The organism is Sphingopyxis sp. GW821-FHT10B01, assembly GCF_059415685.1.
Genome location: NZ_JBWKNS010000006.1, coordinates 226,889 through 281,605 on the forward strand (window position 1 = coordinate 226,889; position 54,717 = coordinate 281,605).

At 63.9% G+C, this 54,717-nt stretch carries 59 protein-coding genes, 1 tRNA gene and 1 other RNA gene (2 of these 61 only partly in view); 32 read left to right on the forward strand and 29 right to left on the reverse strand.

Features of this window, described 5'->3' with window-relative positions; genetic code table 11:
* Positions 1 to 1,418 carry the 5' portion of a M28 family metallopeptidase gene (locus AC07NV_RS18500; protein WP_495167864.1) on the reverse strand. Its footprint begins 265 nt before the window's first position, so only the first 1,418 of its 1,683 coding nucleotides appear in the window; its start codon is at positions 1,416 to 1,418; its stop codon lies off the left edge, out of view.
* Between the two features lie 160 nt (positions 1,419 to 1,578).
* On the opposite strand from AC07NV_RS18500, the gene AC07NV_RS18505 reads away from it, so the two are divergent.
* Positions 1,579 to 3,540 carry an alpha/beta hydrolase family protein gene (locus AC07NV_RS18505; RefSeq protein ID WP_495167865.1) on the forward strand — a complete coding sequence of 654 codons (1,962 nt, stop codon included), beginning with the start codon at positions 1,579 to 1,581 and terminating at the stop codon, positions 3,538 to 3,540.
* A gap of 65 nt (positions 3,541 to 3,605) precedes the next feature.
* On the opposite strand, the gene rpsD is transcribed toward AC07NV_RS18505, so the two are convergent.
* Complete coding sequence (gene rpsD, locus AC07NV_RS18510) at positions 3,606 to 4,217, reverse strand: 30S ribosomal protein S4 (protein WP_495167866.1); 612 nt, start codon at positions 4,215 to 4,217, stop codon at positions 3,606 to 3,608.
* A gap of 200 nt (positions 4,218 to 4,417) precedes the next feature.
* Between rpsD and AC07NV_RS18515 the strand changes: the two genes are divergently transcribed.
* Positions 4,418 to 4,732: a chorismate mutase gene (locus AC07NV_RS18515; protein WP_495167867.1), complete on the forward strand. Its 315-nt coding sequence runs from the start codon at positions 4,418 to 4,420 to the stop codon at positions 4,730 to 4,732.
* A gap of 13 nt (positions 4,733 to 4,745) precedes the next feature.
* On the opposite strand, the gene AC07NV_RS18520 is transcribed toward AC07NV_RS18515, so the two are convergent.
* Genes AC07NV_RS18520 through rpiB form a run of 6 tightly spaced genes read right to left on the reverse strand, consistent with a single transcriptional unit; the run spans position 4,746 to position 8,175 of the window.
* Positions 4,746 to 4,976: a hypothetical protein gene (locus tag AC07NV_RS18520; protein WP_495167868.1), complete on the reverse strand. Its 231-nt coding sequence runs from the start codon at positions 4,974 to 4,976 to the stop codon at positions 4,746 to 4,748.
* A 29-nt stretch (positions 4,977 to 5,005) separates the two neighbouring features.
* Positions 5,006 to 5,731: an RNA methyltransferase gene (locus tag AC07NV_RS18525; RefSeq protein ID WP_495167869.1), complete on the reverse strand. Its 726-nt coding sequence runs from the start codon at positions 5,729 to 5,731 to the stop codon at positions 5,006 to 5,008.
* On the reverse strand, positions 5,728 to 6,192 hold the full coding sequence (gene nrdR, locus AC07NV_RS18530; RefSeq protein ID WP_039573215.1) for a transcriptional regulator NrdR: 465 nt from the start codon (positions 6,190 to 6,192) through the stop codon (positions 5,728 to 5,730). The genes AC07NV_RS18525 and nrdR overlap by 4 nt, the downstream gene beginning before the upstream one ends.
* Positions 6,193 to 6,195: 3 nt before the next feature.
* A complete protein-coding gene (locus AC07NV_RS18535) occupies positions 6,196 to 6,414 on the reverse strand; it encodes a hypothetical protein (protein WP_495167870.1) in 219 nt (72 codons plus the stop codon).
* A 4-nt stretch (positions 6,415 to 6,418) separates the two neighbouring features.
* A complete protein-coding gene (glyA, locus tag AC07NV_RS18540) occupies positions 6,419 to 7,726 on the reverse strand; it encodes a serine hydroxymethyltransferase (RefSeq protein WP_495167871.1) in 1,308 nt (435 codons plus the stop codon).
* A complete protein-coding gene (gene rpiB / locus AC07NV_RS18545; protein ID WP_495167872.1) occupies positions 7,723 to 8,175 on the reverse strand; it encodes a ribose 5-phosphate isomerase B in 453 nt (150 codons plus the stop codon). The genes glyA and rpiB overlap by 4 nt, the downstream gene beginning before the upstream one ends.
* 113 nt (positions 8,176 to 8,288) lie before the next feature.
* On the opposite strand from rpiB, the gene AC07NV_RS18550 reads away from it, so the two are divergent.
* Complete coding sequence (locus AC07NV_RS18550) at positions 8,289 to 8,453, forward strand: hypothetical protein (RefSeq protein WP_495167873.1); 165 nt, start codon at positions 8,289 to 8,291, stop codon at positions 8,451 to 8,453.
* A 41-nt stretch (positions 8,454 to 8,494) separates the two neighbouring features.
* Here AC07NV_RS18550 and AC07NV_RS18555 read toward each other — a convergent pair whose 3' ends face one another.
* Complete coding sequence (locus tag AC07NV_RS18555; RefSeq protein WP_054588059.1) at positions 8,495 to 9,151, reverse strand: alpha/beta hydrolase; 657 nt, start codon at positions 9,149 to 9,151, stop codon at positions 8,495 to 8,497.
* Positions 9,152 to 9,291: 140 nt separating this feature from the next.
* Here AC07NV_RS18555 and AC07NV_RS18560 point away from each other — a divergent pair, with 140 nt between their 5' ends.
* The 4 genes from AC07NV_RS18560 to ffs all read left to right on the forward strand — a co-directional run bounded on the left by AC07NV_RS18560 (position 9,292) and on the right by ffs (position 11,730).
* Positions 9,292 to 10,383: a cysteine desulfurase family protein gene (locus AC07NV_RS18560; RefSeq protein ID WP_495167874.1), complete on the forward strand. Its 1,092-nt coding sequence runs from the start codon at positions 9,292 to 9,294 to the stop codon at positions 10,381 to 10,383.
* Positions 10,383 to 10,718, forward strand: coding sequence for a 2Fe-2S iron-sulfur cluster-binding protein (locus tag AC07NV_RS18565; RefSeq protein WP_495167875.1), 336 nt, complete (start codon positions 10,383 to 10,385; stop codon positions 10,716 to 10,718). The genes AC07NV_RS18560 and AC07NV_RS18565 overlap by 1 nt, the downstream gene beginning before the upstream one ends.
* Positions 10,718 to 11,593, forward strand: a complete 876-nt coding sequence (gene bla, locus AC07NV_RS18570; protein WP_495167876.1) for a class A beta-lactamase — start codon at positions 10,718 to 10,720, stop codon at positions 11,591 to 11,593. Before AC07NV_RS18565 ends, bla begins: the two co-directional genes overlap by 1 nt.
* Before the next feature lie 39 nt (positions 11,594 to 11,632).
* Positions 11,633 to 11,730: signal recognition particle sRNA small type (gene ffs, locus AC07NV_RS18575), an RNA gene on the forward strand.
* Here ffs and AC07NV_RS18580 read toward each other — a convergent pair.
* Entirely contained in the window at positions 11,729 to 11,935 is a 207-nt protein-coding gene (locus tag AC07NV_RS18580) for a hypothetical protein (protein WP_495167877.1), read from the reverse strand. The two genes, ffs and AC07NV_RS18580, sit on opposite strands and share 2 nt — an antisense overlap.
* Here AC07NV_RS18580 and AC07NV_RS18585 point away from each other — a divergent pair, their 5' ends adjacent.
* From AC07NV_RS18585 to AC07NV_RS18625, 9 genes are all read left to right on the forward strand, one after another.
* Positions 11,936 to 12,226 carry a hypothetical protein gene (locus AC07NV_RS18585; RefSeq protein WP_495167878.1) on the forward strand — a complete coding sequence of 97 codons (291 nt, stop codon included), beginning with the start codon at positions 11,936 to 11,938 and terminating at the stop codon, positions 12,224 to 12,226.
* Between the two features lie 9 nt (positions 12,227 to 12,235).
* On the forward strand, positions 12,236 to 13,951 hold the full coding sequence (locus AC07NV_RS18590; RefSeq protein WP_495167879.1) for a DNA polymerase III subunit gamma/tau: 1,716 nt from the start codon (positions 12,236 to 12,238) through the stop codon (positions 13,949 to 13,951).
* Complete coding sequence (locus AC07NV_RS18595; RefSeq protein ID WP_495167880.1) at positions 13,948 to 14,283, forward strand: YbaB/EbfC family nucleoid-associated protein; 336 nt, start codon at positions 13,948 to 13,950, stop codon at positions 14,281 to 14,283. Before AC07NV_RS18590 ends, AC07NV_RS18595 begins: the two co-directional genes overlap by 4 nt.
* Positions 14,284 to 14,417: 134 nt before the next feature.
* Positions 14,418 to 16,814, forward strand: coding sequence for an endopeptidase La (gene lon, locus AC07NV_RS18600; RefSeq protein WP_495167881.1), 2,397 nt, complete (start codon positions 14,418 to 14,420; stop codon positions 16,812 to 16,814).
* Positions 16,815 to 16,980: 166 nt separating this feature from the next.
* On the forward strand, positions 16,981 to 17,253 hold the full coding sequence (locus tag AC07NV_RS18605; RefSeq protein ID WP_242778456.1) for an HU family DNA-binding protein: 273 nt from the start codon (positions 16,981 to 16,983) through the stop codon (positions 17,251 to 17,253).
* 158 nt (positions 17,254 to 17,411) lie between these two features.
* Positions 17,412 to 17,486 (forward strand) — tRNA-Val (locus tag AC07NV_RS18610).
* A gap of 87 nt (positions 17,487 to 17,573) precedes the next feature.
* Positions 17,574 to 17,882, forward strand: a complete 309-nt coding sequence (locus tag AC07NV_RS18615) for a PepSY domain-containing protein (RefSeq protein WP_495167882.1) — start codon at positions 17,574 to 17,576, stop codon at positions 17,880 to 17,882.
* Positions 17,883 to 17,994: 112 nt separating this feature from the next.
* Entirely contained in the window at positions 17,995 to 18,657 is a 663-nt protein-coding gene (locus tag AC07NV_RS18620) for a response regulator transcription factor (protein ID WP_495167883.1), read from the forward strand.
* 105 nt (positions 18,658 to 18,762) lie between these two features.
* Positions 18,763 to 20,067 (forward strand): sensor histidine kinase, encoded by a 1,305-nt coding sequence (locus AC07NV_RS18625; RefSeq protein ID WP_495167980.1) that lies wholly within the window; start codon positions 18,763 to 18,765, stop codon positions 20,065 to 20,067.
* Between the two features lie 212 nt (positions 20,068 to 20,279).
* Here the strand turns inward: AC07NV_RS18625 and AC07NV_RS18630 are convergent, their stop codons facing one another.
* A complete protein-coding gene (locus AC07NV_RS18630) occupies positions 20,280 to 20,975 on the reverse strand; it encodes a glutathione S-transferase N-terminal domain-containing protein (RefSeq protein WP_495167884.1) in 696 nt (231 codons plus the stop codon).
* Positions 20,972 to 21,256: a chorismate mutase gene (locus tag AC07NV_RS18635; RefSeq protein ID WP_495167885.1), complete on the reverse strand. Its 285-nt coding sequence runs from the start codon at positions 21,254 to 21,256 to the stop codon at positions 20,972 to 20,974. The genes AC07NV_RS18630 and AC07NV_RS18635 overlap by 4 nt, the downstream gene beginning before the upstream one ends.
* A gap of 108 nt (positions 21,257 to 21,364) precedes the next feature.
* Here AC07NV_RS18635 and AC07NV_RS18640 point away from each other — a divergent pair, with 108 nt between their 5' ends.
* The 4 genes from AC07NV_RS18640 (at position 21,365) to AC07NV_RS18655 (ending at position 25,701) form a co-directional block, all read left to right on the forward strand.
* Positions 21,365 to 22,378, forward strand: coding sequence for a polyprenyl synthetase family protein (locus tag AC07NV_RS18640; RefSeq protein WP_495167886.1), 1,014 nt, complete (start codon positions 21,365 to 21,367; stop codon positions 22,376 to 22,378).
* 129 nt (positions 22,379 to 22,507) lie between these two features.
* On the forward strand, positions 22,508 to 22,894 hold the full coding sequence (locus AC07NV_RS18645; protein ID WP_495167887.1) for a DUF1801 domain-containing protein: 387 nt from the start codon (positions 22,508 to 22,510) through the stop codon (positions 22,892 to 22,894).
* Complete coding sequence (gene hrpB, locus AC07NV_RS18650; RefSeq protein WP_495167888.1) at positions 22,894 to 25,356, forward strand: ATP-dependent helicase HrpB; 2,463 nt, start codon at positions 22,894 to 22,896, stop codon at positions 25,354 to 25,356. The genes AC07NV_RS18645 and hrpB overlap by 1 nt, the downstream gene beginning before the upstream one ends.
* Before the next feature lie 66 nt (positions 25,357 to 25,422).
* Complete coding sequence (locus AC07NV_RS18655) at positions 25,423 to 25,701, forward strand: ETC complex I subunit (protein WP_495167889.1); 279 nt, start codon at positions 25,423 to 25,425, stop codon at positions 25,699 to 25,701.
* A gap of 30 nt (positions 25,702 to 25,731) precedes the next feature.
* On the opposite strand, the gene AC07NV_RS18660 is transcribed toward AC07NV_RS18655, so the two are convergent.
* From AC07NV_RS18660 to AC07NV_RS18680, 5 genes are all read right to left on the reverse strand, one after another.
* Positions 25,732 to 25,950 carry a DUF4170 domain-containing protein gene (locus AC07NV_RS18660; RefSeq protein WP_495167890.1) on the reverse strand — a complete coding sequence of 73 codons (219 nt, stop codon included), beginning with the start codon at positions 25,948 to 25,950 and terminating at the stop codon, positions 25,732 to 25,734.
* An 86-nt stretch (positions 25,951 to 26,036) separates the two neighbouring features.
* A complete protein-coding gene (locus tag AC07NV_RS18665; protein WP_495167891.1) occupies positions 26,037 to 26,405 on the reverse strand; it encodes a hypothetical protein in 369 nt (122 codons plus the stop codon).
* Positions 26,383 to 26,772 carry a hypothetical protein gene (locus tag AC07NV_RS18670; RefSeq protein WP_495167892.1) on the reverse strand — a complete coding sequence of 130 codons (390 nt, stop codon included), beginning with the start codon at positions 26,770 to 26,772 and terminating at the stop codon, positions 26,383 to 26,385. Before AC07NV_RS18670 ends, AC07NV_RS18665 begins: the two co-directional genes overlap by 23 nt.
* Entirely contained in the window at positions 26,756 to 27,235 is a 480-nt protein-coding gene (locus tag AC07NV_RS18675) for a phage holin family protein (RefSeq protein ID WP_495167893.1), read from the reverse strand. The genes AC07NV_RS18670 and AC07NV_RS18675 overlap by 17 nt, the downstream gene beginning before the upstream one ends.
* A 10-nt stretch (positions 27,236 to 27,245) precedes the next feature.
* A complete protein-coding gene (locus tag AC07NV_RS18680; protein ID WP_495167894.1) occupies positions 27,246 to 27,791 on the reverse strand; it encodes a hypothetical protein in 546 nt (181 codons plus the stop codon).
* A gap of 201 nt (positions 27,792 to 27,992) precedes the next feature.
* On the opposite strand from AC07NV_RS18680, the gene eno reads away from it, so the two are divergent.
* Positions 27,993 to 29,267, forward strand: coding sequence for a phosphopyruvate hydratase (eno, locus tag AC07NV_RS18685; protein WP_495167895.1), 1,275 nt, complete (start codon positions 27,993 to 27,995; stop codon positions 29,265 to 29,267).
* A gap of 91 nt (positions 29,268 to 29,358) precedes the next feature.
* Here eno and AC07NV_RS18690 read toward each other — a convergent pair whose 3' ends face one another.
* A complete protein-coding gene (locus AC07NV_RS18690; RefSeq protein WP_495167896.1) occupies positions 29,359 to 31,290 on the reverse strand; it encodes a S9 family peptidase in 1,932 nt (643 codons plus the stop codon).
* Positions 31,291 to 31,417: 127 nt separating this feature from the next.
* Between AC07NV_RS18690 and AC07NV_RS18695 the strand changes: the two genes are divergently transcribed.
* The 6 genes from AC07NV_RS18695 to AC07NV_RS18720 all read left to right on the forward strand — a co-directional run bounded on the left by AC07NV_RS18695 (position 31,418) and on the right by AC07NV_RS18720 (position 36,147).
* Positions 31,418 to 31,744: an FtsB family cell division protein gene (locus AC07NV_RS18695; RefSeq protein WP_495167897.1), complete on the forward strand. Its 327-nt coding sequence runs from the start codon at positions 31,418 to 31,420 to the stop codon at positions 31,742 to 31,744.
* Positions 31,745 to 31,883: 139 nt separating this feature from the next.
* The gene (gene pdhA, locus AC07NV_RS18700) at positions 31,884 to 32,954 is read left to right on the forward strand and encodes a pyruvate dehydrogenase (acetyl-transferring) E1 component subunit alpha (protein ID WP_495167898.1); all 1,071 of its coding nucleotides are present in this window, start codon (positions 31,884 to 31,886) and stop codon (positions 32,952 to 32,954) included.
* Between the two features lies 1 nt (position 32,955).
* A complete protein-coding gene (locus AC07NV_RS18705; protein WP_495167899.1) occupies positions 32,956 to 34,365 on the forward strand; it encodes a pyruvate dehydrogenase complex E1 component subunit beta in 1,410 nt (469 codons plus the stop codon).
* Positions 34,366 to 34,393: 28 nt separating this feature from the next.
* Positions 34,394 to 34,993 carry a hypothetical protein gene (locus tag AC07NV_RS18710; protein WP_495167900.1) on the forward strand — a complete coding sequence of 200 codons (600 nt, stop codon included), beginning with the start codon at positions 34,394 to 34,396 and terminating at the stop codon, positions 34,991 to 34,993.
* An 84-nt stretch (positions 34,994 to 35,077) separates the two neighbouring features.
* Positions 35,078 to 35,797, forward strand: a complete 720-nt coding sequence (gene epsC, locus AC07NV_RS18715) for a serine O-acetyltransferase EpsC (protein WP_495167981.1) — start codon at positions 35,078 to 35,080, stop codon at positions 35,795 to 35,797.
* Positions 35,797 to 36,147: a DUF2794 domain-containing protein gene (locus AC07NV_RS18720; protein ID WP_495167901.1), complete on the forward strand. Its 351-nt coding sequence runs from the start codon at positions 35,797 to 35,799 to the stop codon at positions 36,145 to 36,147. The genes epsC and AC07NV_RS18720 overlap by 1 nt, the downstream gene beginning before the upstream one ends.
* Here AC07NV_RS18720 and AC07NV_RS18725 read toward each other — a convergent pair.
* Both AC07NV_RS18725 and AC07NV_RS18730 read right to left on the reverse strand, forming a co-directional pair.
* Entirely contained in the window at positions 36,125 to 37,198 is a 1,074-nt protein-coding gene (locus AC07NV_RS18725; protein WP_495167902.1) for a hypothetical protein, read from the reverse strand. The two genes, AC07NV_RS18720 and AC07NV_RS18725, sit on opposite strands and share 23 nt — an antisense overlap.
* A 132-nt stretch (positions 37,199 to 37,330) precedes the next feature.
* On the reverse strand, positions 37,331 to 38,233 hold the full coding sequence (locus AC07NV_RS18730) for an SDR family oxidoreductase (protein WP_495167903.1): 903 nt from the start codon (positions 38,231 to 38,233) through the stop codon (positions 37,331 to 37,333).
* 201 nt (positions 38,234 to 38,434) lie between these two features.
* On the opposite strand from AC07NV_RS18730, the gene AC07NV_RS18735 reads away from it, so the two are divergent.
* Together AC07NV_RS18735 and AC07NV_RS18740 are read left to right on the forward strand one after the other, a co-directional pair.
* The gene (locus AC07NV_RS18735) at positions 38,435 to 39,790 is read left to right on the forward strand and encodes an OprO/OprP family phosphate-selective porin (RefSeq protein WP_495167904.1); all 1,356 of its coding nucleotides are present in this window, start codon (positions 38,435 to 38,437) and stop codon (positions 39,788 to 39,790) included.
* Between the two features lie 248 nt (positions 39,791 to 40,038).
* Positions 40,039 to 40,413 carry a hypothetical protein gene (locus tag AC07NV_RS18740; RefSeq protein ID WP_495167905.1) on the forward strand — a complete coding sequence of 125 codons (375 nt, stop codon included), beginning with the start codon at positions 40,039 to 40,041 and terminating at the stop codon, positions 40,411 to 40,413.
* 13 nt (positions 40,414 to 40,426) lie between these two features.
* On the opposite strand, the gene phoB is transcribed toward AC07NV_RS18740, so the two are convergent.
* From phoB to AC07NV_RS18770, 6 genes are all read right to left on the reverse strand, one after another.
* Entirely contained in the window at positions 40,427 to 41,125 is a 699-nt protein-coding gene (phoB, locus tag AC07NV_RS18745) for a phosphate regulon transcriptional regulator PhoB (RefSeq protein ID WP_495167906.1), read from the reverse strand.
* Complete coding sequence (gene phoU, locus AC07NV_RS18750; protein ID WP_495167907.1) at positions 41,125 to 41,847, reverse strand: phosphate signaling complex protein PhoU; 723 nt, start codon at positions 41,845 to 41,847, stop codon at positions 41,125 to 41,127. Before phoU ends, phoB begins: the two co-directional genes overlap by 1 nt.
* Positions 41,848 to 41,872: 25 nt before the next feature.
* Positions 41,873 to 42,655 carry a phosphate ABC transporter ATP-binding protein PstB gene (gene pstB / locus AC07NV_RS18755; protein ID WP_495167908.1) on the reverse strand — a complete coding sequence of 261 codons (783 nt, stop codon included), beginning with the start codon at positions 42,653 to 42,655 and terminating at the stop codon, positions 41,873 to 41,875.
* A gap of 4 nt (positions 42,656 to 42,659) precedes the next feature.
* On the reverse strand, positions 42,660 to 43,874 hold the full coding sequence (gene pstA, locus AC07NV_RS18760; RefSeq protein WP_495167982.1) for a phosphate ABC transporter permease PstA: 1,215 nt from the start codon (positions 43,872 to 43,874) through the stop codon (positions 42,660 to 42,662).
* A gap of 49 nt (positions 43,875 to 43,923) precedes the next feature.
* Entirely contained in the window at positions 43,924 to 45,300 is a 1,377-nt protein-coding gene (pstC, locus tag AC07NV_RS18765) for a phosphate ABC transporter permease subunit PstC (RefSeq protein ID WP_495167909.1), read from the reverse strand.
* Between the two features lie 127 nt (positions 45,301 to 45,427).
* The gene (locus AC07NV_RS18770) at positions 45,428 to 46,477 is read right to left on the reverse strand and encodes a substrate-binding domain-containing protein (protein ID WP_495167910.1); all 1,050 of its coding nucleotides are present in this window, start codon (positions 46,475 to 46,477) and stop codon (positions 45,428 to 45,430) included.
* A gap of 449 nt (positions 46,478 to 46,926) precedes the next feature.
* Between AC07NV_RS18770 and AC07NV_RS18775 the strand changes: the two genes are divergently transcribed.
* Positions 46,927 to 47,235, forward strand: coding sequence for a putative quinol monooxygenase (locus AC07NV_RS18775; RefSeq protein WP_495167911.1), 309 nt, complete (start codon positions 46,927 to 46,929; stop codon positions 47,233 to 47,235).
* Positions 47,236 to 47,356: 121 nt separating this feature from the next.
* Here AC07NV_RS18775 and uvrA read toward each other — a convergent pair whose 3' ends face one another.
* Entirely contained in the window at positions 47,357 to 50,251 is a 2,895-nt protein-coding gene (gene uvrA / locus AC07NV_RS18780; protein WP_495167912.1) for an excinuclease ABC subunit UvrA, read from the reverse strand.
* Between the two features lie 243 nt (positions 50,252 to 50,494).
* Between uvrA and AC07NV_RS18785 the strand changes: the two genes are divergently transcribed.
* Positions 50,495 to 52,579: a M13 family metallopeptidase gene (locus tag AC07NV_RS18785; RefSeq protein WP_495167913.1), complete on the forward strand. Its 2,085-nt coding sequence runs from the start codon at positions 50,495 to 50,497 to the stop codon at positions 52,577 to 52,579.
* A 16-nt stretch (positions 52,580 to 52,595) separates the two neighbouring features.
* On the opposite strand, the gene AC07NV_RS18790 is transcribed toward AC07NV_RS18785, so the two are convergent.
* The gene (locus tag AC07NV_RS18790) at positions 52,596 to 54,092 is read right to left on the reverse strand and encodes a BCCT family transporter (RefSeq protein WP_495167914.1); all 1,497 of its coding nucleotides are present in this window, start codon (positions 54,090 to 54,092) and stop codon (positions 52,596 to 52,598) included.
* Between the two features lie 169 nt (positions 54,093 to 54,261).
* Between AC07NV_RS18790 and AC07NV_RS18795 the strand changes: the two genes are divergently transcribed.
* Entirely contained in the window at positions 54,262 to 54,660 is a 399-nt protein-coding gene (locus AC07NV_RS18795) for a hypothetical protein (protein ID WP_495167915.1), read from the forward strand.
* A gap of 5 nt (positions 54,661 to 54,665) precedes the next feature.
* Here the strand turns inward: AC07NV_RS18795 and AC07NV_RS18800 are convergent, their stop codons facing one another.
* A protein-coding gene (locus tag AC07NV_RS18800) for a hypothetical protein (RefSeq protein WP_495167916.1) crosses the window boundary here: on the reverse strand, positions 54,666 to 54,717 show its final stretch. 431 nt of this gene lie beyond the right edge of the window; 52 of the gene's 483 nt are visible here — the last part of the coding sequence; its start codon lies beyond the right edge, outside the window; the stop codon is at positions 54,666 to 54,668.

Here is a 54,717-nt window from a genome sequence, read left to right on the forward strand (position 1 = left end):
ACGCCGAGCTTGGCGAAGCTGAAGTGGTCCGAACGATAGTAAAAGCCCTTTTCGGGGGTCGGTTCGTCCTTGATCACGCGCTTTTCCATCTGCGCGAGCTTGGCGACATAGGCGTCGAGTTCGGATTTGCCGCGGCCGACGACGACGATGTCCTTCGCCGGGCCGATTGCGTTCAGTGCATCCATGTTCACGCCGCCGACCGTCTGCGCGAGCGGGAAGACCGGGTTTTCGGCGTAGAACTTCGATCCGAGTAGCCCCGATTCCTCACCAGTCACCGACAGGAAGACGATGCTGCGATCGGGGGCGCCCGCCTTATGGAACGCCTGCGCCAAGGTCACGAGGCCTGCGATGCCGCTGGCATTGTCGACCGCGCCGTTGCAGATATCGTCGCCCGCGACGGGCGTGCAGCGGCCGAGGTGATCCCAATGGCCGGTGTAGAGGATATATTCGTCGGGACGCTTCGCACCCGGCAGGACACCGATGACGTTGCGCGACATCTTCTTTGAAATCTCGTTGTCGAAGCCGAACGACGCTTTCACGCCGGTCAGCGCGACGGGCTTGAAGCCCTTCTTGCCCGCGTCGGCGCGCAGCTTGTCGAAGTCCTGTCCGGCGCTCGCGAAGAGTTCCTTGGCTTTCGGAAGTTGGATCCAGCCGTTGGCGACGGTTTCCTTCGCCCCGCCATCCATGGTTTCGGCCAGATAGTTGGCGCCGGTGTTGCTCGATTCAACGACGTTCCAGCCATAGGCGGCGGGTTCGGTGTCGTGGACGATCAGCACCGCCGCAGCGCCCTGCCGCGCGGCTTCCTCATATTTATACGACCAGCGACCATAGTAGGTCATCGCACGGCCGTTGAATTCGCCCTTGGCTTCCTTCGTCTGCCAGTCGGGATCGTTGACGAGGACGACGACGGTCTTCCCCTTCACATCGAGCCCGGCATAGTCGTTCCAGCCCTTTTCGGGGGCGACGATGCCGTAACCGACGAAGACGACGTCGCTGTCCTTGATCGCGGTTTTGGGCTGCACGCGATAGCTGAACGCGACATAGTCCTTGGCATATTGCGCGGTGACGGGCGTCTTGCCGCCGGTGAAGTTCAACGGGGTCGCATTCTTCGCGGCGATTTCTACCAGCGGCACGTCCTGCGTCCACTTGCCGTTGTTGCCGGGCTTCAGCCCCGCTTCCTCATATTTCTTGATGATATAGGCGACGGTCTTTTCCTCGCCGGGGGTGCCGGGAGCGCGGCCTTCAAAGGCGTCCGACGACAGTTCCTTCGTCACTTCCTGCAACGTCGCGAGCGACAGTTCGGGGATCTGGACGTCGGGAATGGCGGTAGCGGAAGTCGCCGCCTTGTCGGAGGTGTTGCACGCGGCAACGGATAAAAGGACCGCGGCGGCCGCGGCGGCTCTGGGGAAGCGAAGCATGGAGTTTCCTTGGAAAGTTTCGTTTGCGACGACCGGGCTTGTGCCAGCCGGATGCCGCGGGTGCAAGCGTCGCCACCGCCGCGGAATCATTGTTGCTTGGAAATCGATGCCAATATCCTTAGCAATGGAAAAACGGGATGGAATAACAGGGGGGTATCGGATGCTGGGGCGCTTCCTGGGTTTGTCGGGGCTTTTGCTCGTCGTCGGTGCGGCGCAGGCGCAGGAAGGGGACGCGGCGCGCTCGTTCGGAACGCTGCCCGGCGTCAGTCAGGCGAGCCTGTCGCCCGATGGGCAGAAACTGGCTTTCATCGCGCCTGGCAAGGGGCGGGCAAACGATCTTTTCGTGATCCATATCGGCGAGGATAAGGCGCCGCTTCGTATTTTGCGCGCGACCGGCGACCCCGAAATTTTGCTTTGGTGCAACTGGGCCAGCGATGCGCGGCTGATCTGTCAGGTGGGCGGTCAGCAGGAATATGGCGGCCAGATTTATGGCTACACCACATTGGTCGGGGTCGATGCCGCGGGTGGCAATACCAAGGTCCTGAGCAAGCAGCGTGGGTCGAATGCCATCGGTTATGACTTTCGCGGCGGCAGCGTCATCGATTGGCAGCCGGGAACGCCGGGCAGCGTCTTGATGATGCGCAGCTATGTTCCCGAGGCCAATCTTCGCGGTGCTTCGTTGATCACCAAAGACGCCGACGGGATGGGCGTCGACCTGGTCGATGCCACCACGGGCGCGACCAAGGTCGTCGAAAAACCGCGCCGCGATGCGACCGAATATATCTCCGACGGCAAAGGGGCGGTGCGGGTGATGGCGGTTCACGGCACGGCCGGCCAGACCCAGTATCTGGGCCGCACCGTGCGTTATTTCTTCCGGCCGCGCGGGGGCGGTGCATGGCAACCCCTGTCGGCTGTGGATATGACGACCAATCAGGGTTTCGATGCGGTGGCGGTTGATGCCGCGACCGACCGTGCCATCGGTTTTGCCAAGGTGAACGGGCGTTATACCGTCAGCGCCGTGCAACTCGACGGCACCGGCAAGGGATCGATATTGTTTCAGCATCCGGAGGTTGACGTCGACAGGCTGGTCCGCGTCGGCCGCGACATGCGGGTGGTGGGCGCCACCTATGTCACCGAACGACGACATATGGTGACGACCGATCCCAAGGTGGATACGATGGCAAAGGCGCTGTCGCGTGCCTTGGGCGGTAAGGATGTCTATTTCGTCGATGCCTCGGCAGACGAGCGGCAGTGGCTCGTCTGGGCGGGGTCCGACGTCGATCCCGGCCGCTATTATCGTTACACGCCGTCTGAAAAGCAGCTTCGCCCCTTGCTGGAAGATCGCCCGCTTTTGGCCGGGCAGACCCTGTCGCCGGTAAAGCCGATCAGCTATGCAGCCGCCGACGGGACGATGATACCCGGCTATCTGACTCTGCCGCCGGGACGCGCCGATGCCAAGGGATTGCCGGCCATCGTGATGCCGCATGGCGGCCCTTCGGCGCGCGACGAATGGGGTTTTGACTGGATCGCACAATTTTTCGCGCAAAAGGGCTATGCCGTCGTTCAGCCGAATTTTCGCGGATCGTCGGGCTATGGCGACCAATGGTATCAAAACAATGGCTTCAAATCATGGCGTACCGCCGTTGGCGATGTGACCGATGCCGGGCGCTGGCTGGTGAAAGAGGGGGCCGACCCGGCCAGACTCTCGATCGTCGGCTGGTCCTATGGTGGTTATGCGGCGCTGCAATCCGGCGCGCTTGCTCCGACTCTGTTCAAAAAGATCGTTGCGATCGCACCCGTAACCGACCTCGCCAAATTGAAGCAGGAGGCCGAAAAATACACGACGGGCGCGCTGGCTCGCGATTTTATCGGAAGCGGACCGCACATCCGGGAGGGATCGCCGGCGCAAAATGCCGCCGCGATTCAGGCGCCGGTTTTGATGTTTCACGGGGCGCTCGACCAGAATGTCGACATAGACCAATCGCGGCGGATGAAACGCGCGATCGAAGATGCGGGCAGAACCGCCGAACTGATCGAGTACCCCGGTCTGGCGCACAGTCTGGCCGGCAGCGACGCGCGCACCGATATGTTGAGCCGGATCGCCGCCTTTCTGCCGAAATGATGGGCGCAACGAAAAGGGGCGGCCCGTTTCCGGACCGCCCCCTTTGAATTCGGTATCGAACGCGATCAGCGCGAATAGAATTCGACGACCAGATTCGGTTCCATCTTCACCGGATAGGGCACTTCGTCGAGCGTCGGAACGCGGACGTAGGTCGACTTGGTGCCGTCGACCGCCAGATATTCGGGAAGATCACGCTCGGGCAGGCTCTGCGCTTCGGCAACCAGCGCCATTTCCTGCGCCTTCTTGCCGAGGGTGACTTCGTCGCCCGGCTTCACAAGACGGCTGGCGACGTTGCACTTCACGCCGTTCACATAGACGTGACCATGGCTGACGAGCTGACGCGCCGAGAAGATCGTCGGCGTGAATTTCGAGCGGTAAACGACCGCGTCGAGGCGGCGTTCGAGCAGGCCGATCAGGTTCTGGCCGGTGTCGCCCTTCATGCGCGATGCTTCGAAATAGTTCTTCTTGAACTGCTTTTCGGTGATGTCGCCGTAGTAGCCCTTCAGCTTCTGCTTCGCGCGGAGCTGGATGCCGAAATCCGACACCTTGCTCTTGCGGCGCTGACCATGCTGGCCGGGGCCATATTCGCGGCGGTTGACGGGGCTCTTCGGGCGACCCCAGATGTTTTCACCCATCCGGCGGTCGAGTTTATACTTGGCGCTATGGCGCTTCGACATATGTCGTCTCCAACTTGCTGTGTGCCGAAGGATTTCGGCGGTTCCCGGGTCGCACCATATGGCCAGATGCCATATGCGACCGCCGCTTCACCGGGGTGCGGGGTCCATTGCGAAGGCGCGCGGTTAGACGGCGAGGGGGGTAAAGTCAAGCGGTCAAGGTCCGCTCGACAGAATGGAAAAAGCCGCTAAAGGCAGCGCGCATGACGTCCGCCAAACTTCCCGAACAATGTGAAACAATGACCGATGTGCGCGCGGGCGTCGACGCGGTTGACCGCGCGCTTGTCGAACTCCTCGTTCGCCGTTTCGGTTATATGGATGCCGCTGCGCGCATCAAGGCCGACCGCAGTGCGGTTCGCGACGAAGCGCGCAAGGCGCAAGTGCTCGACAATGTCGCACGCGAAGCCGAAGCCGCAGGTCTCCAGCCCGAGCGCTTGCGGGCGGTCTGGAACGAACTGGTCGAGCAATCGATCGCCTATGAGGCTATCCGGTGGGATAGCCTGCGCGCCGGTCGCTGATCGTCAATCGGGCTCAGTTGCCGCTGACACTCCGTAGCCGGGCATCATTCCGGACATCGCTCTGCTGGCCATCCCATTCTTCCTGCGTCTTGCAGATACGGCTCTTGAGACGCGATCCGGTGCTCTTGTTGGCACGGCAAACCATCTTCGGCTTCACGGGCTTCGTTTCGCTGGTCGCCGGCGGCGATACGGCTGCCTCGGGGGTGGCGGTGGAGAGAGCGAGGGAAAGTACGAGAGTCAGCATTGAGGGTCTCCAAGGGCGAAACCCACCCGTTATCGCGACCGGGGCGTTCTGCCAAGTGAGGTTATGATGCCATGCATCATTCTGATATCATTGTGTGACCAGCCGGTCTTGGTGAGCGCGGTGCGCAAGGTACGGAGCGTTGCGTCGGTGCGCTCGGGCGGGACGAAATAACCGCTCGTATCGAGATCGCGGACCAGATGCTGGATTAATTCTTCGAGTTCGGCGTGCGGCGCGGTCGGGTCGAGCGGCACTTCGGGCGGGCTCGCAAGCGCGATGCCCTTCGACCATTCATAAGCGAGCAGGATCACCGCCTGCGCGAGGTTGAGCGATGCGAATTCGGGGTTGATCGGTACCGTGACGATGGCGTGCGCCAGCGCGACATCGTCGGTTTCGAGGCCCGAGCGCTCGGCGCCAAAGACATAGGCAGACCGGCCTGAGCTGGCATGAACCTCGCGCGCCGCCGCTTCGGGGGTCAGCACGGGTTTCATCACGCCGCGCTTGCGCACGGTGGTGGCATAGATGGTGGTGCAGTCGGCAACCGCTTCGGCGAGGCTGTCGAACACTTTCGCCTCGGCCAGCACGATGTCGGCGCCGGCCGATGCCGGACCGGCGTCGGGATTGGGCCAACCATCGCGGGGGGTAACGAGCCGGAGTTCGGTCAGCCCGAAATTGAGCATGGCGCGGGCCGCCTTGCCGATATTCTCACCAAGCTGCGGACGGACGAGGACGATGACGGGGGGCGGGGCGAGGCTCAATTTTTGTGCGCCGCCTCGGTGACCGAAGAGGCGAACTCCTCGAAATCCTTCGCTTCGGTGAATTCGCGGTAGACGCTGGCGAATCGGATATAGGCGACGCTGTCGAAGCCCTTGAGCGCTTCCATCACCATGCCGCCGATCTGCTGTGCCTGGACCTCGCTCTCGCCCGATGTTTCGAGTTGCCGCTGGATGCCCGACACCAGCCGTTCGATCCGCGCGCCGTCGATCGGTCGCTTGCGGCATGCGATCTGGATGCTGCGCATCAATTTCTCGCGGTCGAAGGGTTCACGGCGGCCGTCGGCTTTGGTGACGCCGACTTCGCGGAGCTGGATGCGTTCGAACGTCGTGAAACGTGCGCCGCAATCCTCGCACTGGCGCCGGCGGCGGATGGCGGCGCCATCCTCCGTCGGACGGCTGTCCTTCACCTGGCTGTCTTCATGGCCGCAGTAGGGGCAACGCATCGGTTAGCGTTTCACCCGGCTGTAAAGCGCGATTGCCGCCCCGGCGAGCAGGCCAACCGGCCAGCTCACGACGGGCAGCACGGCACCAACGACAGCGCCCACGACGCCGCCGGTGAGCACCGGACGGGTCGAGGGATGGGCCATGCCCTGCTTGCCCATCGCCTTGACCTCTTCGATCGTCACTTCGACCAGCGTGGGTTCCTCGGGATGCTGCCGCGCCATTGTTTTACCCCTGATAGATCGGGAAGCGTTCGCACAAAGTGCGGACGCGGCCCCGGACATTCGCTTCGACATCGGCGTCGCCATGCTCGCCCTTGTCGCGCAACGCTTCGAGCACGTCGGCGACCATGTCGCCGATTTCCTCGAACTCGGCGACCCCGAAGCCGCGCGTTGTGCCCGCGGGCGAACCGACGCGGATGCCGCTGGTCTTGACGGGCGGCAGCGGGTCGAAGGGGATGCCATTCTTGTTGCAGGTGATCGCCGAACGCTCGAGCGCTTCGTCGGCGTCGCGGCCGGTGATGCCGAGCGGACGCAGGTCGATCAGCGCGAGATGCGTGTCGGTGCCGCCCGCAACAAGGTCGGCGCCGCGGGCCTTGAGCCGGTTCGCCAGCGCCTGCGCATTGGCGACGGTCGCTTTGGCATAATCCTTGAAGTCGGGGCGCAGCGCTTCACCGAACGCAACGGCCTTTGCCGCGATGACGTGCATCAGCGGGCCGCCTTGCAGGCCGGGGAACACTGCCGAATTGATGCGCTTGGCGATCGCTTCGTCATTGGTCAGGATCATGCCGCCGCGCGGGCCGCGCAGCGTCTTGTGCGTCGTCGTGGTGACGACATGCGCGTGGGTCAGCGGCGAGGGGTGGGCGCCGCCGGCGACGAGACCCGCGAAATGCGCCATGTCGACCATCAGCAGCGCGCCGACATCGTCGGCAATCGCGCGGAAGCGCGCAAAATCGAGCGTGCGCGGATAGGCCGAGCCGCCCGCGATGATCAACGTCGGGCGATGTTCTTTCGCCAGTGCCTCGACCTGATCGAAATCGACGAGATGGTCGTCCGGGCGCACGCCATATTGCACGGCATTATACCATTTACCCGACATGGCGGGCGCGGCGCCGTGGGTCAGGTGACCGCCGGCGTCGAGGCTCATGCCAAGGATCGTCGCGCCGGGCTTGGTCAGCGCGAGCATGACCGCACCGTTCGCCTGCGCGCCCGAATGCGGCTGGACGTTGACATAGCCGCAATCGAACAGCTGCTTCGCGCGATCGATTGCGAGGGTTTCGACCTCGTCCGACGGGGCGCAGCCCTGATAGTAGCGGCGGCCGGGATAGCCTTCGGCATATTTGTTGGTGAAAACGCTGCCCTGTGCTTCGAGCACGGCCTTCGAGACGATGTTTTCCGACGCGATCAGTTCGATCTGATACTGCTCGCGGTCGAGCTCGTGCTTCATCGCCGCCGCGACCGCCGGGTCGACGGTGCCGACGCCGTCGGTGAAATAGCCGGCCGATTTGATGGGCTTGTCGAGTGTGTTTGTGGTCATCGGCTGGTCTCCAGTTGGGGCGGGTTGGAAAGCTTGTCGACGCGGCGCGCATGGCGGTCGCCGGCGAATTCGGTGGTCAGGAAGGCTTTGAGGCAGGCCTTGGCCATGTCGATGCCGGTCAGCCGCGCCCCCATCGCAATGACGTTCGCGTCATTATGTTCGCGCGACAGCTTCGCCGAAAGCGGCTCGGATACGAGCGCGCAGCGCGCGGCGGGGTTGCGGTTGACCGAAATCGAAATGCCGATGCCCGATCCGCAGAGCGCGACGCCGCGTTCGGCGCGGCCATCGGCAATCGCTTCGGCAAGCTTATAGCCATAGTCGGGATAATCGACACTATCGGGGCCGTTGGTGCCGAGGTCTTCGACCTCGTGGCCCTGTTCGCGAAGCCAGTCCGCGAGGAGGGCTTTCAGCTCGTAAGCGGCGTGGTCAGAGGCTATGGCAATGCGCATCGGCGCGGCTCCCGCATGGGTCAAGGGAATCGATGAGCGCGCTTTAGGCGAAGCCGCGCGGATTGACCATAAGCGAGGTGGCAAATTTGTGACGCCCCCGATAAAGGGCCCCTATGTCCGACACGATCATCTCTATTTTGATGCTGACCGGCGTCCTCCTCGCGGGCGGTGCCGTCTATATCTTTCGCAAGGGCGATCGCCGCCGCGCGCTGCTGATGCTCATCGCTGCGCTGGTGATGTTCGCCAATGTCGCGGTCTGGCTGGTACCGGTAAAGTAACTTGCCCGTCGCCCCCGCGATGGCGGAGGCGACGGATATCGTCAGCGGATCGGCGAATCGGGCGCGAGCCGCATATCCAGATAATTATCGAGCGACTTCATCAGCTGGTCGAGCTCATGCTCGAAGAAGTGGTTCGCGCGGGGGATCTCGTCGTGATGGATCGTGATGCCCTTTTGCGTGCGCAGCTTGTCGACGAGCTTTTGCACCGCGCCCGGCGGGACGATCTCGTCCTGGCCGCCCGCGACGATGATGCCCGACGAAGGGCAGGGCGCGAGAAAGCTGAAGTCGTACATGTTCGCCGGCGGTGCGACCGACAGGAAGCCGCGGATCTCGGGGCGGCGCATCAAAAGCTGCATACCGATCCACGCGCCGAAGCTGAAGCCCGCGATCCACGTCGTCTGCGCCTCGGGATGGATCGACTGGACCCAGTCGAGCGCCGAGGCGGCATCGCTCAGTTCGCCGATGCCGTTGTCGAACGTGCCCTGGCTGCGGCCGACACCGCGGAAATTGAAGCGGAGAACCGCGAAGCCGCGCGCGACGAAGCTCTTGTACATCGCCTGCGTGATGCGGTCGTTCATCGTGCCGCCGCCCTGCGGATGCGGGTGAAGGATCAATGCGACCGGCGCGCGCGGGCGCGGCGGGGGCGAGAAACGGCCTTCGATACGGCCTTCGGGGCCGGGGAAAATCACGTCGGGCATGGGGGCACCTCTTATCTTTTTGAGCTCACGACCGAATCGCCGGGTTGGCAGGGTGGCGGAGCGAAGATGGCGCCTATATAGAAATTGCGTAGCATGTTGCAACTTTTGCGAATCGCTCGCAATAAGGACCTGTCCGCCGGATGATTTACCTCGACTACCAAGCCACGACGCCGCTCGCTCCCGAGGCGCGCGAAGCGATGCTGCGCTGGCTGGCAGGGCCAGGGGAAGATGCCAGCTTCGGCAATCCCTCGAGCACGCATAAAGCGGGACGCGCTGCCGCGGCGGCGGTCGAGGTTGCGCGCGATCAGGTTGCGGCGCTGCTGCCCAAGGGCGGCCGTGTCTTCTTCACCTCGGGCGCGACCGAGGCGCTCAACTGGGCTTTGCTGCGCGGCGCCGACGCGATGCCGGGCGGTGTCGCGGGGCTCAGCATCGAACATGCTGCGTCGCTGCAATGCCTGGAGCGGCTGAACGCAACGATCCTGGCTGTCGATGCCAACGGACTGGCGCTGCCACCGGAGGACGCGCTGATCCCCGAAGGCGGGCTTGTGGCGACGATGCTCGTGAACAATGAGGTTGGAACGATCCAGCCGGTGGCCGACTTCGCCGCCGCCGCTCATGCGAAGAACAGTCTTTTGCTCTGCGATGCCGTGCAGGGTTATGGCCGCGTCGCGATCCCCGAAGGTCCCGATCTGATCGCGATTTCGGCGCACAAGATTCACGGGCCGATGGGGATCGGTGCGCTGTGGGTCAAGGACGGCGTCGATTTGCCGCCGTTCATGCTTGGCGGCGCGCAGGAGCAGGGGATGCGATCGGGCACCGTATCTCCGGCACTCTGCGCCGGTTTCGGCGCCGCCGCGGCGCTCGCATCGGACCGGTTCGAGGCCGACGGCGAACATGTCGAGCGCCTTTGGTCGCTCGCACTGGATCTGCTCCCCGAATGGACGATCAACGGCGATGCGACCCGCCGCTATCATGGCAATCTCAACGTCCGACGCGAGGGCGTGAACGGCCTTCGCTTGATGTCCGACGCCCGCGAAATCGCCTTTTCGCTCGGCAGCGCGTGCGGTAGCGGGTCGGGCAAGGTCAGCCATGTGCTGCGCGCGATGGGGGTCAGCGAGGTCGATGCACGCGCGTCGATCCGCCTCGGCTGGGGGCGCTACACGTCAGAGCAGGAGCTGCGCGACGGCCTGACTGCGATCAGGGACGCCGCACGCTTGCAGGGGGTGAATTAATGCACGTCACCTTCATCCACGCCGACGGCAAGGGCCGCACCGAGGCCGAGGCCGAGCCGGGCTCGATCCTGCTCGACGTCGCGCAGGCGCATCTGATGCCGCTCGAAGGGACGTGCGAGGGCCAGATGGCCTGCTCGACCTGTCACGTCATCGTCGCGAAAGAGGATTTCGACCGCTTGCCGCCTGCGAGCGAAATGGAAGAGGATATGCTCGACCTCGCCGCCGGGGTGCGGCGGACGAGCCGCCTCGCCTGCCAGATCCTGCTGACCGCCGATCTCGACGGTCTGACGGTGCATATCCCCGGCGAAAGCCGCAACATGCAGGGGCCCCGCTGATGAAACGCGCCCTTATCCTCGCCGCGCTGCTCGCAACCTCGGCTTGTGCCGCTACGCTGCGTGAACCGACCGGCGATTCGGTGATCCTCGCCAAAGAGGTCACGGATATCGAGACGCGAAGCGGCGGCCGGCTCGGCGTCGCGGTGACGGACGCGCGCGGCAATCTGTTATTCGGCCACCGCGCCGACGAGCGTTTCGCAATGTGCTCGACCTTCAAGCTGCTGCTGGCGGGGCAGGTGCTCGAGCGCGCGGCGGGCGGTGTATCACTGCGGACGCCGCTTTCTTTCGCGCGAGAGGACCTCATTCCCTATTCGCCCGGAACCGAAAAGCTGCTCGGGCCGGACGGGAAGGGCGAGCAGCGGCTCGGTTTTGCAGCACGCGACGCGGTCGTGCTCAGCGACAACACGGCCGCTAATCTGATCCTGAAACAGATGGGCGGCCCTGCGGTCTTCACTGCCGCGCTCCACCGCGCAGGCGATACGGTGACCCGGCTCGACCGGATCGAGCCCGAACTGAACGAAAACGCGCCGGGCGACGTGCGCGACACGACCAGCCCGGCGGCGATGGCGAAAGGCGCCGCTTCCTACGTGTTCGGCAACCGGCTGCATGCGGATTATCGGGGGCAATTGCGCGGCTGGATGATCGAGAGCGAGACCGGCCTGAAACGCGTCCGTGCCGGGTTGCCGCAAGGCTGGTTGGCGGGTGACAAGACGGGAACGTGCGGCACGGCCTATAATGACGTCGCATTTGTCGAAGAACCGGGCGGCGCAAAATATATGATTGCGGTCTATCTGGACCGGCCGGCGGTCGAGGGCGATGCCGCGAATGCGACGATTGCCGACATCGCCCGTGCGGTCGTTCGCGACCTGCCCTAGCCGACCCTTGCTTTTCGCCTGCGCCCCCGCCATATGCGCCGCGGGAGTCGGGCGGACGCAGTCTTCGCCAACCCGGTCAGGTCCGGAAGGAAGCAGCCGCAACGAATTCGCTGCGGGTCGTTCCGGCTCCCACCCTTACCACATGTCGAACGAATGGGCGCCGCCGGTCTTGCGCCGGTATTCCGGGCGTATGCGGCGGATTGCACGGAGGCGCGCGTAGGGCAGTCGCGTCGCGAACTTGCCAAGTTCGAAGGCGGCTTCGGTGTCGCCCAGCCGCGCGGCACGGCGCAACCAGCGACGGTAACCTTGCAGGTCATTCGCCGCGAAGCAGTTCATCGCCATATGCTGCGCCGCATTCGCATCGCCGCTTCGCCATGCTTTTCGATACCAGTAGGTCGACGATGCGGGATGATTGCCGCGCATCTTTTCGGCCGCGAAATCGCATGCGAACAGGACTTGCCCATGATCATAATTCCGGATGGCCAAGGCGCGGAAGATCGGCTCGCAAAAACCGTTCCGAAGCCCTGCCTGAATGTGCAGGGCGCGGTTGTACAGATGGTCGAGTTTGTCCTGATCGCGAAACATCGGGTGAAGGTGCATCTTGCTTTCGACAAAGGCAAGTCGACCTCCTAAGACGAGCCTATGAGCGATTCCGCCGACGACGAACCCACGATGCCGGGAATGGACCTGCCCGAGGCCGCGCCGCAGCCGTCGAGCGGCCCGTACCGCGTCCTTGCCCGCAAATATCGCCCGCAAACCTTTGCCGAACTGATCGGTCAGGATGCGATGGTGCGCACGCTCGGCAATGCGATCGCGCGCGACCGGCTCGCGCATGCGTTCCTGATGACCGGGGTGCGCGGGGTCGGCAAGACCTCGACCGCGCGCCTGATCGCCAAGGCACTCAACTGCATCGGCCCCGACGGGCAGGGCGGGCCGACGATCGATCCGTGCGGCGTGTGCGAACCGTGCCGCGCGATCACCGAGGGCCGCCATATCGACGTGATCGAGATGGACGCCGCATCGAACACCGGCGTCGACGACGTGCGCGAGATTATCGAGGCGGTGCGTTACGCTGCCGTGTCGGCGCGCTACAAGATCTATATCATCGACGAAGTGCATATGTTGTCGCGTAACGCGTTCAACGCATTGCTGAAAACGCTGGAAGAGCCGCCGCCGCACGTCAAATTCCTGTTCGCGACCACGGAAGTGAACAAGGTGCCGGTGACGGTGCTGTCGCGCTGCCAGCGTTTCGACCTCCGCCGCATCACCCCCGACATGCTTTTCGCGCATTTCAGTTCGATCCTGCAAAAGGAAGGCGTCGAGGCCGAGGCACCCGCGATCTGGCTGATCGCCAACGCCGCCGAGGGATCGGTGCGCGATGGCCTCTCGATCCTCGATCAGGCGATTGCGCATGCCGATCTCGATGGCGGCGGGATGATCGGTGCGGCGCAGGTTCGCGTGATGCTCGGCCTGTCCGACCGTTCGGCGATCGGACAATTGATGGCTTCGATCCTCGAAGGCGATGCCGGCGGCGCGATCGACCTTGCACGCGCCCAATATGCGCTCGGAATCGAGCCGGTTGCGATGGTGCGCGGGCTGATGGACCTGACCCATGCTGTGACCCTCGCCAAAGTGTCGCGCCACGACGATCCCGCGCTGGCCGAGGCTGACCGCGAACGCATCGGCGACTGGGCGCAAAAGCTCGGGTTCGCGCCGCTCAACCGGCTTTGGCAATTGCTTCTGAAGGGGCATGACGAGGTCCTGCGCGCAAACAATCCGCTCGAGCATCTCGAGATGCTGCTGCTCCGCGTGATCTACGCTGCCGCGATGCCCGACCCGGGCGAGCTTGCAAAATTGCTCGAAAAGGGTGGCGTTCCGGCGATGCCGCTCGCCGCACCGTCGGCGCCCTCGGGACAGGAAAATATGGCCGCTGAACCGGTCGCCGAAGCTGAAGCCGCGATGCCTGCAAACGCCGAGCCAGCCGCATCGCTGACTGTCGCGCAGATTCATCAACTCCTTGAAAGCGCGGGAAATCACAGGCTTGCGGTCCATGTCTATGATCATCTGCGAATCATTGCCCTTGAGCCCGGTAGCCTTGTTTTCGCGCCTGTCGCCGCGCTCGACGCGTCGTTCGCACGCGATCTGGGTGACGCATTGCTCGCCGCGACGGGCAGCCGCTGGCACGTCCGTGCTGGCGAAGGCGAGGGGCGCCCGAGCCTTGGCAGCATCCGCGCCGCGACGCTTGCCGACAATGACGCGCGAATCCGCGAATTGCCCGTCGTGAAGGCCGCTTTGGCCGCTTTTCCCGATGCAAGGCTTGTCGACGAAGCCGATAATCGCCATAAGTCGAACCCATGAAATCGATCGAAGAAATGATGAAGGCGGCGCAGGAAGCCGCCGCCACGGTGCAGGCCCAGATGCAGGAGGCGCAGGCGAAGCTCGACAGTGTGGAGGTCGAAGGCGTCTCGGGCGGCGGTCTTGTTAAGATTCTTGCGAGCGCGAAAGGCCGCATCAAGTCGATCAGCATCGACGACAGCCTGATCGTTCTCTCGGACAAGCAGATGCTCGAAGATCTCCTCGCCGCTGCGTTTAACGACGCGCGGGAAAAGGCCGATCAGGCGAGCAACGAGGAAATGGGCAGGATGACGAGCGGCCTGCCGCTGCCCCCGGGCTTCAAGTTGCCGTTCTGAGCCGGCCCCAAATCCCTCTGGGGCGCGCGGTTTAGCGCAGCGACATTGAATGCGTGCGAAGTTACGCCATATTAGCGATGAACCACCTATAGAAGGGCGGTGCGTCCGGTCGCGGCGCCCGTCCAGGAGCCGTAATGACGCAATCTTATCCCCTTCTTCCGCTGCGTGACATCGTCGTTTTCCCGCACATGATCGTGCCGCTGTTCGTCGGCCGCGACCGTTCGGTCGCCGCGCTCGAAACCGCGATGGAAAGCGACAAAGAAATCTTCCTCGTCGCACAACTCGATCCGGGCGAGGACGACCCGCAGCGTGACGATCTGTACGATGTCGGCGTTATTGCGACCGTGCTGCAGCTTCTGAAGCTTCCCGACGGCACCGTCCGCGTCCTTGTCGAAGGCAAGGAGCGCGCGAAGCTGCTGGCGCTCACCAGCAACGACAAGACCGTCATGGCGAGTGTGAAGCCTGTTGCGGACACGGTCGACGACAGCGTCGATACTGCGGCGCTGATGCGCTCGGTCGTCGACCAGTTCGAGAATTACGCCAAGCTCAACAAGAAGATGCCCGCCGAAACCGCGGTGCAGCTGTCGCAGATCGAGGACGCTTCGCGCCTCGCCGATTCGGTCGCGGGCAACCTTAATATCAAGGTTTCCGACAAGCAGGGCTTGCTTGTCGAGGATGCACCGTCGAAGCGGCTCGAAATGGTCTTCGCCTTCATGGAAGGCGAACTCGGCGTGCTGCAGGTCGAAAAGAAGATCCGTGGCCGCGTGAAGCGCCAGATGGAAAAGAGCCAGCGCGAATATTATCTCAACGAGCAGTTGAAGGCGATCCAGCGCGAGCTCGGTAACGACAATGGCGAGGGCGGTGACGACCTCGCCGAGTTGCAGCTCAAGATCGACAGCCTCAAAATGTCGAAGGAAGCCAAGGCGAAGGCGCAGGCCGAGCTCAAGAAGCTGCGCGCGATGGCGCCGATGTCGGCCGAGGCGACGGTCGTTCGCAATTATCTCGACACGCTGATCGGCCTGCCGTGGGGCAAGAAGTCGAAGCTCAAGAAGGATATCGCAAAGGCGCAGGCCGTCCTCGACGACGACCATTATGCGCTCGAAAAGGTCAAGGACCGGATCGTCGAATATCTCGCGGTGCAGGCGCGTACCAACAAGCTGAAGGGGCCGATCCTCTGCCTCGTCGGCCCTCCGGGCGTCGGCAAGACCTCGCTTGGCCGTTCGATCGCGAAGGCGACGGGCCGCGAATTCGTGCGTCAGTCGCTCGGCGGCGTGCGTGACGAGGCCGAAATCCGCGGCCACCGCCGCACCTACATCGGCTCGCTGCCGGGCAAGATCGTGACGAACCTCAAAAAGGCCGGCACGATGAATCCGCTGTTCCTGCTCGACGAGATCGACAAGCTCGGCCAGGATTTCCGCGGCGATCCGGCGTCGGCGTTGCTCGAAGTGCTCGACCCCGAACAGAATGGCAAATTCCAGGATCATTATCTGGAGGTCGATGTCGACCTGTCGGACATCATGTTCGTCACGACAGCGAACTCGCTCAACCTGCCGCAGGCGTTGCTCGACCGCATGGAGATCATTCGGCTCGAAGGCTATACCGAGGACGAGAAGGTCGAGATCGCCAAGCTCCACCTGATCGCGAAACAGGTCGAGGCGCATGGGCTGAAGGCCGGCGAGTTCGAGCTGACCGAAGAAGGTCTCCGCGATCTTATCCGCTATTACACCCGCGAAGCCGGCGTGCGTACGCTGGAGCGCGAGATTGCGCGTCTGGCGCGCAAGGCCCTGCGCCGGATTCTGGAAGGCAAAACGGAAAGCGTCACCGTTACGCCGGACAATCTTTCCGAATTCGCAGGCGTCCGTAAATTCCGCCACGGCATGGGCGATCTGGAAGACCAGGTCGGCGCGGTTACGGGGCTTGCGTGGACCGAGGTTGGCGGCGAATTGTTGACGATCGAGGCGGTTACCGCGTCGGGCAAGGGGCAGGTCCGTACGACCGGCAAGCTTGGCGAAGTGATGACCGAATCGGTGCAGGCGGCGCTGTCGTTCGTGAAGGCGCGCGCGCCCGCCTATGGCATCAAGCCGAGCTTGTTCGCGCGCAAGGACATCCACATCCACTTGCCCGAAGGCGCGGTGCCGAAGGATGGCCCCTCGGCTGGCGTCGGCATGGTGACCGCGATGATTTCGACGTTGACGGGAATTGCGGTGCGCCGCGATGTCGCGATGACCGGCGAAGTCACGCTGCGCGGCCGCGTTCTGGCGATCGGTGGGCTCAAGGAAAAGCTGCTCGCGGCGCTCCGAGGCGGGATAACGACCGTGCTGATCCCCGAAGAAAATGAAAAGGATCTGGTTGAAATCCCGGCGAATATCACGACGGGGCTCAAGATCATTCCGGTCAGCCACGTCGATGAGGTGTTGGCGGTGGCCTTGGTGAGTCCGGTCGTGCCCATCGAATGGACCGAAGCTGACGAACTTGCCGCTTCGCCGCTGGTTTCCCCGGGTACGGATCCCGAAACCACGATTCGCCACTGACCGCTCGCTGCGGTCGGGGCGAGCGGGCTTTTCGTCGCAAAAACGTCGTTTTGGGGCGTTTCTCGCCGCTTTTTGCTTTGACAAGGTGGGGCGAAACGGCGTTAGTGGCGCGCCATGGCAGAGACCATGAATCATTTAACCAACCATAAGCAGGGGTTCCTTAGGCATGAACAAACAAGACCTGATCGCCGCCGTCGCTGACTCGAGCGGCCTGACCAAGGGTGATGCGAGCAAAGCCGTTGAGGCCGTGTTCGACGCGATCACCGGTTCGCTGAAGAAGGGCGGCGAAGTCCGTCTCGTTGGCTTCGGCACCTTCGCGGTCAGCCAGCGCAAGGCATCGACCGGTCGCAACCCGCGCACCGGCGAAACGATGACCATCGCGGCGTCGAACCAGCCCAAGTTCAAGGCCGGCAAGGCCCTCAAGGACGCCGTCAACTGATCGGTGCCCCCTTTGGGTGAAAAACATTTCGGGCCGCGGCGAAAGCTGCGGCCCGATTTGCATCGGCTGGCAGTTTCGATGCGAATGCCCGTTGCAATCATCGTCGCAGCGGCTATGGACGTCCGGCTTTCGAAGATCGGACATGTCCAATTCGGAACGGGCGCGTAGCTCAGTGGTAGAGCACACCCTTCACACGGGTGGGGTCGCAGGTTCAATCCCTGCCGCGCCCACCATGACCTTGGCGGTATCCCCGGAAACGAAACCCTCGCTGACCGGGCCATTCATCGCCTATTCAATGCTTTCGCATTAGAGAAACGGCCATGATCCGCACTTTGACCCTTTCCCTCGCCTCCGCCCTGCTGATTTCGGCTGGTTCGCCTGCGTTTGCGCGCGGCGATCGCGATCAGGACAATCTGCGCGAAGCGGCGGCGCAAGGGCAGGTGATTCCGCTCAACAGGCTGATCGCCGAAATCCGTTCGCGTCCGCCTTATAATGAGATGAGCTATCTCGGCGGCCCGCAATTCGACGCGGACCGGATGATCTATGCGCTGAAATTCATGGACGGCAGCCAAGTGGTTGTTGTCTATGTCGATGCCCGCACCGGCCGGATCGTGGGACGCAAACCCTGACACCCCGATATCTACGTTTCATCGCAACGACATTTTGCGATGATCGTCCGGACTTGATACACAGTCGAAACATGCGGCCGGCCCCGTCGGACCGCAAAGGAAAGGCGCCTGAATGCGGATCTTGATTGTCGAAGACGAACCCACGCTGGGACCGCAGCTGAAGGCGACGCTGGAAGGCGCGGGCTATGCGGTCGATCTGGCGACCGATGGCGAGGACGGCCATTTCCTTGGCGCGACCGAAAATTATGACGCGGCGATCCTCGACCTCGGTTTGCCCGAGATCGACGGACTGACGGTGCTCGACCGGTGGCGCCGCGAAAAGCGCAACTTCCCGGTGCTTGTGCTCACCGCGCGGGACAGCTGGTCCGACAAGGTGGCCGGACTCGATGCCGGTGCCGACGACTATCTGGCCAAGCCGTTCCAGACCGAAGAATTGATCGCCCGCCTGCGCGCGCTGATCCGCCGCGCTGCGGGCAATGCGTCGAGCGAGTTGATTGCGGGGCCGGTGCGCCTCGACACACGCTCGGGCCGCGTCACGCTGGCCGGTGAACCGGTGAAGCTGACTGCGCAGGAATATAAGCTCCTGTCGTACCTGCTCCACCACAAGGGCAAGGTCGTGTCGCGCACCGAGTTGATCGAGCATATTTACGATCAGGATTTCGACCGCGATTCGAACACGATCGAAGTGTTCGTGACGCGCATCCGCAAAAAGCTCGGCGCCGACATCATCACGACGATCCGCGGGCTCGGCTACCAGCTCGACGATCCGCAATAAGCTGTGGCAGAGGCCGACGTCGCCCCGGCGGTCGAAACGGACCCGGACGCGGCGGACAAACCGGCGGCGCTGAGCGGCCGTATCACCGGTTCGCTCGCGCGGCGCATGATTGCGATTGCGGCGCTGTGGATTTCGGTGCTGCTGATCGGCGGCGGCTTCGCGCTCGACCGGGTGCTGACCGGCGCGATCACGCGCAACTTCGATTCCAGCCTCGAATATGTGCTGATCGCGATGATCCGCTCGTCGGAGATCGGGCCTGACGGTGAGGTGCGGCTGGTCGAACCGCTGGGCGACCAGCGTTTCCTCGAGCCGTACAGCGGCCTCTATTGGCAGATCAGCGGCGGCGAGCAGGAGCCCTATCGCTCACGCTCGCTGTGGGAACGCTCGCTGAAAGCGCCGACGCCGCACATCGACAATCAGATCCACACCTATGACAGCAACCAGTTTCCGGACGAAGAGCTGCGCATCCTCGAACGCAATGTCATCCTGCCGGGCAGCAAGACGAACTGGCGTTACCAGATCGCGCAGTCGCGCGAGGCACTCGATACGCAGGTCGGCGCGGTGCGGGCGACGCTGATTCCAAGCCTCGCGCTGCTCGGCCTCGGCCTGATCATCCTCGCGGCGCTCCAGACCTTCTATGGTCTGTGGCCGCTGCGCCATATCCGGCGGGCGATCGCCGCGATGCGCGGCGGACAGAACCGCCGCGTCACGGCGCCGCTGCCGCTCGAGGTGCAGCCGATGGTCGACGAACTGAACGCGCTGCTCGCGCATAACGAGAAACAGGCCGAAGAAGCGCGGCTTCACGCCGGCAACCTGGCCCACGCGCTCAAGACCCCGCTGACCGTTCTCGTCAACAGTGCGACGAGCTCGGATACGGAGTTGGCGGAAACGGTGCGCCGCGAGGCGGCGACGATGCAACGGCAGGTCGACCATCATCTGGCGCGCGCGCGCGCGGTCGGGCGGCGCGGGGCGGCGCAGGCGCGTGCGGTCGTGTGGGACAGCGTGAACAGCGTGTCGCGTGCGGTTGCCGCGCTTTATCCCAATGTGCGGCTCGACGCTGCAGGCGATAAGCAGCTTGTCGTGCGGGTCGAGCGGCAGGATCTGGACGAGCTGGTCGGCAATTTACTCGAAAACGCGGCCAAATATGGTGGCGGCAGCGTGTTCGTGACGATCCAGCATGAGGCCGGGATGGCGGAAATCATCGTCGAGGATGATGGTTCCGGCATCTCGTTCTCCGACCGTGACCGCGTCATCGATCGCGGCGTGCGGCTCGACAGCGGCAAACCGGGCACCGGGCTTGGTCTCGCGATCGTTCGCGATGTCGCCGAAATCTATGGCGGCAGTATCGGGCTTGAAGAGAGCGAGGATTTGGGCGGATTGCTGGTGCGGCTCAGGCTGCCCGCGGGATAGGGAATCGGTGGCCGCTTTGGGGGGAGGGAGCGGACAATCCACGTTTTCGTCATCCCGGACTTGATCCGGAATCCACCGCAGTGCTGAAGTCATGGACCCCGGATCAAGTCCGGGGTGACGAGGAAGGAAATATCTTCCCTTTGCCGGAGGCATGGCAGGGATGCCAACGACCGTAATCTGTCGTTAGCCGACATTCGTTCCGCTTCTTGCCGTCAGGCAGCGGTCACTTCGAGCCCACGCTGCACCGCCGGCCTTGCCAGCCCCGCATCGAGCCAGCGCTTCACATGGCCGAACCGATCGAATCCGACGATCTCGCGCGCTTCATAAAAGCCGATCAGGTTGCGGACCCAGCCGAGCAGCGAGATGTCGGCGATGCTGTACTCGGCACCCATCACCCATTCGCGTGTCGCCAGTCGCTCGTCGAGCACGCCAAGCAGCCGTGAGGATTCGGCCGCATACCGATCGCGCGGGCGCTTGTCCTCATACTCGCGGCCGGCGAATTTATGGAAGAAACCGAGCTGGCCGAACATCGGACCGACGCCGCCCATCTGCCACATCAGCCACTGGATCGTCTCATAGCGCGTGTTCGGATCCGCCGACAGAAACTGGCCGCTCTTATCGGCGAGATAGAGCAGGATCGCCCCCGATTCGAACAGCGCCAGCGGTTTTCCACTCGGACCTTCGGGATCGTAGATTGCGGGGATCTTGCCGTTGGGATTGAGCGCGAGAAAGGCCAGGTCATGGCTCTCGTTCGCCATGATATCGATCCGGTGCGGTTCGTAGGCGAGGCCCGTTTCCTCCAGCATGATGCCGACTTTCACGCCGTTCGGCGTCGGGGCGGAAAAGAGCTGGAGCCGGTCGGGGTGCCGGGCGGGCCAACGCGCGAAGATCGGATGTTCGGCGCTCATACTCCGGCCTCGCGCACTTGCTGATGGTGGCGGATCACTTCCTCGATGATGAAGCGCAGGAATTTTTCGCTGAATTCGGGATCGAGATCGGCATCGCGGGCGAGGCTGCGCAGCCGTTCGATCTGGCGCTCCTCGCGCGAAGGGTCGGCGGGGGGCAGGCCGCCGCGTGCTTTCAGCTCGCCCACGGCCTTGGTCACCTTGAACCGCTCGGCGAGCATATAGACGAGCGCGGCATCGATATTGTCGATGCTTTGGCGATAGCGGCTCAGTTGGTCGTCCATGGGTGCGCGGCTCCTCTCTTGCCCCGAACGCTTGGCACCGGCGAGGGGGCGGTGGCAAGCCGAAAGTCGTTGCAAAATCGTGACCGCGGCGCCAAGGCTCGCCGCGTTATGACTGCGGAAATTCATCAGCTTCACGGCGACCGGCCGCCTTCGCTCGACCCGATGATGGCGCTTGTCGCCGCCGACATGAACGAAGTGAATTCGGTCATTCTCGACCGGATGCAGTCGAAAGTCCCGCTGATCCCCGAACTCGCCGGTCATCTGATCGCGGGGGGCGGCAAGCGGATGCGGCCGATGCTGACGCTCGCGTGCGGGAAGCTGCTCGACTATCCCGGCCGCCGCCATTGCAAGCTCGCCGCGGCGGTCGAGTTCATTCACACCGCGACATTGCTCCACGACGATGTGGTCGACAAATCGGACCTGCGCCGCGGCCGCAAGACCGCAAACAACATCTGGGGCAACAGCGCCTCGGTGCTCGTTGGCGATTTTCTGCTAGGCCGCGCGTTCGAAGTGATGGTCGAGGACGGGTCGCTCAAGGTGCTGAAAATCCTGTCGCACGCGTCGGCGGTGATCGCGGAGGGCGAGGTCAACCAGCTTTCGGCACAGCGCCGGATCGAAACGAGCGAGGATCAGTATCTCGCGATCATCAACGCCAAGACCGCCGAACTTTTCGCCGCGGCGTGCCAGATCGCCGCGGTCGTCGCCGAACGCGACGACGCAACCGAGGCGGCGCTCGACGCCTATGGCCGCAACCTTGGCATCGCGTTCCAGCTCGTCGACGATGCGATCGACTATGTTTCGGACGCCGAGACGATGGGCAAGGGGGTCGGCGACGATTTCCGCGACGGCAAGGTTACGCTGCCCGTTATCCTTGCCTATGCGCGCGGCAACACCGAGGAACGCGAATTCTGGAAGCTCGCGATCACCGGCCACCGGACGTCGGACGAGGATCTTGTCTTTGCGACCAGCCTGCTCCGCAAACATGGCACGATCGAAGACACGCTGGCGCGCGCACGCCACTATGGCCAGCGCGCGGTCGATGCGATCGGCGGCTTCCGTGCGAGCCAGGCCAAAGCGGCCCTGACCGAGGCGGTCGCCTTCGCCGTCGCGCGCGCTTATTGATATTTGAGCCGTTCCCGCGACAGCGGGATTCCATTTTCTTCTTCGTGCCTTTGCGCCTTTGCGTGAAACCAGAAAAATCTCACGCAAAGGCGCAAAGGCACGAAGAAGAAGCAGAGGGGATGTGACGGAATGTCGATGATGGGCCCGGCGGCGGCAAATCCGGATGCCTATATTGCGGCGCTTTCCGGTTGGCAGCTTGAGCGTTGCACCATGCTCCGCGCAGCGATCCTGCGCGCCGCGCCTTTCGAAGAAACGATCAAATGGACCAACCTCGTCTTCATGGCGAACGGTCCGTGCATCCTGATCCGCGCCGAAGAATGCCGTGTCCTGCTCGGTTTCTGGCGCGGCAAGCGGCTGCGCAGACTGGAGCCTCGGATCAAGGCGAGCGGCAAATATGAACTCGGTAATCTGGTGATGACCGAGGCGACCGGGGTTACGCCTGAAACGGTCGAGGCCCTCGCCACCGAAGCCTTCCGCCTCAACGCCGAACTGGGCAATCCCGCGGCGCGCGCCTGATGCAACCGCTGCCGATCGACATCGTTCTGCCCGACATCATGGCGGCGCTGGTGCTGAAACCCAACGCCGTCGTTGTGGCGCCCCCCGGCGCCGGCAAGACGACGCGCGTCGCGCCGGCCTTGCTCGACCAGCCCTGGTGCAAGGGCGCGGTGTGGCTGCTGTCGCCCCGTCGGCTGGCGGCGCGGGCCGCGGCAGAGCGCATATCCGAGGAAATGGGTGAGGCGGTCGGCGGACATGTCGGTTATGCGACGCGGCTCGACAGCAAGCAGTCGGCGGCGACGCGGTTGCTTGTGATGACGCCGGGGCTGTTCCGCAATCGCATTCTCGCCGATCCCGAGCTTTCAGGCGTGTCCGCCGTGCTGTTCGACGAGGTTCACGAACGGAGCCTCGACGGCGATTTCGCGCTCGCGCTCGCGATCGACGCGCAGCAGGGGCTGCGCGATGACCTGCGCCTTGTCGCGATGTCGGCGACGCTCGACGGCGCGCGCTTTGGCGCGCTGCTCGGCAACGCGCCGGTGGTGAAGAGCGAGGGCAAGATCTGGCCGCTTGAGCTCCGCCATATCGGCCGCCGCGCCGAGGACCGGCTGGAGGCGTCGGTGCTGGGCGCGGTGCGACAAGCGCTGAGCGAGGAGGCGGGGGGCGATATACTGACCTTCCTGCCCGGGGCGGCCGATATCGAACGCGCGGCGACCGCGGTCGAGGACGCGCGCCTGCCGCTCGTTGTCCACCGCCTGCACGGACAGATCGATCCGGGGCTGCAGCGCAAGGCCCTCGTTCGCGACCCCGACGGCGGGCGCAAGCTCATCCTGGCGACGAGCATTGCCGAAACCAGCCTGACGATCGAGGGCGTGCGGATTGTGATCGACGCCGGCCTGTCGCGCCGTCCGCGCTTCGACAAGGCGGCGGGCATTGCACGCCTCGTCACCGAACGCGCAAGCCAGGCATCGGCGACGCAGCGCGCCGGGCGCGCGGCGCGGCAGGGGCCGGGAGTCGCTTACCGCTTGTGGGAGGCCGCCGCGACCGCAGGCATGCCGCCGTTCGATCCGCCCGAAATCCATGAGAATGATCTGATGCCCGTCGTGCTCGATTGCGCGAGCTGGGGCATCGTCGATCCGCGCCAGCTCGGCTGGCTCGACCCGCCGTCGCCCGCCGCAATTTCGGAGGCGAAGGCCCGGTTGCAGGCGATTGGTGCGCTGGCCGACGACGGCCGCATCACTGCGCATGGCAAGGCGCTGGCGTCGATCCCGCTGCCGGTGCCGCTTGCGCATATGTTGCTCGATGCCGCACGCGCGGGTGAAGCCGAAATGGCGGGGCGCCTTGCGGTGCTGCTCACCGAGCCCGGCCTCGGCGGGCGCGGCGTCGATGTCGAGGCGCGGCTTGGGCGCTGGCGCGGGCAGCGCGGCGATCGCAGCGAAGGGGCGGGGCGCCTCGCGCGGCGGCTTGCAACCATCGGCGAAAAGCTCGCGGCGGAAACCGACGGGGTTGCGCCGCGCTCGATCGGCGGCTGGATCGCCACTGCCTGGCCCGACCGTGTTGCGCGCCAGCGCGCGGGCCAACGGGGCGAGTATCTCAGCGTTGGCGGCCGGGCCTATCGCATCGACGCGGTCGAGCCGCTGGCAGGCAGCGAATGGCTAGCGATCGCCGATGCACAGGGGCATGCGGCTGGGGTGCGGATCCTCGCGGCGGCGCCGATCGAACTGGCCGAGATCGAGGCGATCTTTGGCAACCGGATTGTTACCCATTCGGCGAGCAGCTACGACAGCGCGAACGACCGCGTCGACCATCGCCGCGAACGGCGGCTCGGCGCGATTGCGCTGGCGAGCGGGCAGGCGGGTCGAGGCGAGGGGGCCGAGGATGATGTCGCGTTGCGGATGGCGGCTGTCCGCGACAAGGGGCTGGGATTGATCGGTTGGGGACCGGCTTCGCAGGCGCTGCGCCAGCGCGCGTTGTTTGCGGGCATCGATGCCCTGTCGACCGGCGCGCTTGCCGACAGTCTCGAGATATGGCTCGAACCGCTGCTTGCCGGTTGCCGAGGCCTGCGTGACATCGGCGATCGCAAGCTCGCCGACGCGCTGATGGCGACGCTCGACTGGTCGGCGCGTCAGCTGCTCGAAAAGCACGTACCTGCTGACTATACGACCCCGGCGGGGAGCCGGCATGCCATCGACTATGGCGCCGACGGCGGGCCGACGGTCAGCGTGCGCGTGCAGGAACTGTTCGGGCTCGCGCGCCATCCGACGATCGGCGACCCGCCTGTGCCGCTGATACTTGCGCTGACCTCGCCTGCGCATCGCCCGATCCAGACGACGCGCGACCTTGTGTCTTTCTGGGGCGGTAGCTGGCACGATGTGGCGCGCGAGATGCGCGGGCGCTATCCGAAACATAGCTGGCCCGACGATCCGGCGAACGCGCGGCCGACATTGATGACGAAAGCGGCGCAGGCGCGGCACGATGCGCAATAGGCCCCTTTTCGCGGGCGCCGCTTGGCGCTAAGGCGGCGGCACAGGCACCAGAACAGGACGACCCCGATGAAAGCGCGTATTTTCCAGAAGCCCAAGAATGCGATGCAGTCGGGGCGTGCCGGAACCCAGCGCTGGATGCTGGAGTTCGCCCCCGCCGAAGCGCGCAAGGCCGATCCGCTGATGGGCTGGGCAGGCAGCGGCGACACGCAGCGTCAACTGCGCCTTGGTTTCGCGAGCCGCGAAGAAGCGGTGGCTTATGCGACGCGTGAAGGCATCGAGGCCGAGGTCGTCACGACACCCGTCCGCACGCTGAAAATTCAGGCCTACGCCGACAATTTTCGCTGATAAAAAGACGGCCCCGAAGGGCCGTCGCAATCAGGCGTCTTGGTCCGGCTGCAACAGCTTGTGCAGGTGGACGACGACATATTTCATTTCGGCATCGTCGACGGTGCGCTGTGCGGCGCTGCGCCATGCCTTTTCGGCCGTCTTGTAGTCGGGATAAAGGCCGACAACGTCGAGGTTATGAAGGTCGGTAAAATCGAGGCCCTGCGGATCGCTGACGCGTCCGCCGAAAACCAGGTGAAGCTTGCTCATCTTCGGATTCCTGACGGTAAAAGTCTTGGGGAGGGGAAGCGCAGCCCCCTATTCTCCCACGGGCGAATAAGCAAGTCAGCAGTCTTTCAGCTGTCGGGATCGTCCTTGCGACCCTTGGGGAGCAGCGAGCCCAGCAGCGCGCCGATGGCGACCGCGCCCGCGACCAAAGCCAGCGGCTGCTTCTCGGCCGCATCCTTGAGCTTGCTGTTCGCGCGCTTTGCCTGCGCCTTGCCCCTTTCGAGCGCCTCACCGGCGGCTTCGCGGGCGACGCCGGCTTGTTCGCTGGCTTTCGCTGCGAAATCCTCGGTGGCGGCGCGGGCGCGGCCATAGCCGTCCTGGATGCGCGCCTTGGCCGCTTCGGCGGTCAGGCGGGCGTTTTCGGCGGTTTTCTCCGCAAGTTCACTCGCTTTTGCACGCGTCTCGCGGGCGGTTTCACCGAACGGCTTCATCTTCATCCTCCAATGGTTCGATTTCATCTTCGTCCGCCAAATCGTCGGCAGGGCGAAAATGATCGGCGACATTTGCCGCCAGGTCCTGAATCTTGCGCCCGAGCCTCGGGACATGTTCCTTGATCGGTTCGCGGAAAAGCCACGCGACGCCGGCAATCGCCGCGATCGCGATCGGCAGCCGGTTGCTACGGAACTCTTCCCTTACCGCATGGGCCGCATCATCGACCTTTCCGCCGATGTTATATTTGCCCCGATCGACGAGCGCCCCGGGTTTGAGCGCCGCCCTCGCGACATCGAGCCGCCGGTGCAGTTCTGCACGCTGCAGCATCGAACGACGCGCGGCGGCGATCAAACGGTTACGCGTCCGCGGCATCGGCATCGATCCCTTCGTTCGTCAGGTCACGGCGGAGCGCGGTGCGAATGTCACCATAGCTGCGCTGTGCACGCCAACCCGCGAAGCCTGCCATAGCCGCGAGTATGGCGACAACAATCAATGTCGCAACAAACGGACCAACATGCGGGGCGAGCGCGAGGATCGCGCCAAAGGCGAGCGCGAGCATCGCGACAGCAAGCGCGCATGCGGCGATCGTGCCCCACACCGCGGTCCATGTCGCGCCGTGCAAGGCCAACTCGCCCCGCGCCTCGATCAGTGCGAATTCGGCCTTCGCGGTCGCCCTCACATTGTCGACGACATCGCCGACAATCTTCTCGAGCGGGACAGGCGGCGGTGTGGCCGCCTTCCCGTCCGGCGCATAGCCGTGGCTCACGCGGTCGAACGTGGCCTGTTCGCCTGACGCGTCGGACGGGGAGGGGGTGTCAGGTTTTGCGGATGACATTTCGGATGGATCAGTTGTTGTTCGAACCCTTGAGCATCCGGGCCAGAACAAATCCGATCACCGTGGCGGCACCGACGGCAATCGCCGGATTCTTCTTCACGATGTCGCGGGTCGATGCCGCGAGTTCGTCGAGATCCTTTTTGTCGAGTGTCGAGGCGAGGCCGGCGACGGTCGTGGCCGCCGAGCGGGCGTAGTCGCCATATTGCTTGCCGAACTTGCTGTCGACGGTGCCGGCGCTGTCCTCGAGAAGCTTGGCCAGGCTGCCGACAGCTTCGGCCGCCTTGTCCTTGCCCTTGTTCGCGGCGTCGCGTGCCTTGACCGAGGCCTGATTCTTCAGCGACGTCGCTTCTTCCTTCAGCGAAGCCGCCTTTTTCGATGCTTCGGTCTTGATGGTGTCGCGGGTCGCAGCGATCTGGTCGCGGATCGGGTGATCCTTGGCGGCCTTCGCGGTTGCGGGCTTGCGCGCGGGGGCAGCCTTGGTGGCCGCGGCCTTTGCGGGTGCCTTGGGACGGGGAGCAGCGACTTTCTTCGTCACGGGAGTAGCGGCTTTGGCCATCGACTTCATCCTCTTCTTTATGTCGGGTGCCGCATCGGCGAACATCCCTTTGGTCCTGCCTCAATATATAGCAAAGCGCGCCCAATGGTTCCATAGGCGCGCAAAATTCCTATGCAGTGGTTGCACTAAGGGCACCTCGCCGATAACAGGCGGGCGCCTTTCCCTACCGGCCCGTCGCTGGCCGCCAGCAGGACAAAACTCATGACCGCCATCATCGACATCCACGGCCGCGAAATCCTCGACAGCCGCGGCAACCCCACCGTCGAAGTCGATGTCCTACTCGAAGACGGCAGCTTTGGCCGCGCCGCAGTCCCCTCGGGTGCCTCGACCGGCGCGCACGAAGCGGTCGAACTGCGCGATGGCGACAAGTCGCGCTATCTGGGCAAGGGCGTCATCAAGGCGGTCGCCGCCGTAAACGGCGACATCGCCGAAACGCTGATCGGCCTCGACGCCGAGGATCAGCGCGAACTCGATCAGGCGATGATCGACCTCGACGGCACCCCGAACAAGAGCCGGCTCGGCGCGAATGCCATCCTCGGCGTCAGCCTCGCCGTCGCCAAGGCGGCCGCCGACGCGCGCGGCCTGCCGCTCTATCGTTACGTCGGCGGTGTCTCGGCGCGCACCCTGCCGGTACCGATGATGAACATCATCAACGGCGGCGAACATGCCGACAATCCGATCGACGTGCAGGAATTCATGATCATGCCCGTCGGCGCCGGCAGCATCGCCGAAGCCGTGCGCTGGGGCAGCGAGATTTTTCACACGCTGAAGAAGGGCCTGTCGGCAAAGGGCCTCGCGACCGCCGTCGGTGACGAAGGCGGCTTCGCCCCGAACCTCGCCTCGACGCGCGCCGCGCTCGACTTCATCGCCGCCTCGGTCGATCAGGCTGGCTTCAAGCTCGGTACCGACGTCGTTCTTGCGCTCGATTGCGCTGCAACCGAATTCTTCAAGAACGGCAAGTACGAGATCAGCGGCGAGGGCCTGTCGCTCAGCCCCGAGCAGATGGCCGAATATCTCGCCGCGCTCGTGAAGGACTATCCGATCAAGTCGATCGAGGATGGCATGAGCGAAGATGATTTTGTTGGCTGGAAGGCGCTCACCGACTTGGTCGGCGACAAGTGCCAGCTCGTCGGCGACGATTTGTTCGTCACCAACCCGCTGCGTCTGGAGCAGGGGATCAAGGACGGTCTTGCCAACTCGCTGCTCGTCAAGGTCAACCAGATCGGCACGCTGTCGGAAACGCTCGACGCAGTCGATATGGCGCACCGCGCGCGCTACACTGCGGTGATGTCGCACCGTTCTGGCGAGACCGAGGATTCGACGATCGCCGACCTGGCGGTCGCCACCAACTGCGGCCAGATCAAGACCGGCAGCCTCGCGCGTTCGGACCGGCTCGCCAAGTACAATCAGTTGATCCGCATCGAGGAAGAGCTGGGCGACATGGCGCGTTATCCAGGGGTGGCGATTTTCGGCTAATATGTGATCCCCGGCGAAAGCCGGGCCCCACATGCCGAGCGCCGGGAAATCTGGGCCCCGGCTTTCGCCGGGGATCATGACCGGGGCGCGCTCACTTCCCCTTCAGATATTTATCGAACCAGCCGATCGTGCGGCGCAGCGCGTCGAGCTGCGTCTCGCGCTTCTGGAAGCCGTGGCCTTCGGCGGGATAGAAGACCGTCTCGACGACATTGTCCTTGGCTTTCAGTATGTCCTCGACCTCCTGCGCTTGGCCGCGGGGCACGCGAATGTCGTTTTCGCCCTGCAGGCTGAGCAGCGGTGCCTTCGCGGCCTTCATGTAAGTGAGCGGTGACGAGGCATCATAGACCGCGGGGTTTTCCTCGGGGGTGCCGAGCAGCGTGCGCTGATAGGCTTTAAGCAGTTCGTCCTGATCGCGGTACATCGTGCGCCAGTTGATGATTCCGTACCATTGCACCGCCGCGGCGAATTCGTCGGGGGTACGGCCAATCGCCATCAGGGTCATGAAGCCGCCGTACGAGCCGCCGAAAATGCCGACCTTCGTCTTGTCGACATAGCCCGATCGAACGAGGAAGTCCTTGGCTGCGACGGTGTCCTTCAGGTCGCCGCCGCCGAGATCCTTGAAATTGGCTTCCTGAAACGCCTTGCCATAGCCGGTCGAGCCCCGGAAATTGGGCTGGATCACGACATAGCCGCGCGTCGCGAAAGCCGTGGCATAGCGCGAGAAACCGTCCTGCGACTGTCCGGTCGGCCCGCCGTGCGGCAAAACGACCGCGGGGTTGCTGCTGTCGCGTTTCAGGTTGAACGGCGTCGTCACGATCGCGCTGATCAGCGTGCCGTCGAAGCTCTTGTATGTGACGACCTGCGATTTCGGGAGCAGCGCCGGGGTCAGGCTGGCCATCGCAAGCGGCACTGTCGCCACCGCCTTGTTCGCGGCGAGATCGTATGTGTAGAGCATTGTCGGCGAATCCGCGCCGCTGCGCGTGACGAACATCTTTCGCCCGTCGGGCGAGATGGCCGTCAGGCCGGGGATCGCATTGCGGCCGGGATCGAGCGCGAGATCGGTCCTCACCATCGTCGAAAGGTCGACGCGCGTCAGCGCCGACCGGCCGTCATTGTTCGTGCGCACGAACATCGCGCTCCCGTCGGGAGTCATGATGTCGCTCGATTCCTCCCATGGCGTCGGCGCGAGCCAGCGCCATGCCTTCGTCGCTACGGTATAGACCCCCGCGTGCGACTGGCCGGTGCCTTCGTCCGTGGTGACGGCCAGGGTCGTTCCTTCGGAGCTTGCACCGGTCGCCTGATAGATGGTCTTGGGCTTTGCGAGCAGTTTTGTCGCGGCGCCGCTGGCGACACCGATCCGCCAGACTTCGCCAACCGATCCGTCGACGCGCGCGCGGTTGGCGATGATCGCCTTGCCGCCATCGATCCACGCTGCCGCTGACCAGTTGTAGGCGGGATCCTTTTCGGCGGTCAGCGTGCGGATCTTGCCGCTCGCGTCCATCACGGCGACATTGGTCTGGCCTTCGCTCTTCAGCTTGGTCGAGAGCGCGACGAGGCCGCCCGACGGGCCGACGAGCAGGCTGTCTTCGCGGCGGTCGGGCGTGTTGGTCAGGTTCTCGACGGTGCCGCCGCCGACCGGCAGGCGATAGACATCGGGATATTCGTTTCCGCCGACGTCCTGCGTGAAGTAAAGCCATTTGCCGTCTCGCGATACCTCGAGACCCGATTGCGCGTCGTCGGACTGCGTCAGCTGTACCGGCCAGCTACCGTTGGCTTCCATCCGCCATATGTTGACACGGCCCGACAGGTCGGTGGCGATAAAGATCTGTTTGCCGTCGGCGCTCCACACCGCGTCATAGAGCGAGCGGGTAACCCCGATGTCGTCGAGCGGCACCGGTCGGCTGTCCGGATTGGCAGGCGAGACGATCGATTGCGGATCGGTGACGGGGCGATCGGGGGTCGCGATTTGTGCGGCAAGCGGAGATGCGGTGGCAAGCAGAACGGCAGTGAAGATCAGTCGCATATCGAACCCCCCGGCAAAAACATTCGCGCGACTGTGGCAGACCCCAATCCGCTCGGCCACAATTTAGTGTGGAAAAGCGTGGGATCGGCGCTTGACGCCATGAATCAACTCTGATTCAAGGGCCGGAATGACGCAGCGCCACAAATTCCGCAAATCGATGAACCGGGCCGCCGGTCCCGCCATCGCGGTGATGGTGGTGCTGGCGATGATCGGCTACATCATTTTCGGTCCGACCGGGCTCTATGCGTGGGGTGACTATGGTCAGTCGGTCGAAAAGAAGCGTGTCATATTGAGCGAGCTGACGAAGAAGCAGAGCGATCTGCAGAACCGCGTCAACTTGCTCGACCGGCGAAGCGTCGACCCTGACCTGGCCGAAGAATATGTGCGCGAGAAGCTCGGCGCCTATCATCAGGACGAGTATATCATTCCGATGGACAAGACCGCAAAACCTTAAGCTTTCGCCGCAGCTTTGCTGCACCCATGCTGCATACGTAAGTAGGCTTCACCCCATCAGATGGTGGGCGTTGCCAAGTGCGGCGTGGCTCTCCTATATGGCGGCTTGCCGTAACGGCGAAAATGCAAAGGAACCCGTCTTGGCCAAAGCACCAGCGCGCACCTCCCCCGCGCCAAAAAAGACTGCATCCACCCCGGCTCCCGCGAACAATCGCGAGCAACCGCGCGATCCCGTTCCCTATGACGCGACGCCCGAAGAGCTGGAAAAATTCTATCGCGAGATGCTGCTGATCCGCCGCTTCGAAGAGAAGGCGGGGCAGCTCTACGGCCTCGGCCTGATCGGCGGTTTCTGTCATTTGTATATCGGTCAGGAAGCCGTCGCGGTCGGTCTCCAGTCGGCGCTCGACGGCGACAAGGACAGCGTCATCACCGGTTACCGTGACCATGGCCACATGCTCGCTTACGGTATCGATCCCAAGGTGATCATGGCCGAGCTGACCGGCCGCGCCGCGGGTATTTCGCGCGGCAAGGGTGGTTCGATGCACATGTTCAGCGTCGAGCATAAATTCTATGGCGGCCACGGCATTGTCGGCGCGCAGGTGTCGCTCGGCACCGGGCTGGCCTTCGCGCACAAATATCGCGGCGACGGTGGCGTTGCGATGGCCTATTTCGGTGACGGCGCATCGAACCAGGGCCAGGTGTACGAAAGCTTCAACATGGCCGAGCTGTGGAAGCTGCCGATCATCTTCGTGATCGAGAACAACCAATATGCGATGGGTACCTCGGTTAACCGCTCGTCGGCCGAGGATCAGCTCTATCGCCGCGGCGAAAGCTTTCGCATCCCCGGTATGCAGGTCGACGGCATGGACGTGCTCGCGGTGCGCGGCGCGGCCGAAGCGGCGCTCGAATGGGTGCGCGCGGGCAAGGGACCGGTGCTGATGGAACTCAAAACCTATCGCTATCGCGGTCACTCGATGTCCGACCCCGCCAAATATCGCAGCCGCGAGGAAGTGCAGGCGGTGCGCGACAAGTCCGACGCCATCGAACATCTGAAGAAGCTGATGACCGACGCGGGCATCACCGAGGAGAAGTTCAAGGATATCGACAAGGAAATCCGCGCGATCGTGGCCGAGTCCGCCGACTTTGCGGAAAGTGCGCCCGAACCCGAATTGCATGAACTTTATACCGACGTGCTGGTGGAGCAATATTGAGATGGCCATCGAATTGAAAATGCCGGCGCTGTCGCCGACGATGGAAGAAGGCACGCTCGCCAAGTGGCTCGTCAAGGAAGGCGACACGGTGAAGTCGGGCGACATTCTCGCCGAGATCGAAACCGACAAGGCGACGATGGAATTCGAAGCGATCGACGAGGGCACGATCGGCCAGATTCTGATCGCCGAGGGCACCGATAACGTAAAGGTCGGTACCGTGATCGCAACGATTACGGGCGAGGGTGAGGAAGCGGCTGCTCCGGCGCCCGCGCCTGCGCTTGCTGAACAAAAGGACGTCGCCCCCGCGCAGGCGGGGGCCGCAAGCGTTAGCGAACCGGCTCCAGCGGCCCTCGCCTCCGCGGGGGCGACGGAGAAACCTGCCGCAAGCGAACGTGCATCGGACCCGGCGATCCCCGAAGGCACTGCGATGGCGCGTCTGACGGTCCGCGAAGCCCTGCGCGATGCAATGGCCGAGGAAATGCGCAAGGATGACCGCGTCTTTGTGATGGGCGAGGAAGTCGCCGAATATCAGGGCGCGTACAAGGTCACACAGGGCCTGCTCGAGGAATTCGGCGCGCAACGCGTCGTCGATACGCCGATCACCGAATATGGCTTCGCCGGCCTCGGCACCGGGGCTGCGATGGGCGGGCTGCGTCCGATCATCGAGTTCATGACCTTCAACTTCGCGATGCAGGCGATCGACCACATCATCAACTCGGCGGCGAAGACCAATTATATGTCGGGTGGCCAGATGCGCTGCCCGATCGTCTTCCGCGGCCCCAACGGCGCCGCGGCGCGCGTCGGCGCGCAGCACAGCCAGAATTATGCGCCCTGGTATGCGAGCGTCCCCGGCCTGATCGTGATTGCGCCTTATGATGCCGCCGATGCCAAGGGGCTGCTCAAGGCCGCAATCCGTACCGAAGACCCCGTCGTCTTCCTCGAAAACGAACTGCTTTACGGCCGCAGCTTCGACGTGCCCGAAGTCGACGATTTCGTGCTGCCGATCGGCAAGGCGCGGATCATGCGGGCTGGTAGCGACGTGACGATCGTCAGCTATTCGATCGGCGTCGGGCTTGCGCTCGAAGCCGCCGACCAGCTCGCGGGCGAGGGGATCGACGCCGAGGTCATCGACTTGCGCACGCTCCGCCCGCTCGATACCGCAACCGTGCTCGCGAGCCTCAAGAAGACCAATCACCTTGTCATCGTCGAGGAAGGCTGGCCGACCTGCTCGATCGCTAGCGAACTCGCGATGGTCGCGATGGAGCATGGCTTCGACGATCTCGATGCCCCGGTCCTGCGCGTGTGCAACGAGGATGTGCCGCTACCTTATGCGCACAATCTCGAAAAGATGGCACTGATCGATACGCCGCGCGTCGTCGCGGCGGTGAAGGCGGTCCGCAATCGCGCCTGACGACCCGGAGGCGGCATTTTATCCCGATATGCGCGATCCGCGCGTGATGGTCTCCGTACCGCACGCGCGGCGTGCGGCCATGGCGGCATTATGGGGACTGACGGCGCGACTGACCAAGCTGCTGATCGACGCGCGCGAACCGCTGATCGGCCAGATCAAGCTCGCCTGGTGGCGCGACATGACGGCGATGCTGGCGAACGATCCGGGTGCACTGCCGAAGGGCGAGCCGCTACTCGCCGAGCTTCAGGCGACTTGGGCGGGGCAGGGCGGTCTCGACGCGCTGGTCGACGCCGCCGAAGCGATGTTGCTTGCCGAAACCACCGACGACCGCCGCTCTGCGTCCGAAAGCTTCGGTATGCAGCTTTTTGCGCTGTCGGGCGGCCAAGAGGCCGGCGGAAAGCGCTGGGGACTCCTTTGGGGCGCGGGGGTCGAAGAGGATGAGAGGGAAGCGCGCAACTTGCTGGACGACGCCAAGGCCCTGCCGGCGCCGTCGCGGCGCATTTTTTCCGGAAACCGGCCGCTTCTGATGCTCGATCGCTGGGCAGGCGCGATCGCCGAAAACGACGGCGAACGGCGCTGGCGCGGCGAAGGTGGGCTGCTGTTCCGGATCGGGTTGTTCGGCCGCTGACGATTAAAACGCGTCCGGGGGTGGAAATGACACGCCCGAGCATCTATCTTGCTGCGAACAAACGGGGTCGCAGGGGACAATGCGATGTTCAACGGGCTGGTCGCCTATCTCGATTCGATCAAGGCGCGCGACCCTGCGCCGCGGTCGCGTTGGGAAATACTGCTGTATCCGGGTATTCTCGCGGTTGGCTTGCATCGTGCCGCGCATTGGCTGTTCGAGGCGCGGCTGTTCTTCCTCGCGCGCTTCGTCAATCACTTCTCGCGCTTTCTGACCGCGATCGACATCCATCCGGGGGCGAAGATCGGGCGCCATCTGTTCATCGATCACGGCTTTGGCGTCGTCATCGGCGAGACCGCCGAGATCGGCGACAATGTCTCCATCTATCAGGGCGTCACGCTCGGGGGTACCGACCCCGCGAACGGCATCGGCGGCAAGCGCCATCCGACCCTCGCGGATGATGTGATCGTCGGGTCGGGCGCACAGATCCTTGGCCCCGTGATGGTCAACGCGCGGGCGCGTGTCGGCGCCAACGCCGTGGTGACGAAAGATGTGCCCGAGGGCGCGGTGATGGTCGGCATTCCCGCACGCTCGACCTTGCTCGACGCGACCGAATATGCCCGCGAGTTCGTCCCCTATGGTACACCATGCAGCGAGAATTTCGATCCGGCGACGCAGAAGGTCGAACTGCTGCAATGCCAGCTCGATCAGATGCAGAAGCAGCTGAAGGCCTTGCTCGACGAACGCGAACTTGCGGCCGTCGACGATGAAGCGCCGCAGCGCAAAGGGGGCCGGACCCGCGCCTGATGGGAACGGTCACGCCTCTACCGTTCGGCAATATCAGAGCGGTTCCGCAGCAGACCGGCTTCGAGCGCCCCGAGTTGATGCGCATCCTTGACCTCTACGGCCGCATGGTCGCTGCGGGTCACTGGCGCGACTATGCGATGGATTTCCACCGCGATGCGGCGATCTTCTCGGCATTCCGCCGCGCCTCCGAGCGTCCCGAATATCGCATAGAAAAACGCCCCGCCTTGCGGAGCAGGCAGGGCATGTGGGCCCTTGTCTCCGAAGCCGGGGCGATCCTGAAGCGCGGGGACGAGCTCGCGAACGTGCTCGCCCCCGTCGAACGCAAGCTTATGAAGCTGGTATCGGACTGACCGTCCGCGTCGTCGCGGGCAGCTGGCTTGCCAGATTGTCGGGCAGGAAGCCGACCACCACCGCCCGGGCATTCTGCCAGAAGGCCGAGAGCAGCAGCAGCGCCGAACCGATGACGAACGCCGTCAGCGCGACATTCAGCTCGACCGCGCCAAAGGTGTTGAACAACTGGGTCATCGCGAACAGCACATAGGCGAGCGCCGAGACGAGCAGGGCGCGGCGATCGATCGCGAGCGCGATCAAGCCGAACAGGATATAAACGCCGATCACCATTACCGCCGCGGCGCTGCCGATGTCGTCGCCGCGCGTGACGCCAAGCAGGTGGAAAATCGGGTGCGCGATCATCGGGGCGGCGAGCAGATGGAGCCAGAAGGCGACGTCGCTGCGGCGCGTCTGGCGCACCCGGTCGCTGCGGTCCCACCACATGGCGAGGGTGAACACGCCGAGCCCGGCGATCAGCACCAGCGCCATCGGCAGCGTGCCGTCGGGGCTGAGAAGGCCGGTGATCGCGAGCACGAGTGCTACAGCGGTCGCGGCGAGGGCCGCAGTACCCGCAGCAACGGTGATCGGCACCATGAAGCGCTTCCAGTGGAGCCAGGTTGCGCCGGCAGTCACCGCTGCCATCGAACCGATCACGATCGCGCCGACGGTCTCGCCGGGATCGTTACTGAAAATGGATTCGCCATGCTCGACAAGGAAGCCGACCATCGTTGCAAAGACCCCGCCCGCAAAGGCAAGGACGAGCACGATGCTGGGCAGCGCCATGCGGCGCTTGCGTGTGAAATATTCGGCGAGGAACCAGGCCGAGGCGGCAACGAACGCGCCGCCGAGCGCGGGATGGATCGATGCGCCGATCCACGCCACCGCGACGAGCAGGATGACCGCCGCGATGCTGACGAAAATATCGTTGAAGCCGGTGATCAGGCGGAACGATTCCTCGTCCGCTCCGGGGGCGGCGCGCACCGATGCGATATGCGACCGAAAGGCCAATGCGGCCTCTGGCGTCAGTACTTTTGCATCGACCGCGGCTTGCAGGTCGGTTTCACTATACATCGGGGTCGTCCTTCTGTCCGATCCCCTTGCCCCGCAATCGTCATCGCATATGCGTATTACTGTGTCAATACAGTGATGCGGATTGCGGCTGATCCTCCCCGTCGCGCCGCGACGGAGAGGATCGGATCGAGGTCAGCCCAGCGCCTGCAGGGCGCGCATGACGGCCATCGACTGCTCGCTGCCCGACTGGGGCACGGTTTCGCCGTTGCGGTCGATGATCTTTTCCCACGCCGCCGCGACACCTTCGGGGGTGCGTTCGCCTTCGGGCAGGGCCACACCGGGGGTCATGGTGACATAGGCGGCGTGGAACGCGCCGGCGCCGGCACCGACGATCATGTTGGTCGGCGCATCTTCGCTGACCAGATAGAGTGCGGCGGGGACGACATTCTCCGGGGTGAACTTTTCGAACAGCTCGGCGGGGAAGATATCCTCGGTCATCCGCGTGCCCGCGACCGGTGCGATCGTGTTGCAGCGGATGTTATATTTCGCGCCTTCGAGGTGGAGCGTCTTGGTCAGCCCCGCGAGGCCGAGCTTTGCTGCGCCATAATTGGCTTGGCCGAAATTGCCGTAGAGGCCTGTCGACGATGCCGTCATCAGGATGCGGCCGTAAGCCTGTTCGCGCATCAGGTCCCAGCAGGCCTTGGTGACATTGGCGCTACCGCTGACGTGAACCTTGAGCACCAGATCGAAATCGACGGGTTCCATCTTGGCAAAGCTCTTGTCGCGCAGGATGCCGGCGTTGTTGATCAGGACGTGGACGCCGCCCCATTCTTCCTTCGCCTTCGCCACCAATTCGACCATCTGGTCATATTCGGTGACGCTGCCGCCGTTCGACATCGCGGTGCCGCCCGCCGCACGGATTTCCTCGACGACCTGCAGTGCGGCATCCGAGTGACCGGTGCCGTCGCGCGATCCGCCGAGGTCGTTGACGACGACCTTGGCACCGCGGCGCGCGAGTTCGAGCGCATAGGCGCGGCCAAGGCCGCCGCCGGCGCCGGTAACAATAGCAACGCGTCCGTCAAATTTGATCGTCATGATGGTCTCCCGGAAGGGGCCTCCCGCAAAAAGGGTTGCCCGAAAAAACTGGAACGTCCTTAGCCGTTCGCACTCCGCTGGCAAGAGGGAGAGAAAAGTGACCGGTGAAACAAAAATGTCATGCAAATGACGTGCAACTGTCACTCAACCGTCATAGCAGCGCCGTCAGATTGTCACCTTACGCAATGGAGCAAATTCGTCATGCGCCACGTCATCGCCTCCACCCTGCTGGCAACATCGATGTTCAGCCTGCCGACTGCGGCGCACGCGCAGGCGATGACGGCCGAAGAGGCGGGCCAGTTGCGCGCCGAGCTGGCTGCGCTCAAGGCGCAGGTCCAGACGCTTGAAACACGGCTCGATGCGGCGACGGCGCCGCCGGCGCCCGCTCCGGCGGCGCCGCCCGCTCCGCCGTCGGTAACCGCAAAGCCCGCGACCGAGATCAGCTGGAAAGGCGGTCCCGAGATCAAGACCGCCGATGGCTGGAGCTTCAAGCCGCGCGGACGCATGCAGGTCGACATCGCGGGGGTCGATGCACCCGGCAGCGTCGGCGGCAACAGCCTGGGCATCGGGACCGAGTTTCGCCGCATTTTCCTGGGCGTCGATGGCAAGATCCCGGGCGGTTTCGGCTATCGGATCGAGGCGGATTTCGCGAACAGCGCGGTTGAACTGACCGACGTCTATCTCACCTATGGCACCGGCCCGCTGACGGTCATGGCGGGTCAGACCAAGCCGTTCTGGTCCCTCGAGGAATTGACCAGCGACCTGTTCACCAGCTTCAACGAACGCGCGGCGTTCATCCAAGCGTTCGGCTTCGAGCGCCGGGTCGGCCTTTCGGCGCAGTATAAAACAAAGACGGCAATGTTGCAGGCCGGTGTGTTTGGCGACAATGCAAATGACTTGCTGAGCGACGCCGACAACAGTGTCAGTTTCGACGCGCGGGCGGTCTTCATGCCCAAGCTCGGCAACACCCAGATCCATCTCGGTGGCAGCGGCCATTTTCGCAGCTTCAACGATCAGGCGAGCAGCACCCGCTATCGTGCCCGCCCCTTCGTCCGCACCACCGACGTCCGGATTGTCGACACCGGCAATATCGGCGCCACCGGCGAACGCGGGTTCGGGCTGGAAGCTGCCGCGCTACGCGGCCCGTTCCACGTCGCCAGCGAAGCTTTCTGGCAGACCGCGCGTCGCCCCGGCCTTGCCGATCCGACCTTTTTTGGCGGCTATGTCGAGGCCGGACTGGTGCTCACGCCGGGTGACAGCCGCATTTACAAGGATGGCGCGTTCGACCGGTTGGCACCGCGCAAGGGCATCGATCAGGGCGGTATCGGCGCGATCGAGGTCAATGTCCGCTACGATTATCTCGACCTGATCGACAAGGGTATCGTCGGCGGCAAGCAACGCACCGCCGGAATCTCGCTCGTCTGGGCGCCGATCCAATATGTCCGGATCATTGCAAACTATGGCCGGCTGAATTTCGATCAGGCCGCAGTCACCGCCGCCGGCGATCGCGATTATTCTGCCGACGCTTTCGGCCTGCGGACTCAGTTCGACTTTTAACGGACTGTAACGTCGGTAGGGAATGGGCGTGAAGCTAACGACTCTTCGCTTGGTGCGTCCGCACGAAAGACCACCCGACCGCCAAGACTAGTCTTCATCCCGTCGATCCGTGATCGCGCTGATTGACCGTTGCGGACTAACGGACTGCTCCGCCATGTGCAAAGCGATGACCAGTGAGTTGAATCACATACAAAATATAATGATCGGGCCAAGCTGCGCCGACAATGGCTAGCTGAGACGGGAAATATATGACCGACCTATCGAACCCACCGAGCGGCGCGGAGCCGACGCCCGCCGGTGCGTCCGATCGCCACGGAAACAAGGGCGCACGAACGATCATACTTCTTCTCGGCGCGCTCGCGGCGCTCGGGGGTGCCTATCTGCTCTTCTTCCTGTCGATGCTGATGATCGGCTTCTCGTTCGACGCGCCCGGATCGCATTTCACCGATTCAGGCGTCTGGCTGCGCTTGCTCATACTCTGGCCGCCCGTCTCGCTGCTCCTCGTCGCGATCGCGGCGGTCGTGTGCATCTTCGGGCGATCGCTACGCCTTTTGTGGATCGCGCTCGGGCTCTTCGTTGGCACGATCGTCGCAATCTTTGTCGCGATGAGCCTGTTCGCCTAGGCGCAGCGCCTCGTCAGACGCTTTTGCCTGAATCCAGCGCATAACCCGCCGATCGCACCGTCCGGATGATATCCGTCGTGCCGGGCAGGTTGATCGCCTTGCGTAGACGGCGGATATGGACGTCGACGGTGCGCAGTTCGATGTCGCTGTCCTGTCCCCAAACGCTGTCGAGCAACTGTCCGCGTGAGAAGACGCGGCCCGGATGCTCCATGAAATGGCGCAGCAGGCGGAACTCAGTCGGCCCCATCGCAACAATCTGGCTGTTGCGCACGACCTTGTGCGCGACCGAGTCGAGCTCGATGTCGGCATAGGTCAGCATTTCGCCCGCGAGCGCGGGCCGCAGGCGGCGGAGCACCGCCTGAACGCGCGCGACCAGTTCGCGCGGACTGAACGGCTTGGTGACATAATCGTCGGCGCCGGTCTCTAAGCCGCGGATACGGTCCTCTTCCTCGCCGCGCGCGGTGAGCATGATGATCGGGACGTTCGCCGATTTCGGGTTGCGGCGCAGACGCCGGCACACCTCGATGCCGGGCAGGCTCTCGATCATCCAGTCGAGCAGGACGATGTCGGGAACGCGTTCCTCGACGAGGACGAGTGCTTGTTCGCCGTCGGGGGTCTGACGGACCGAAAAGCCTTCGCGTGCGAAATGCCAGACGATGAGTTCGGCGATCGCCTCGTCATCCTCGATCAGCAGCAGGTCGGGCTGTGGCATCAGCCTTGCTCCTGCTCCGCCGACGCGGCGCCTTCGGGGGTCTCGCCGCGCTCGCGTTCTTCCATATGGTCGCCGGTGACGACATAATAGACCATCTCGGCGATGTTCGTCGCATGGTCGCCCATGCGTTCAAGGTTCTTTGCGACGAACAGCAGATGCGCGCTTTCCGTAATGTATTTGGGATTTTCCATCATGAAGGTGACGAGCGTGCGGAAGATGCTGTTGTAGAAATCGTCGACATTCTTGTCGCGGACGGTCACCCGCACCGCGAGTTCGGCATCGCGCGCCGCGAAGCTGTCGAGCGCGTCGTGGATCAGTTCGGCGACGATCGACGACATCGACATCAGAACCGGGATCGCCTCGATCGACCGCGTCTGATCCATCAGCGCGACGCGCTTGGCTATATTCTTTGCATAATCGCCGATGCGTTCGACGACCGAGACGATCTTCAGCGCTGCAATCATCTCGCGCAGATCGTCGGCCATCGGGGCGCGGAGGGCGATCGTCTGGACCGTCAGCTGTTCGACTTCGCTTTCGAGTGCGTCGATCTTCTTGTCGTCGCGCACGACTTGCGCGGCGAGGTCGAGGTCGCCGCTATTGAGCGCGTTCATCGCCTGGAGCAGCGCCTGTTCGGCGCGGCCGCCCATTTCGCTGATCAGTCCGCGCAGGCGGTTCAGATCCTCGTCGAACGCTTTGACGGTATGATCGTTGACTACTGCCATCGTCTTGTCCTTTCGCGGCTACGGATCAACCGTAGCGGCCGGTGATATAGTCCTTGGTGCGTTCCTGCTTCGGGTTGGTGAAGATGTCGGTCGTCTTGCCGTACTCTACCAGCGTCCCGAGGTGGAAAAAGGCGGTGCGCTGCGACACGCGGGCCGCCTGCTGCATATTGTGCGTGACGATCACGATAGCATATTTGCCGCGCAGTTCGTGGATCAGCTCCTCGATCTTCGCGGTCGCGATCGGGTCGAGCGCCGAGCAGGGCTCGTCCATCAGGATGACTTCGGGATCGACCGCGATGGCGCGGGCGATGCACAGGCGCTGCTGCTGGCCGCCGGACAGCGCGGTGCCGCTTTCGGCCAGCCGGTCCTTGACCTCGTCCCACAGCCCGGCGCGCACCAGCGCGCGCTCGACGACGACGTCGAGATCGGCCTTGCTCGGTGCGAGGCCGTGAATACGCGGGCCATAGCCGACATTGTCATAGATCGACTTGGGGAAGGGGTTCGGTTTCTGGAACACCATCCCGACACGCGCGCGCAACTGCACGACGTCCATCGACGGCGCGTAGATATCCTCGCCATCGAGTTCGATCTGGCCGGTCACCTTCGCGCTCGCCACGGTGTCGTTCATGCGGTTCAGCGAACGCAGGAAGGTCGACTTGCCGCAGCCCGACGGGCCGATGAAGGCGGTGACGAGATCGGTGCCGACATCGATCGAGACATCGTTGATCGCCTGTTTTTCGCCATAGAAGACATTGACGCCATGCGCCTTCATCTTGGGGTCGGCGATAGTGAGATCGTCTTGGGTCATGGGGTCACCAGCGTTTTTCGAATTTGTTGCGAAGATAGATCGCAAAGGCGTTCATCGACAGCAGCACGATAAGCAGCACGATGATCGCGGCGGAGGTTTTCTCGACAAAGCCCCGGTCGACTTCGTCCGACCAGAGGAAGATCTGCATCGGCAGCACGGTCGACGGCGAGCAGATGCCGCCCGGAACGTCGCCGATAAAGGCGCGCATCCCGACGAGGAGCAACGGTGCGGTCTCGCCCAGCGCGCGCGCCATGCCGATGATCGTGCCCGTCAGGATGCCGGGCAGCGCGAGCGGCAGGACATGGTGGAACACCACCTGCACCGGGCTCGCACCGACACCCAGCGCGGCGTCGCGGATCGACGGCGGCACCGATTTGATCGCGTTGCGGCTGGCGATCACGATCACCGGCATCGTCATCAGCGCGAGCGTCAAGCCGCCGACGAGCGGGCTCGCCTGACATAGCCCGAACCAGTTGATGAACACCGCGAGCGCGAGCAGGCCGAAGATGATCGAGGGCACCGCGGCAAGATTGTTGATCGACACCTCGATCAGGTCGGTCCAGCGGTTCTTCGCCGCATATTCTTCGAGATACAGCGCCGCGAGCACGCCGGTCGGGAAGGCGATCAGGAAGGCGATGAAGATCGTCAGCACCGACCCCTTCAATGCGCCCCAGATGCCCGCAACCGCAGGGTCGGTGGCATCGGCGTTCTTGAAGAAGGGCCAGTGGATGCCGGTCGACAGCTTGCCGTCCTGCTTCAGCTTCGCAACCGTCGCGCCAAGCGCACCCTTGGCGCCTTCCTTGGCGGCGATGCCGACCGCGGACGACGCGGGCAGTTCGAACACCGTCTTGGCCGTAAGCAACTCGGGATCGGCCTTGATCTGCGAGCGCACCTCTTTCCATGCATTTTCGGAAATCAGCTCCGACCCGCCATGACCCAGCGCCTCGTCGGCGGCAAAGGCGACGATGTCGGACAGGCCGGCGTTCGCGATCACCTGATCGGCGTCGGCATCGCCCAGCCGCGTCTTGTCGATCGTCAGCGGCATCGCCTTGAAATCGACCGGTACCGCGACATGCGTATAGGTAAAGCCGCGCGCGCCGTTGCCGACCATCACGAACAGCAGGAAGGCGAGGAAGGCGCCCGAGAGCAGCACCGCGCCCAGTCCGAGCAGCTTGAAGCGGCGTTCGGCGGCATAGCGCTTCGCGATGCGGGACTGCATCACGGAGCCTTTCCAGTCGGTTGGGGCCGTGGAACGTGAGACGGTCTGCCTATTCATAAGCTTCACGATACTTTTTGACGATGCGCAGCGCGACGATGTTGAGGAGCAAGGTCACGATGAACAGGACGAGACCGAGCGCGAAGGCGGCGAGCGTTTTCGCGCTGTCGAACTCCTGATCGCCGGTGAGCAATTTCACGATCTGCGCGGTCACCGTGGTGACGCTGGCAAAGGGGTTGGCGGTCATGTTGGCGGAGAGGCCGGCGGCCATGACGACAATCATGGTCTCGCCGATCGCGCGGCTGACCGCGAGCAATATGCCGCCCATCACGCCGGGAAGCGCTGCGGGGATCAGCACCTGGCGGATCGTTTCGTTCGGCGTCGCGCCAAGCGCCAGCGATCCGTCGCGCATTGCTTGCGGCACCGCGTTGATGCTGTCGTCGGCCATCGAGGAGACGAAGGGAATGATCATCACGCCCATCACGATACCCGCGGCCAGCGCGCTTTCGGTGCTGGCGTTGGGAATGCCCAGCATCACCGCGAAGTTACGCAACGCGGGCGCAACCGTAAGCGCGGCGAAATAGCCGTAAACGACCGTTGGCACGCCCGCGAGGATCTCGAGGATCGGCTTCACCCACTTGCGCACCGTCGGCGCAGCATATTGGGTGAGGTAGACCGCGGTCATCATCCCGATCGGGATCGCGACGATCATCGCGATGATCGCACCGATCAGCACAGTGCCCCAGAACAAAGGAATGCCGCCAAAGGTGTCGGGCTGCGGCGCCCCGCTCGCCGGCGCCCATTCGGTGCCGAACAGAAGCTCGGCGGGAGAGACGAGGCGGAAGAAACGGATCGATTCAAACAATAGCGACAGCACGATACCGAAGGTTGTGAGGATCGCGACGAGCGACGCCAGCAGCAACAGCAGCATCACAATCTTTTCGACCCGCGTCCGCGCACGGAAATCGGGACGGATGCGCGTGAAGGCATAGAGCCCGCCCGCCAGCGCGAGCGCCAGCATCGCGGCGATGCCGATCCACGCATATTTATGGGCGGCGTCGGCGTAGGGCTGCACCAGCCCCGCCGCAGCGGGCAGGCGCACCTTGTCCTGACTGCCCAGCGCGACATTGCGCGCATCGGAGAGGATCGCGCCGCGCTCGAAGCCGAAGGAGGGCAGGCTCTGCGCCGCCTCGCTCGACAGCACCTGATTGGTGATCAGCGCGGGCGATACGCTCGCCCACACGGCGAGGAACAGCGCCGCGGGGGCGAACAGCCACAGCGCGACATACCAGCCATGATATTGCGGGCGCGAATGCAGCTTGGTGCCCGAACGGCCCGCAAGCAGGTTCGACCGCGCGCGACCGGCCAGCCAGCCGATCAGCGCGAGACCGACAATCAAAAGCAAAAGGGCGGCGGCGTTGAAGGTCACGTTTCAGCTGTTCCAAAAATACCCGTTCGCATCGAGCGAAGTCGAGATGCCGTGAGGGCGTACACCAACGATGGGTGTCTCGACTTCGCTCGACACGAACGGAGAGGGGGAGAGCAGTCTAATTTGCTTACTTCAGCGCCGAACCGTCGAGCGCGGTCATGGCCTTGCCATTTGCGGCCGCGGTCGCCGCGATATCCTTCGGCGACACGATCAGGCCCTTGGCGTTCAGATAGCCGCCTTCGCCTGCGCCCTTCAGGAACTCGGCGACATATTCGGCGAGGCCCGGGACGACGCCGACATGCGCCTTCTTGATATAGATGAACAGCGGGCGCGAACCGGGGTAGCTGCCGTCGGCGATCGCGGCATAGGTCGGGGCGATGCCCTGAACCGGGACCGCCTTGATCTTGTCCTTGTTCGCATCGAGATAGCTGAAGCCGAAGATGCCGAGGCTGGTCGGGTTCTTGTCGAGCTTCGAGATGATGAGGTTATCATTCTCGCCCTGCTCGACATAGAAGGGCGCGCCGCGCAGCGTGGTGCAGGTCGCTTCGTGCTTTTCCTTGTCGCTGTCCTTCAGCGCCTTCATCTCCGCATTGGCGTCGCAGCCCTTGCCGAGGATCAGTTCCTTGAACGCGTCATAGGTGCCGCTGGTCGACGGCGGGCCGAAGACCGAGATCGCGACGGCGGGGAGGGCGGGGTTCACATCCTTCCACGTCTTGGCGGTGTTCGGCTTGCCATAAGGATTGGCGGCCAGCGCCTTGTAAACATCTTCTTCCGACAGCTTGAAGCCGGGGCCGCGGGCGGCTTCGCCCAGCGCGATGCCGTCGATGCCGATCTGGACTTCGACAATGTCCTTCACGCCATTCTTGGCGCAGGTGTCGAACTCTTTCTTCTTGATGCGGCGCGATGCGTTCGCGATGTCGGGGGTGTCGCCGCCGACACCGGCGCAGAAGCGTTCGAAACCGCCGCCGGTGCCCGTGCTGTCGATCTTGGGGGTCTTGTTGCCCGTCGCCTCGGCGAACTTTTCGCCGACCGCGGTCGCAAAGGGATAGACGGTCGAGGAACCGACCGCGCTGATATAATCACGCGCACTGCCACCCGAGGAGGCCTGGTCCTGACAAGCGGAAAGCGCCAGCGCGCACACGGCGGCGCCGACGGCGAGAGCGAATTTCTGGGTCATCTTAGATCCTGTGGTGGGGGTCGTTACCGATCCAAGCCACCACCCCCGCGGCGACTCGCTGACTGCCCTCTGGGGGAGTTGTGTGACGTGTATGTGACAGGGTTTGTCATATAAGTGTCACGGACATCCGCGTTGGCCTGATAGCGCCGTTGAACCTGCCGTCGGTAAAACCAGATCCGAGATTTATAACTACGCTTCGGGGATGCTTTGTTCATTGTTTAAGTTCTAAAAAGCCTCTCCAGCGTTGGATCCTCGTGGAGACTGAAACAGGGCCGCTTCGGCTTCGCGGGCCAGAAAACGAAATGTTTGTTCAAAAGCAAGGCGTGTGTGAGGAAGCGAAGAAGGGCCATGACGATGCTCTTTAAGAGCCAGCGGTTCGACAATTATCAAGTTGAATTGGCGATCCCGAATTGGCTTGTTCATCGTTCCACACTGCATAGGAACTCCCCTTGATCCTCATCACTGGCCACGTCATCATGACCCCCGAGAACGCCAAGCGAATGATCGCGCTCGGCGCAGAGCATAGCGCGCGGTCGCGCGGCGAGGCGGGGTGTCTGGCGCATCGCTGCCATGTCGATGTCGAGCAGCCCGACCGCCTCGTCTTTGTCGAGGAGTGGGAGAGCATCGACGCGGTCCGCACCCATTTCGCGGTGCCCGCGTCGACCGTCTTCGTCGCCGAAATGCGCGCGCTGTCGCCGCAGCCGCCGGTGATCCGTATCTATGCGGCCGAGGATATCACCGCGAAGCTGATGGGGTGATCTTCTCCCCTCCCGCAAACGGGCAGGGCTTCGCTTTCTTCGCCATGCCGGACCACCCATTTGCGCGACGGCGATGGGCCCCGGACCATGCCCGGGGTGACGATAAGGTGAAGGGTGGCGCTTACTTCGCGAGCAGCGGCGCCAGATATTGCCCCGTAAAGCTGCGCTTCTCCTTCACCACTTGCTCGGGGGTGCCCGCGGCGACGATCTCGCCGCCCTTGACGCCGCCTTCGGGGCCGAGGTCGAGGATATAATCGGCGGTCTTGATGACATCGAGATTATGCTCGATCACCACGACGCTGTTGCCCTGATCGACGAGCGCCTGCAGCACTTCGAGCAGTTTGCGGACATCCTCGAAATGGAGGCCGGTGGTTGGTTCGTCGAGGATGTAGAGCGTCTGCCCGGTCGAGCGGCGCGACAGCTCCTTGGCAAGCTTGACGCGCTGCGCCTCGCCCCCCGACAGCGTCGTCGCCTGTTGCCCGACCTTGATATAGCCAAGGCCGACGCGGACGAGCATCGCCATCTTCTCGCGGATCGAGGGCACCGCCTTGAAGAATTCGGCCGCATCCTCGACCGTCATGTCGAGCACATCGGCGATGCTGTGGCCCTTGAACTTCACCTCGAGCGTTTCGCGGTTGTAGCGTTTGCCGTGGCACGTCTCGCACGTCACATAGACGTCGGGCAGGAAGTGCATCTCGATCTTGATCAGCCCGTCGCCGGTGCAGGTCTCGCAGCGTCCGCCCTTGACGTTGAAGCTGAAGCGCCCGGGCTTGTAGCCGCGCGCCTGGCTTTCGGGCAGCCCCGCGAACCAGTCGCGGATGATCGTGAAGGCGCCCGTGTAAGTCGCGGGGTTCGATCGCGGGGTGCGGCCGATCGGCGACTGGTCGATGTCGATGACCTTGTCGCAATGCTCCAGCCCTTTCAGGCTGTCGTGCGGCCCCGCGATCATCCGCGCGCCGTTGAGCACGCGCGCTGCGCTGGCGTAGAGCGTGTCGATGATCAGGCTCGACTTGCCGCTGCCCGACAGGCCGGTGACACAGGTAAAGGTGCCGAGCGGGATCTTTGCGGTGACATTCTGGAGATTGTTCGCGCGCGCGCCCTTGAGCACGAGGTCGAAGCCATTGCCCTTGCGGCGATGTTTCGGGATTTCGATCCTTTTCGCGCCGGTCAGATACGCCGCGGTCAGGCTGTTCTTGTTCGCGAGCACCTGTTCGAGCGTGCCCTCGGCGACGATCTCGCCGCCATGCAGTCCCGCGCCGGGCCCCATGTCGACGACATAGTCGGCGTGGCGGATCGCATCCTCGTCATGCTCGACGACGATCACGGTGTTGCCGAGGTCGCGCAGGCGCTTCAGCGTTTCGAGCAGTCGGTCGTTGTCGCGCTGATGCAGGCCGATGCTCGGCTCGTCGAGGACGTAGAGCACGCCCGACAGGCCCGACCCGATCTGCGAGGCAAGGCGGATGCGCTGGCTTTCGCCGCCCGAGAGCGTGCCCGACGTGCGGTTGAGGTTGAGATAATCGAGCCCGACATTGTTGAGGAAGCCGAGCCGCTCGTTAATCTCTTTCAGGATCGCCTTGGCAATCTGGCGCTGCGTGTCGTTGAGTTTCGCGTCGAGCGTGCTGAACCAGCCGAGCGCGTCGGCGACCGAGCGCTGCGCCGACATGCTGATATCTTCGCCCGCAATCTTCACCGCGAGCGGCTCGGGGCGCAGGCGTGCGCCGTGGCACGTCTCGCACGGCTGGGGCGTCTGGTATTTGCTCAGTTCCTCGCGCATCCACGCGCTTTCGGTCTGAAGCAGGCGGCGGTTGAGATTGCCGATCACGCCCTCGAACGCCTTGTGCGTCGTGTAGCTGCGCTTGCCGTCCTTGAAGGTCAGCTCGACGGGTTTGCCGCCGCTGCCATAGAGGATGATCAGCTGCACCTCGCCCGGCAGGTCCTGCCACGGCGTCGTGAGGTCGAAGCCATAGGCTTTGCCGAGGCTTTCGAGCACCTGCATATAATAAGGCGAGGGCGGGTTCGATTTTGCCCACGGCACGACCGCGCCCTTTTTCAGGCTGAGCGCGTGGTTGGGGACGACGAGGTCGGGGTCGAACTCCTGCCGTTCGCCGAGCCCGTCGCATGCGGGGCACGCGCCCTGCGGCGCGTTGAAGCTGAACAACCTCGGTTCGATCTCGGCGATCGTGAAGCCCGAGACGGGGCAGGCGAATTTCTCGGAGAAAATGAGGCGGTTCGCGGGAATGCCCGCGCCCTTCATCGCGCCGCCAGTGTCTTCTTCCTCGCGGCCCGGAACCGGACCATCGGCGAGGTCGACATAGGCGAGGCCTTCGGCGAGCTTCAGCGCGGTCTCGAAGCTGTCGGCGAGGCGGGTGCCGAGGCCTTCGCGGACCGCGATGCGGTCGACGACGACCTCGATGTCATGCTTATACTTCTTGTCGAGGCTGGGCGCCTCGCCGATCTCGTAAAATTCGCCGTCGATGCGGACGCGCGTGAAGCCATCCTTCTGCCACTGCGCGAGTTCCTTTTTATACTCGCCCTTGCGGCCGCGGACGACGGGGGCGAGCAGATAGGCGCGCGTCCCTTCGGGCAGTTCCATCACGCGGTCGACCATGTCGGTCACGGTCTGCGCGCTGATCGGCTCGCCGGTCGTCGGCGAATAGGGAATGCCGACGCGCGCCCACAGAAGGCGCATATAGTCGTAGATCTCGGTCACCGTCGCGACCGTCGAGCGCGGATTGCGGCTCGTCGTCTTCTGCTCGATGCTGATCGCGGGCGATAGCCCGTCGATATGCTCGACATCGGGTTTTTGCATCATTTCGAGGAACTGGCGCGCGTAAGCCGAGAGGCTCTCGACATAGCGCCGCTGGCCCTCGGCATAGATGGTGTCGAAGGCGAGCGACGACTTACCGCTGCCCGACAGGCCGGTGATGACGATCAGCGCATCGCGCGGCAGATCGACGTCGACGCCCTTGAGATTATGCTCGCGCGCGCCGCGGACGGAAATATGGGTGAGACTCATGGGAGGGATTTGTTCCAGATTTGTTCTAAGGGCGCAAGTGCGGTTTTGCGCGGTTGCCTCATAGATAGGATGGTCGGGGTCGCACCGCAATGCAGGGCTATTCGCTTACTCTTTCCACCAACATACCAACGGCTTCGACCAAGCGTCGTGTCGCTCGCTTGACCGCTTGGCGTCACGGGCGGACAAGGATGACCATGTGCGCCGTCTCGACCCGATGGCGCGGGCAATTGGGAGACTGGGGAAATGAAGAGCTTTTTTTGCGGCGCCGCGGGACTGGCGATCGTAGCTGCGCTGGCTGCTGCACCGGCGGCCGCCGCCGCGAGCGAGGCGGGAAGCGATGCGACGCTCGTAGCGAAGGCTGCCGACGAGGGCGATGCTTCGTCGGAGGGATCGCTGAAAGCGCTGTCGTTCGGCAAATGGGGCGTCGACCTTGACGCGCGCGATCCATCGGTGAAGCCCGGCGACGATTTCGATCGTTATGCCAATGGCAACTGGTTCGCGCGCACCGAGATTCCGTCGGATCAGGCGTCGGCGGGGGTCGATTACGACGTCTATAACCTGACCCAGCGCCAGCTTCGCGCGGTTGTCGCCGGAGCGCCCGCGGCGAGCCAGGTCGGCGGACTCTATCAAAGCTTCATGGACGAGGCGCGGGTCGAGGCGCTCGCCGCCAAGCCGCTGCTGGCCGACATCGCTGCGGTCGCCGCGATCAAGGACAAGAGCGAAATGGCGCGCTTCATGGGCGGCACGCAGGGGACGTTCGGTTCGACGATCGTCAGCGGCGGCCCCTATGCCGACACTGCCGATCCGACCGTTAACGTCCTGTGGCTAGGGCAGGCGGGGATCGGCCTTCCCGAACGCGACTATTACCTCAACGACAGCTTCAAGCCGCAGCGCGACGCGTACCGCGCCTATATCGCACGGACGATGAAAATGGCGGGCAACGCCGACCCCGAAAAGGCGGCCGATGCGATCATGGCGTTCGAGACCGAGATCGCGAAAGTCAGCTGGGCGATCGCCGACCGCCGCGATATCGGGAAGATCAACAATCCGATGTCGGCGGACGAACTGGCCGCCTATGCGCCGGGGCTCGACTGGAGCGCCTGGTTCGCGGGTTCGGGGATCACGCCGCAAAAGCGCATCATCGTCAACGAAAAGACCGCGGTGCGCGACATCGCTGCGCTCTATGCCAAGACGCCACTCGACACGATCAAGCTGTGGCAGCAATTCCATGTTGCCGACAATGCGGCACCCTATCTGTCGAAGGCATTCGTCGACAGCCGGTTCGACTATACCAAGGCGCTGAGCGGTGTCGGCGAGCTGCGCCCGCGCTGGAAACGCGGCCTGACGTTGGTCGACGGCAGCCTCGGCGAGCTGGTCGGCGCAACCTATTCGAAGCAATATTTCCCGGCGAGCGCGAAGGCGAAGATGGAGGTGCTGGTCACCAACCTGAAACTCGCGATGGGCGACCGCATCCGGAACAACAGCTGGATGGCCCCCGCGACCAAGGACGCGGCGCTGGCGAAACTCGCGAAGATGGACGTCATGGTCGGCTACCCCGACAAATGGCGCGACTATTCGGGGCTGAAGATAGATCCCGCCGATCTCTATGGCAATGTGAAGCGCAGCGCGGCGTTCGAATATGCCTATGCATTGTCGGACCTCAACAAGCCGGTCGACCGCAAGAAATGGTCGATGAACCCGCAGGAAGTGAATGCCTATAATGGCGGGCTCGAGAACAAGATCGTGTTCCCGGCCGGAATCCTGCAGGCGCCATATTTCAGCGAGAGCGTCGACGATGCGGTCAATTATGGCGCGATCGGCGCGGTGATCGGCCACGAGATTACCCATGGTTTTGACGATCAGGGCCGCAAGATCGACGCCGACGGCGCCGTTCGCGACTGGTGGACCGCCGAGGACGCGGCGCGCTTCGACGCGCAGGCGAAGGCGTTCGGAGCGCAATATGCGACCTATGAGGCGGCGCCGGGATCGTTCATCAATCCCGACCTGACGATGGGCGAGAATATCGCCGATCTGGCGGGACTGGAGGTCGCCTACGACGCCTATCGCCGGTCGCTCGGCGGCAAGCCCGCGCCGGTGATCGACGGGCTGACCGGCGACCAGCGCTTCTTCCTCGCCTTTGCGCAGGCGTGGCGGACGAAGCAGCGCGAGGATGCGATCAAGCAGCAGGTGGCGAGCGATCCGCACAGCCCGGCGCGCTGGCGCATTATCGGGCCTGTGCGCAACGTCGATGCGTGGTACAAGGCGTTCAGCGTCGCCGCGGGCGCCAAATATTATCTGAAGCCCGAGGAACGCACCCGGATCTGGTAGTCCTGAGACCCCTTTCTCAGGATTGGGCGGGGGCGGCTTCGTGCCGTCCCCGTACCGCCATGACAGTCAGCGACAGCGCTGCGCCGACGATGACGAACAGCGCAGGAAAGCCGCCGAGCACCGACATCATGCGGATGCCGTCGATGCCGCCGCCTGCAACGAGAACGATCGCGACCAGCCCCACGGTAATCCCCCACACCGCTTGCACCCACAGCGGCGCTTCGGGTGCGTCGGGCGAAATGCCGCGCGTCGACAGCGCGCTCATGGCCGAGACATTGGCGTCGGCCCCCGCCACATAAGAGAGGAAGATCGCGAACAGCACGATCGCCGCGACGCCCGGCCCGCCGCCCAATGCACTGAACAGGCGAAACAGCACCGGGTCGGGACCCTGTGCTGTCAATATGGCGTAAAGGCTGGCGCCGCTCTGCTGGTCGAGTGCGATGGTCGCGCCGGCGATGGCGGTCATCCACACGGCGCCAAACAGCGACGGCAGGATCAGATTGTAGAGAATGAAGGCGCGGACGCTGTATCCGACCGCGAGGCGGCCAAGGAACAACGCGGTCACCGGCGCCCAGGCGAACCAGTTGGCCCAGTTGAAGATCGTCCATTGCCGGTGCCAGCTGGTGTCGACATCGAGGCCGAGGTTGCGGGGGATGAAGGTCTGGAAGTAGTCGAAAGTGCCACGTAGCGAGAGGTTGAACATATCGGCGGTGGGGCCCGCGACCAGCACGAAGGCGATAATTGTGAAGAAAATCCAAGTGTTTAGCACCGAAAGGCCCGCGATGCCTTTTTGGAGTCCGGTCGCGGCGGAGAGCAGAAAGCTGCCGACGATGGCAGCCGCGATGCCCCAGCGCAGGGCGGTCCCGCCGTCAAAGCCGCCAATCCCCTCGATTCCGCCCGCAAGCGCGAGCAGTCCGGCGCCCAGCGATGCCGCCATTCCGGCGACCAGCGCGTACAGGCAGATGATATCGATGCCGGTGCCGACCGGACCGTGCGCGCGCTGGCCGATCAGCGGCACAAAGAGCGACGATAGGCTGAACGGCTCGCGGCGGTTATAATAGACGAGCGCGAACGCCAGCCCTGCGACGGTGTAGATGGCGTAAGGCGTCAGCGTCCAATGCAGGAACATCGTCGACATCGCGAAGGTCGCGGCGGCGTCGCTGCCCGGTTGAAGTCCCAGCATCGCGGGCGGATCGTTGAGGTGGAACAGCGGTTCGGCCGCGCCCCAGAACAGGATGCCGGTGGCGATCGTCGTGCAGAGCGTGACGGCAAACCATCGCCAGCGGGTCAATATCGGTTTCGCATCGGGCCCGCCGATGATCCGTCCGCCGAGCGGCGACAGTGCGATGCATCCGAGCAGTATAAGGAAACCGATTCCAGCCCACGCAAAGAGCGGCGAGAAATTCTGCAGGATCCAGTCGTTGATCGCCGTTTCGGCCGCGACGACCGCGGCGCCCTGCCACAGGCTGAGGATCACGGCGGCGAGAAGCACCGCCAGCGGCGTGAAAAACACGGGGCGGTTGAGGGGATGCTGCGGTGGTGCTGGCAAATGATCGGCCGATCGGACATGAAGAGGATGTCCAGCATGACGGTTGCCCTTGAAGAGGTCAATTCGCGGCCGGGAACGTGCGGCCGGGCCGAAGCGTTGGACCGGCGGAACAGCGATTGAAGGAGAAGCTTTGATGACCAGAAGGATATTGGCAGCCACCGCTGCGCTTGCGCTGCTCGCCTCGGGTCAGGCAGCAGCCTTCCAGGCGCCGGCCGAAACGGCGGCAACGCAGAAACCGGTCAAGGACGGCACGACGCCCGAGGAGCGCTCGAATACGGCGCGGCTCAACGCGGAACAGGCCTCGCGCGCCAGGACCGACAACACCACCTATGCGCAGGAAGTGTCCGCTGCAAAGCAACAGGTCGCGCACGATCAAACCGTGTTCACGGAGGAAACCGCAGCCTATGAGGCCGAGAAAGCACGCGTTGCCGCGATGTCGGCCGAAGAACGGATGAAGTGGGAGGCCGATGCCGCGGCGTGCAAGGCCGGTGACACCACCCGCTGCGCGCCGTCGACCACGCCGCCGCGCTAAAGGCCTCAATATTCCGCGGGCACCGGTGTAATTATGTTGGCGGGCGAGGAATCGCCC

Coding starts and splice junctions, on each gene's coding strand:
- AC07NV_RS18505 (WP_495167865.1), top strand. CDS start 1,579: ATGCTGGGGCGCTTCCTGGGTTTGTCGGGGCTTTTGCTCGTCGTCGGT.
- rpsD (WP_495167866.1), bottom strand. CDS start 4,217: ATGTCGAAGCGCCATAGCGCCAAGTATAAACTCGACCGCCGGATGGGT.
- AC07NV_RS18515 (WP_495167867.1), top strand. CDS start 4,418: ATGACGTCCGCCAAACTTCCCGAACAATGTGAAACAATGACCGATGTG.
- AC07NV_RS18520 (WP_495167868.1), bottom strand. CDS start 4,976: ATGCTGACTCTCGTACTTTCCCTCGCTCTCTCCACCGCCACCCCCGAG.
- nrdR (WP_039573215.1), bottom strand. CDS start 6,192: ATGCGTTGCCCCTACTGCGGCCATGAAGACAGCCAGGTGAAGGACAGC.
- AC07NV_RS18535 (WP_495167870.1), bottom strand. CDS start 6,414: ATGGCGCGGCAGCATCCCGAGGAACCCACGCTGGTCGAAGTGACGATC.
- glyA (WP_495167871.1), bottom strand. CDS start 7,726: ATGACCACAAACACACTCGACAAGCCCATCAAATCGGCCGGCTATTTC.
- rpiB (WP_495167872.1), bottom strand. CDS start 8,175: ATGCGCATTGCCATAGCCTCTGACCACGCCGCTTACGAGCTGAAAGCC.
- AC07NV_RS18550 (WP_495167873.1), top strand. CDS start 8,289: ATGTCCGACACGATCATCTCTATTTTGATGCTGACCGGCGTCCTCCTC.
- AC07NV_RS18555 (WP_054588059.1), bottom strand. CDS start 9,151: ATGCCCGACGTGATTTTCCCCGGCCCCGAAGGCCGTATCGAAGGCCGT.
- AC07NV_RS18560 (WP_495167874.1), top strand. CDS start 9,292: ATGATTTACCTCGACTACCAAGCCACGACGCCGCTCGCTCCCGAGGCG.
- AC07NV_RS18565 (WP_495167875.1), top strand. CDS start 10,383: ATGCACGTCACCTTCATCCACGCCGACGGCAAGGGCCGCACCGAGGCC.
- bla (WP_495167876.1), top strand. CDS start 10,718: ATGAAACGCGCCCTTATCCTCGCCGCGCTGCTCGCAACCTCGGCTTGT.
- AC07NV_RS18580 (WP_495167877.1), bottom strand. CDS start 11,935: ATGGCGATGAACTGCTTCGCGGCGAATGACCTGCAAGGTTACCGTCGC.
- AC07NV_RS18585 (WP_495167878.1), top strand. CDS start 11,936: ATGCTGCGCCGCATTCGCATCGCCGCTTCGCCATGCTTTTCGATACCA.
- AC07NV_RS18590 (WP_495167879.1), top strand. CDS start 12,236: ATGAGCGATTCCGCCGACGACGAACCCACGATGCCGGGAATGGACCTG.
- AC07NV_RS18595 (WP_495167880.1), top strand. CDS start 13,948: ATGAAATCGATCGAAGAAATGATGAAGGCGGCGCAGGAAGCCGCCGCC.
- lon (WP_495167881.1), top strand. CDS start 14,418: ATGACGCAATCTTATCCCCTTCTTCCGCTGCGTGACATCGTCGTTTTC.
- AC07NV_RS18605 (WP_242778456.1), top strand. CDS start 16,981: ATGAACAAACAAGACCTGATCGCCGCCGTCGCTGACTCGAGCGGCCTG.
- AC07NV_RS18615 (WP_495167882.1), top strand. CDS start 17,574: ATGATCCGCACTTTGACCCTTTCCCTCGCCTCCGCCCTGCTGATTTCG.
- AC07NV_RS18620 (WP_495167883.1), top strand. CDS start 17,995: ATGCGGATCTTGATTGTCGAAGACGAACCCACGCTGGGACCGCAGCTG.
- AC07NV_RS18625 (WP_495167980.1), top strand. CDS start 18,763: ATGATTGCGATTGCGGCGCTGTGGATTTCGGTGCTGCTGATCGGCGGC.
- AC07NV_RS18630 (WP_495167884.1), bottom strand. CDS start 20,975: ATGAGCGCCGAACATCCGATCTTCGCGCGTTGGCCCGCCCGGCACCCC.
- AC07NV_RS18635 (WP_495167885.1), bottom strand. CDS start 21,256: ATGGACGACCAACTGAGCCGCTATCGCCAAAGCATCGACAATATCGAT.
- AC07NV_RS18640 (WP_495167886.1), top strand. CDS start 21,365: ATGACTGCGGAAATTCATCAGCTTCACGGCGACCGGCCGCCTTCGCTC.
- AC07NV_RS18645 (WP_495167887.1), top strand. CDS start 22,508: ATGTCGATGATGGGCCCGGCGGCGGCAAATCCGGATGCCTATATTGCG.
- hrpB (WP_495167888.1), top strand. CDS start 22,894: ATGCAACCGCTGCCGATCGACATCGTTCTGCCCGACATCATGGCGGCG.
- AC07NV_RS18655 (WP_495167889.1), top strand. CDS start 25,423: ATGAAAGCGCGTATTTTCCAGAAGCCCAAGAATGCGATGCAGTCGGGG.
- AC07NV_RS18660 (WP_495167890.1), bottom strand. CDS start 25,950: ATGAGCAAGCTTCACCTGGTTTTCGGCGGACGCGTCAGCGATCCGCAG.
- AC07NV_RS18665 (WP_495167891.1), bottom strand. CDS start 26,405: ATGAAGATGAAGCCGTTCGGTGAAACCGCCCGCGAGACGCGTGCAAAA.
- AC07NV_RS18670 (WP_495167892.1), bottom strand. CDS start 26,772: ATGCCGCGGACGCGTAACCGTTTGATCGCCGCCGCGCGTCGTTCGATG.
- AC07NV_RS18675 (WP_495167893.1), bottom strand. CDS start 27,235: ATGTCATCCGCAAAACCTGACACCCCCTCCCCGTCCGACGCGTCAGGC.
- AC07NV_RS18680 (WP_495167894.1), bottom strand. CDS start 27,791: ATGGCCAAAGCCGCTACTCCCGTGACGAAGAAAGTCGCTGCTCCCCGT.
- eno (WP_495167895.1), top strand. CDS start 27,993: ATGACCGCCATCATCGACATCCACGGCCGCGAAATCCTCGACAGCCGC.
- AC07NV_RS18690 (WP_495167896.1), bottom strand. CDS start 31,290: ATGCGACTGATCTTCACTGCCGTTCTGCTTGCCACCGCATCTCCGCTT.
- AC07NV_RS18695 (WP_495167897.1), top strand. CDS start 31,418: ATGACGCAGCGCCACAAATTCCGCAAATCGATGAACCGGGCCGCCGGT.
- AC07NV_RS18705 (WP_495167899.1), top strand. CDS start 32,956: ATGGCCATCGAATTGAAAATGCCGGCGCTGTCGCCGACGATGGAAGAA.
- AC07NV_RS18710 (WP_495167900.1), top strand. CDS start 34,394: ATGCGCGATCCGCGCGTGATGGTCTCCGTACCGCACGCGCGGCGTGCG.
- epsC (WP_495167981.1), top strand. CDS start 35,078: ATGTTCAACGGGCTGGTCGCCTATCTCGATTCGATCAAGGCGCGCGAC.
- AC07NV_RS18720 (WP_495167901.1), top strand. CDS start 35,797: ATGGGAACGGTCACGCCTCTACCGTTCGGCAATATCAGAGCGGTTCCG.
- AC07NV_RS18725 (WP_495167902.1), bottom strand. CDS start 37,198: ATGTATAGTGAAACCGACCTGCAAGCCGCGGTCGATGCAAAAGTACTG.
- AC07NV_RS18730 (WP_495167903.1), bottom strand. CDS start 38,233: ATGACGATCAAATTTGACGGACGCGTTGCTATTGTTACCGGCGCCGGC.
- AC07NV_RS18735 (WP_495167904.1), top strand. CDS start 38,435: ATGCGCCACGTCATCGCCTCCACCCTGCTGGCAACATCGATGTTCAGC.
- AC07NV_RS18740 (WP_495167905.1), top strand. CDS start 40,039: ATGACCGACCTATCGAACCCACCGAGCGGCGCGGAGCCGACGCCCGCC.
- phoB (WP_495167906.1), bottom strand. CDS start 41,125: ATGCCACAGCCCGACCTGCTGCTGATCGAGGATGACGAGGCGATCGCC.
- phoU (WP_495167907.1), bottom strand. CDS start 41,847: ATGGCAGTAGTCAACGATCATACCGTCAAAGCGTTCGACGAGGATCTG.
- pstB (WP_495167908.1), bottom strand. CDS start 42,655: ATGACCCAAGACGATCTCACTATCGCCGACCCCAAGATGAAGGCGCAT.
- pstA (WP_495167982.1), bottom strand. CDS start 43,874: ATGCAGTCCCGCATCGCGAAGCGCTATGCCGCCGAACGCCGCTTCAAG.
- AC07NV_RS18770 (WP_495167910.1), bottom strand. CDS start 46,477: ATGACCCAGAAATTCGCTCTCGCCGTCGGCGCCGCCGTGTGCGCGCTG.
- uvrA (WP_495167912.1), bottom strand. CDS start 50,251: ATGAGTCTCACCCATATTTCCGTCCGCGGCGCGCGCGAGCATAATCTC.
- AC07NV_RS18785 (WP_495167913.1), top strand. CDS start 50,495: ATGAAGAGCTTTTTTTGCGGCGCCGCGGGACTGGCGATCGTAGCTGCG.
- AC07NV_RS18795 (WP_495167915.1), top strand. CDS start 54,262: ATGACCAGAAGGATATTGGCAGCCACCGCTGCGCTTGCGCTGCTCGCC.